General features: G+C 68.1%; 54 protein-coding genes and 1 pseudogene. 27 read left to right on the forward strand and 28 right to left on the reverse strand.

The features are described 5' to 3' along the window. Positions 1–220 precede the first annotated feature (220 nt). The 5 genes from QZ753_RS00040 to rpmI form a co-directional block, all read right to left on the reverse strand. On the reverse strand, positions 221–637 hold the full coding sequence (locus QZ753_RS00040; protein ID WP_294640066.1) for a hypothetical protein: 417 nt from the start codon (positions 635–637) through the stop codon (positions 221–223). A gap of 91 nt (positions 638–728) precedes the next feature. Then, on the reverse strand, positions 729–1,769 hold the full coding sequence (locus QZ753_RS00045; protein ID WP_294640068.1) for a glycosyltransferase family 2 protein: 1,041 nt from the start codon (positions 1,767–1,769) through the stop codon (positions 729–731). A gap of 10 nt (positions 1,770–1,779) precedes the next feature. Beyond that, the gene (gene pheS, locus QZ753_RS00050; protein ID WP_294640069.1) at positions 1,780–2,862 is read right to left on the reverse strand and encodes a phenylalanine--tRNA ligase subunit alpha; all 1,083 of its coding nucleotides are present in this window, start codon (positions 2,860–2,862) and stop codon (positions 1,780–1,782) included. Between the two features lie 203 nt (positions 2,863–3,065). Further along, a complete protein-coding gene (rplT, locus tag QZ753_RS00055) occupies positions 3,066–3,482 on the reverse strand; it encodes a 50S ribosomal protein L20 (RefSeq protein WP_090963659.1) in 417 nt (138 codons plus the stop codon). Positions 3,483–3,521: 39 nt separating this feature from the next. Beyond that, positions 3,522–3,722, reverse strand: coding sequence for a 50S ribosomal protein L35 (gene rpmI, locus QZ753_RS00060; protein WP_055892255.1), 201 nt, complete (start codon positions 3,720–3,722; stop codon positions 3,522–3,524). Between the two features lie 286 nt (positions 3,723–4,008). On the opposite strand from rpmI, the gene QZ753_RS00065 reads away from it, so the two are divergent. Next, entirely contained in the window at positions 4,009–4,725 is a 717-nt protein-coding gene (locus QZ753_RS00065) for a PAS domain-containing protein (protein WP_294640074.1), read from the forward strand. 93 nt (positions 4,726–4,818) lie between these two features. On the opposite strand, the gene infC is transcribed toward QZ753_RS00065, so the two are convergent. After that, positions 4,819–5,358 carry a translation initiation factor IF-3 gene (infC, locus tag QZ753_RS00070; RefSeq protein ID WP_090963710.1) on the reverse strand — a complete coding sequence of 180 codons (540 nt, stop codon included), beginning with the start codon at positions 5,356–5,358 and terminating at the stop codon, positions 4,819–4,821. 205 nt (positions 5,359–5,563) lie between these two features. Between infC and QZ753_RS00075 the strand changes: the two genes are divergently transcribed. The 7 genes from QZ753_RS00075 (at position 5,564) to yacG (ending at position 10,086) form a co-directional block, all read left to right on the forward strand. Next, on the forward strand, positions 5,564–6,361 hold the full coding sequence (locus QZ753_RS00075; protein ID WP_294640076.1) for an alpha/beta hydrolase: 798 nt from the start codon (positions 5,564–5,566) through the stop codon (positions 6,359–6,361). Positions 6,362–6,624: 263 nt separating this feature from the next. Beyond that, the gene (locus QZ753_RS00080; protein WP_294640078.1) at positions 6,625–7,242 is read left to right on the forward strand and encodes a transglutaminase-like cysteine peptidase; all 618 of its coding nucleotides are present in this window, start codon (positions 6,625–6,627) and stop codon (positions 7,240–7,242) included. Positions 7,243–7,289: 47 nt separating this feature from the next. Then, positions 7,290–7,448, forward strand: a complete 159-nt coding sequence (locus QZ753_RS00085; RefSeq protein ID WP_090963651.1) for a hypothetical protein — start codon at positions 7,290–7,292, stop codon at positions 7,446–7,448. A 110-nt stretch (positions 7,449–7,558) separates the two neighbouring features. Then, the gene (gene murA / locus QZ753_RS00090) at positions 7,559–8,848 is read left to right on the forward strand and encodes a UDP-N-acetylglucosamine 1-carboxyvinyltransferase (protein ID WP_294640080.1); all 1,290 of its coding nucleotides are present in this window, start codon (positions 7,559–7,561) and stop codon (positions 8,846–8,848) included. 172 nt (positions 8,849–9,020) lie between these two features. Then, positions 9,021–9,239 (forward strand): translation initiation factor IF-1, encoded by a 219-nt coding sequence (gene infA, locus QZ753_RS00095; RefSeq protein WP_055892241.1) that lies wholly within the window; start codon positions 9,021–9,023, stop codon positions 9,237–9,239. A 7-nt stretch (positions 9,240–9,246) separates the two neighbouring features. Further along, positions 9,247–9,879, forward strand: coding sequence for a Maf-like protein (locus QZ753_RS00100; RefSeq protein WP_294640082.1), 633 nt, complete (start codon positions 9,247–9,249; stop codon positions 9,877–9,879). 12 nt (positions 9,880–9,891) lie between these two features. After that, positions 9,892–10,086: a DNA gyrase inhibitor YacG gene (gene yacG, locus QZ753_RS00105; protein ID WP_294640084.1), complete on the forward strand. Its 195-nt coding sequence runs from the start codon at positions 9,892–9,894 to the stop codon at positions 10,084–10,086. A 106-nt stretch (positions 10,087–10,192) separates the two neighbouring features. On the opposite strand, the gene QZ753_RS00110 is transcribed toward yacG, so the two are convergent. Next, positions 10,193–10,915 carry a TerC family protein gene (locus QZ753_RS00110; protein WP_294640086.1) on the reverse strand — a complete coding sequence of 241 codons (723 nt, stop codon included), beginning with the start codon at positions 10,913–10,915 and terminating at the stop codon, positions 10,193–10,195. A 305-nt stretch (positions 10,916–11,220) separates the two neighbouring features. Here QZ753_RS00110 and queF point away from each other — a divergent pair, with 305 nt between their 5' ends. The 4 genes from queF to QZ753_RS00130 all read left to right on the forward strand — a co-directional run bounded on the left by queF (position 11,221) and on the right by QZ753_RS00130 (position 14,836). After that, entirely contained in the window at positions 11,221–11,679 is a 459-nt protein-coding gene (gene queF / locus QZ753_RS00115; protein ID WP_294640088.1) for a preQ(1) synthase, read from the forward strand. A 126-nt stretch (positions 11,680–11,805) separates the two neighbouring features. Next, positions 11,806–12,921 (forward strand): 3,4-dihydroxy-2-butanone-4-phosphate synthase, encoded by a 1,116-nt coding sequence (ribB, locus tag QZ753_RS00120; protein ID WP_294640090.1) that lies wholly within the window; start codon positions 11,806–11,808, stop codon positions 12,919–12,921. A 96-nt stretch (positions 12,922–13,017) separates the two neighbouring features. Beyond that, positions 13,018–13,875 (forward strand): VOC family protein, encoded by an 858-nt coding sequence (locus tag QZ753_RS00125; RefSeq protein WP_294640092.1) that lies wholly within the window; start codon positions 13,018–13,020, stop codon positions 13,873–13,875. Between the two features lies 1 nt (position 13,876). After that, entirely contained in the window at positions 13,877–14,836 is a 960-nt protein-coding gene (locus QZ753_RS00130) for a glutathione S-transferase family protein (protein WP_294640094.1), read from the forward strand. Here QZ753_RS00130 and QZ753_RS00135 read toward each other — a convergent pair. The 9 genes from QZ753_RS00135 to QZ753_RS00175 all read right to left on the reverse strand — a co-directional run bounded on the left by QZ753_RS00135 (position 14,833) and on the right by QZ753_RS00175 (position 22,782). Next, positions 14,833–15,852 carry a zinc-dependent alcohol dehydrogenase family protein gene (locus QZ753_RS00135; protein WP_294640096.1) on the reverse strand — a complete coding sequence of 340 codons (1,020 nt, stop codon included), beginning with the start codon at positions 15,850–15,852 and terminating at the stop codon, positions 14,833–14,835. The genes QZ753_RS00130 and QZ753_RS00135 overlap by 4 nt on opposite strands. A gap of 144 nt (positions 15,853–15,996) precedes the next feature. Then, complete coding sequence (locus QZ753_RS00140) at positions 15,997–16,524, reverse strand: transcriptional regulator (RefSeq protein WP_294640098.1); 528 nt, start codon at positions 16,522–16,524, stop codon at positions 15,997–15,999. 61 nt (positions 16,525–16,585) lie between these two features. Beyond that, a complete protein-coding gene (locus tag QZ753_RS00145; RefSeq protein ID WP_294640100.1) occupies positions 16,586–17,437 on the reverse strand; it encodes a fumarylacetoacetate hydrolase family protein in 852 nt (283 codons plus the stop codon). Positions 17,438–17,450: 13 nt separating this feature from the next. After that, positions 17,451–18,197: an SDR family NAD(P)-dependent oxidoreductase gene (locus QZ753_RS00150; protein ID WP_294640101.1), complete on the reverse strand. Its 747-nt coding sequence runs from the start codon at positions 18,195–18,197 to the stop codon at positions 17,451–17,453. A 66-nt stretch (positions 18,198–18,263) separates the two neighbouring features. Continuing rightward, positions 18,264–19,286, reverse strand: a complete 1,023-nt coding sequence (locus tag QZ753_RS00155; protein WP_294640103.1) for a LacI family DNA-binding transcriptional regulator — start codon at positions 19,284–19,286, stop codon at positions 18,264–18,266. Positions 19,287–19,374: 88 nt separating this feature from the next. Further along, entirely contained in the window at positions 19,375–20,232 is an 858-nt protein-coding gene (locus QZ753_RS00160; RefSeq protein WP_294640105.1) for a metal ABC transporter permease, read from the reverse strand. Next, positions 20,229–21,092, reverse strand: coding sequence for a metal ABC transporter permease (locus QZ753_RS00165; protein WP_294640107.1), 864 nt, complete (start codon positions 21,090–21,092; stop codon positions 20,229–20,231). The genes QZ753_RS00160 and QZ753_RS00165 overlap by 4 nt, the downstream gene beginning before the upstream one ends. Continuing rightward, positions 21,089–21,886, reverse strand: a complete 798-nt coding sequence (locus QZ753_RS00170; RefSeq protein WP_294640109.1) for an ATP-binding cassette domain-containing protein — start codon at positions 21,884–21,886, stop codon at positions 21,089–21,091. The genes QZ753_RS00165 and QZ753_RS00170 overlap by 4 nt, the downstream gene beginning before the upstream one ends. Then, positions 21,883–22,782: a metal ABC transporter substrate-binding protein gene (locus tag QZ753_RS00175; RefSeq protein ID WP_294640110.1), complete on the reverse strand. Its 900-nt coding sequence runs from the start codon at positions 22,780–22,782 to the stop codon at positions 21,883–21,885. The genes QZ753_RS00170 and QZ753_RS00175 overlap by 4 nt, the downstream gene beginning before the upstream one ends. Before the next feature lie 443 nt (positions 22,783–23,225). Between QZ753_RS00175 and QZ753_RS00180 the strand changes: the two genes are divergently transcribed. Next, complete coding sequence (locus tag QZ753_RS00180; protein ID WP_294640112.1) at positions 23,226–24,011, forward strand: thermonuclease family protein; 786 nt, start codon at positions 23,226–23,228, stop codon at positions 24,009–24,011. On the opposite strand, the gene QZ753_RS00185 is transcribed toward QZ753_RS00180, so the two are convergent. After that, positions 24,000–25,661, reverse strand: a complete 1,662-nt coding sequence (locus QZ753_RS00185) for a lysine--tRNA ligase (protein ID WP_294640114.1) — start codon at positions 25,659–25,661, stop codon at positions 24,000–24,002. The two genes, QZ753_RS00180 and QZ753_RS00185, sit on opposite strands and share 12 nt — an antisense overlap. 115 nt (positions 25,662–25,776) lie before the next feature. After that, entirely contained in the window at positions 25,777–26,664 is an 888-nt protein-coding gene (locus tag QZ753_RS00190; RefSeq protein WP_294640116.1) for a transporter substrate-binding domain-containing protein, read from the reverse strand. An 80-nt stretch (positions 26,665–26,744) separates the two neighbouring features. On the opposite strand from QZ753_RS00190, the gene QZ753_RS00195 reads away from it, so the two are divergent. Beyond that, positions 26,745–28,160: a glycosyltransferase gene (locus QZ753_RS00195; protein WP_294640118.1), complete on the forward strand. Its 1,416-nt coding sequence runs from the start codon at positions 26,745–26,747 to the stop codon at positions 28,158–28,160. Between the two features lie 242 nt (positions 28,161–28,402). Continuing rightward, positions 28,403–29,335, forward strand: coding sequence for a hypothetical protein (locus QZ753_RS00200; protein WP_294640120.1), 933 nt, complete (start codon positions 28,403–28,405; stop codon positions 29,333–29,335). Positions 29,336–29,374: 39 nt separating this feature from the next. Here the strand turns inward: QZ753_RS00200 and QZ753_RS00205 are convergent, their stop codons facing one another. Further along, complete coding sequence (locus QZ753_RS00205) at positions 29,375–30,124, reverse strand: helix-turn-helix transcriptional regulator (protein ID WP_294640122.1); 750 nt, start codon at positions 30,122–30,124, stop codon at positions 29,375–29,377. A 248-nt stretch (positions 30,125–30,372) separates the two neighbouring features. Here QZ753_RS00205 and QZ753_RS00210 point away from each other — a divergent pair, with 248 nt between their 5' ends. From QZ753_RS00210 to QZ753_RS00240, 7 genes are all read left to right on the forward strand, one after another. Continuing rightward, positions 30,373–30,693 (forward strand): helix-turn-helix domain-containing protein, encoded by a 321-nt coding sequence (locus QZ753_RS00210; protein ID WP_294640124.1) that lies wholly within the window; start codon positions 30,373–30,375, stop codon positions 30,691–30,693. Between the two features lie 106 nt (positions 30,694–30,799). Then, on the forward strand, positions 30,800–31,123 hold the full coding sequence (locus QZ753_RS00215) for a hypothetical protein (protein WP_294640125.1): 324 nt from the start codon (positions 30,800–30,802) through the stop codon (positions 31,121–31,123). Next, a complete protein-coding gene (locus tag QZ753_RS00220) occupies positions 31,120–31,368 on the forward strand; it encodes a hypothetical protein (RefSeq protein ID WP_294640126.1) in 249 nt (82 codons plus the stop codon). Before QZ753_RS00215 ends, QZ753_RS00220 begins: the two co-directional genes overlap by 4 nt. Next, complete coding sequence (locus QZ753_RS00225) at positions 31,359–32,168, forward strand: ParB N-terminal domain-containing protein (protein WP_294640128.1); 810 nt, start codon at positions 31,359–31,361, stop codon at positions 32,166–32,168. The genes QZ753_RS00220 and QZ753_RS00225 overlap by 10 nt, the downstream gene beginning before the upstream one ends. Before the next feature lie 118 nt (positions 32,169–32,286). Further along, positions 32,287–35,520, forward strand: a complete 3,234-nt coding sequence (locus tag QZ753_RS00230; RefSeq protein ID WP_294640130.1) for an AAA family ATPase — start codon at positions 32,287–32,289, stop codon at positions 35,518–35,520. After that, positions 35,517–37,052, forward strand: coding sequence for a hypothetical protein (locus QZ753_RS00235; RefSeq protein ID WP_294640132.1), 1,536 nt, complete (start codon positions 35,517–35,519; stop codon positions 37,050–37,052). Before QZ753_RS00230 ends, QZ753_RS00235 begins: the two co-directional genes overlap by 4 nt. Next, complete coding sequence (locus QZ753_RS00240) at positions 37,052–37,309, forward strand: hypothetical protein (RefSeq protein WP_294640133.1); 258 nt, start codon at positions 37,052–37,054, stop codon at positions 37,307–37,309. The genes QZ753_RS00235 and QZ753_RS00240 overlap by 1 nt, the downstream gene beginning before the upstream one ends. Here QZ753_RS00240 and QZ753_RS00245 read toward each other — a convergent pair. Genes QZ753_RS00245 through QZ753_RS00275 form a run of 7 tightly spaced genes read right to left on the reverse strand, consistent with a single transcriptional unit; the run spans position 37,240 to position 41,010 of the window. Next, the gene (locus QZ753_RS00245; protein ID WP_294640135.1) at positions 37,240–38,148 is read right to left on the reverse strand and encodes a hypothetical protein; all 909 of its coding nucleotides are present in this window, start codon (positions 38,146–38,148) and stop codon (positions 37,240–37,242) included. The genes QZ753_RS00240 and QZ753_RS00245 overlap by 70 nt on opposite strands. 13 nt (positions 38,149–38,161) lie before the next feature. After that, a complete protein-coding gene (locus QZ753_RS00250; protein ID WP_294640136.1) occupies positions 38,162–38,428 on the reverse strand; it encodes a hypothetical protein in 267 nt (88 codons plus the stop codon). Beyond that, positions 38,425–38,826 (reverse strand): DUF1353 domain-containing protein, encoded by a 402-nt coding sequence (locus tag QZ753_RS00255; RefSeq protein ID WP_294640138.1) that lies wholly within the window; start codon positions 38,824–38,826, stop codon positions 38,425–38,427. The genes QZ753_RS00250 and QZ753_RS00255 overlap by 4 nt, the downstream gene beginning before the upstream one ends. Next, on the reverse strand, positions 38,823–39,554 hold the full coding sequence (locus QZ753_RS00260; protein WP_294640140.1) for a hypothetical protein: 732 nt from the start codon (positions 39,552–39,554) through the stop codon (positions 38,823–38,825). The genes QZ753_RS00255 and QZ753_RS00260 overlap by 4 nt, the downstream gene beginning before the upstream one ends. Beyond that, complete coding sequence (locus tag QZ753_RS00265) at positions 39,551–39,892, reverse strand: hypothetical protein (RefSeq protein WP_294640142.1); 342 nt, start codon at positions 39,890–39,892, stop codon at positions 39,551–39,553. The genes QZ753_RS00260 and QZ753_RS00265 overlap by 4 nt, the downstream gene beginning before the upstream one ends. 3 nt (positions 39,893–39,895) lie before the next feature. After that, complete coding sequence (locus QZ753_RS00270) at positions 39,896–40,327, reverse strand: hypothetical protein (protein ID WP_294640144.1); 432 nt, start codon at positions 40,325–40,327, stop codon at positions 39,896–39,898. Further along, positions 40,327–41,010, reverse strand: coding sequence for a hypothetical protein (locus QZ753_RS00275; protein ID WP_294640146.1), 684 nt, complete (start codon positions 41,008–41,010; stop codon positions 40,327–40,329). Before QZ753_RS00275 ends, QZ753_RS00270 begins: the two co-directional genes overlap by 1 nt. Here QZ753_RS00275 and QZ753_RS00280 point away from each other — a divergent pair. Both QZ753_RS00280 and QZ753_RS00285 read left to right on the forward strand, forming a co-directional pair. Then, entirely contained in the window at positions 40,961–42,535 is a 1,575-nt protein-coding gene (locus QZ753_RS00280; protein WP_294640148.1) for a hypothetical protein, read from the forward strand. The genes QZ753_RS00275 and QZ753_RS00280 overlap by 50 nt on opposite strands. A 113-nt stretch (positions 42,536–42,648) precedes the next feature. Further along, positions 42,649–43,443: a hypothetical protein gene (locus QZ753_RS00285; protein WP_294640150.1), complete on the forward strand. Its 795-nt coding sequence runs from the start codon at positions 42,649–42,651 to the stop codon at positions 43,441–43,443. Between the two features lie 32 nt (positions 43,444–43,475). Here the strand turns inward: QZ753_RS00285 and QZ753_RS00290 are convergent, their stop codons facing one another. Continuing rightward, a complete protein-coding gene (locus tag QZ753_RS00290) occupies positions 43,476–43,979 on the reverse strand; it encodes a hypothetical protein (RefSeq protein WP_294640152.1) in 504 nt (167 codons plus the stop codon). Positions 43,980–44,458: 479 nt separating this feature from the next. Here QZ753_RS00290 and QZ753_RS00295 point away from each other — a divergent pair, with 479 nt between their 5' ends. Continuing rightward, the gene (locus tag QZ753_RS00295) at positions 44,459–45,190 is read left to right on the forward strand and encodes a hypothetical protein (RefSeq protein WP_294640154.1); all 732 of its coding nucleotides are present in this window, start codon (positions 44,459–44,461) and stop codon (positions 45,188–45,190) included. A gap of 139 nt (positions 45,191–45,329) precedes the next feature. Continuing rightward, positions 45,330–45,866, forward strand: a complete 537-nt coding sequence (locus tag QZ753_RS00300; RefSeq protein WP_294640156.1) for a glycosyltransferase — start codon at positions 45,330–45,332, stop codon at positions 45,864–45,866. Between the two features lie 28 nt (positions 45,867–45,894). On the opposite strand, the gene QZ753_RS00305 is transcribed toward QZ753_RS00300, so the two are convergent. Further along, on the reverse strand, positions 45,895–46,152 hold the full coding sequence (locus QZ753_RS00305; protein WP_294640158.1) for a DUF2188 domain-containing protein: 258 nt from the start codon (positions 46,150–46,152) through the stop codon (positions 45,895–45,897). 361 nt (positions 46,153–46,513) lie between these two features. Between QZ753_RS00305 and QZ753_RS00310 the strand changes: the two are divergent. Next, a pseudogene (locus QZ753_RS00310) lies at positions 46,514–48,432 on the forward strand (hypothetical protein); the annotation flags it as partial.

Here is a 48,432-nt window from a genome sequence, read left to right on the forward strand (position 1 = left end):
CGCGTCGAGCACGCGGGCGATCGTGAAGGCGCGCATGGCGGCCTTGTCGTCGAGCGATTCCACCTCGAGGCCGATCGCGGTGAGGCGCTCGGTGATCTCGGCGAGGGTGGCGTCGGTGTCGAGGTGATCCTTTAGCCAGGACAGGGTGAACTTCATGACGGGCTCGAAAAACGGGAACGGAACGGATGGAGGCGGCCCGGCGGGCCAAAAGCGGGAGCGCTCAGGTGCGGTCGGCGACGTCCGACGCCGCCTGCCGCACGAGGCCGCTGGCGTGGACGAAGCGGTAGACCGAGAGGGCGGTGAGCGCGAAGACGACGTTGACCGCGAGGAGCGTCGCCAGCGTCTCGGTGGAATCGAAGGCGAACTTGGCGATCACGGTCGGCAGGAGGATGCCGACCGCCAGCGAGCCGAGGACGGCGGGCGTCGCCGGCAGATAACCGTAGAGCCCCGCGAAGATCGCGACCGTCACGAGCGCGAGGATGTAGACCGAGGGCGAGGCGGCGAGCGTCGCGAAGCCGAGCGACAGGAACAGCCAGCCGAAGATGGCGGCCACCAGCGTGCCGATGATCGCGCCGGCGATCACGGACACGGTCTCCACCACGGCGGAGCGGGCGATGCCGGCGGCGGATCGGGCCATGATGCGTTTCCTCGTCAGCTGAAAGGCGATACGCCTCGGGAACGGGCGCGGCTGTGATGCCCGCCTTTGGGGCACGGGTCAAATCGAAGCGCTAGGGACGCAGGTCCTGCATGAAGCCGCGCCTCACGAGATCCTCGGAACTCCCGACCCGCAGCGAGCCGGGATATGCCAGCGACAGGTCGGGATTGAAGGCGCCGGAGGCCGCGATCTCGGCATAGAAGACGCCGCCGCCGAAATGCTCGCCCTCCTTCGCAAGACGCGCGAACTCCTCGACCGAGACCGACGAGAACTTGAAATGGAGGAGCACGGCGTGAACGGGCGCGAAGTTGCGCGCGATCGGCAGGGGTCCGTGGATCGAGGAGCCGTTCTCCTGCGTCGCCGCGTCCACGAAGATCACCGGGAACTTGGTGAGGCGGATCCGGTTGCCGAAGAGGCGCGTGCGCGGCCCGCCGCGCACGGACAGCGTGAACTTCTCGGGGGCGATCTCGTAGCCCTCGCCGTCGATGAGCGGCGAGACCTCCAGCGGATGCCGACGCCGTGCTGGATCGTAGACCGCCTCGCGCAGCGGCCCGTCGGGGTAGAGGTCGAGCATCGGGGCCAGCCCCCGCTTCAGCCCCGCCCGCTCAAGGTCGGCGATGAAGTCCCGAAGGCCCCGCGTCTCGCAGCCGGGAAACATGAGGAACTCGTCGGCGTCGACGTTGAGATACCAGCGCCCCCGGCCGTAGCGCGTGAACAGCGCGTCGCGCCACACCCGGCCATAGGCGGAGGCGCCGTAGGTGACGTTCGACGTGAAGAGGTCGACGTCGGGCTGGCCGGCGAGAAGCTCGGCCGTGCCGTCGTCCGAGCGATCGTCGACGAAGATGAAGCGGGTGACGCCGAGGCGCCGGTAATGGGCGAGGAACGCCGGCAGGTAGCTCGCCGAATTGCGCACGGTGCAGACGAGGGCGAGATCGCCCGCCGCCAGGGGCCGCTCGGGCTTGGCGGGCGTCAGCGCGATCCCGTCGGCCGGCCGCGCGCGCCGCCGGTAGCGCCGCTCGCGAAGGGCGAGCGCCAGGCGGTGGAGCGGCGAGAGCCGCCCCATCGCCGCCCAGTCGGCCGGGTCGCGCACGGGATAGCGGAACGAGCGCGCCATAGGTCCGGCGTTACGAACTTAGACCGGAGAACAAGGTCGGCATGTCGAGCGGGCGGAAGCCGTAGTGCTCGACCCAACGGATGTCGGCGTCGAAGAAGGCGCGCAAGTCCGGCATGCCGTATTTCAGCATGGCGATGCGGTCGATGCCCATGCCCCAGGCGAAGCCCTGGTACTCGTCGGGATCGAGCCCGACGCCGCGCAGGACATTGGGATGCACCATGCCGCAGCCGAGGATCTCCATCCAGTCGGTGCCTTCGCCGAAGCGCACCTCGGAGCCGGAGCGGTCGCACTGGATGTCGACCTCCATCGAAGGCTCGGTGAAGGGGAAGAAGCTCGGCCGGAAGCGCATGTTGAGGCTCGGCACCTCGAAGAACGCCTTGCAGAACTCCGTCAGCACCCACTTCATGTTGGCGATGTTGGCGGACTTGTCGATGACGAGCCCTTCCACCTGATGAAACATCGGCGTGTGGGTGGCGTCCGAATCCTGCCGGTAGGTCTTGCCGGGGATGACGATGCGGATCGGCGGGCTCGAGGCTTCCATCGTGCGGATCTGCACGGGCGAGGTGTGGGTGCGCAGAAGCTTGCGCTCCGCCCCTTCTTTAGCCTTCAGGAAGAACGTGTCGTGCATCTCGCGGGCGGGATGGCCCTCGGGGAAGTTGAGTGCCGTGAAGTTGTAGCGGTCGGTCTCGATGTCCGGGCCTTCGGCCACCGAGAAGCCCATGTCGGCGAAGATCGCAGTGATCTCGTCGACGACCTGGCTGATCGGGTGGATGCGCCCGCGCGCGACCGGCGAGGGGCGGACCGGCAGCGTCACGTCGAGCCGCTCGGCCGCGAGGCGCGCCTCGATCGCGGCATCGGCCAGCCGCTCGCGCTTGGCGCCGAGCGCCTCGGCCACGCGGTCGCGCAGGCCGTTGAGCTTCGGCCCGAACTCGCGCCGCTCCTCCGCGTCCATCTTGCCGAGCCCTTTCAGAAGCTCGGAAATCTCGCCCTTCTTGCCGAGCGCGGCAAGGCGCACGGCCTCGAGCGCCGCTTCGTCGGCAGCGTTCTCCACGTCGTTGAGATAGCGGGCTTCGATCGCGGACAGGTCCGTCACGGCAGGTCCTCACGGGCAGGCGAAGGGAAGGCGGGACGGGATGGCCCGTTCCGGCGGGCCCGTCCTACAGCATCGGTCGCGGAAGAAAAACGCTTAAAACACGCCCGGCCGCCCGGCGGCGGCTCGTGGGAAACGCAAAAAGGCCCGCGGCGTCGGACGCCGCGGGCCTTTGCGTGTCATCGACCTCGAGAGGTCGACCGCCCTCAGGCGGCCTGCTTCTCGCCGACGGCGCGGGCGTGAGCGGTCTCGCTCGCGTCCTTGATGTAGCCGAGTGCGGTGCGCGACTGCTCGACGAGGGCGGCGAACGCCTCCGGCTCGTGGATCGCGATGTCCGAGAGGACCTTGCGGTCGACCTGGATGCCGGCCTTGTTGAGGCCGTCGATGAAGCGGGCGTAGGTCAGGCCATGCTCGCGCACGCCGGCGTTGATGCGCTGGATCCACAGGGCGCGGAAGTTGCGCTTCTTGACGCGGCGATCGCGCGTGGCGAACTGCTTGGACCGATCGACGGCCGCCTTGGCGGCGCGGATCGTGTTCTTGCGACGGCCGTAGAACCCCTTGGCGGCCTTCAGGACCTTCTTGTGCTTGGCGTGGGACGTAACGCCCCGCTTGACGCGTGCCATGATCTTATCTCCTTGAAATCTTTGAGTGCCCGACCGCGATCAGCGGTTGTAGGGCATGTAGACCTTGACGATCTTGGCATCGGCCTCGCTGAGGATCATCGATCCACGCGCGTTGCGGATGAAGTCGTTGGAGCGCTTGATCATGCCATGGCGCTTGCCGGCGGCGCCCGCCTTGACCTTGCCCGAGGCGGTCATGCGGAACCGCTTCTTGGCGGCCGATTTGGTCTTCATCTTGGGCATTTTGCTCTCCTCGATCGGAAAATCGCGCCCCGCATCGACCGGACCCGAAGGAACGGTCGAATCAAATCCCGACAAAGGATCGGAGGCCACGACAGCATCAGAACCGACACGGCATGCCCTGCCGGCCGGTTCGCGTGAACGGGCGGCTTATACAGACGAGCGGCGGCGGGCGCAAGATCGACGCATCGCCGCCAAATCGCGCGTTCGGCCAAATTGCGCGTTCGGATTGAACCTTTGCAGAGGTTTGCACGCGATACTCCTCCCATCGCCCTCCGTCCCCGCTCCCATGACCCACACCCCCTGCCCTGCCGGCCACCGCGCCGCCCTGATGCTCCGCCTCGGCGAAGCCGTTCTGGAAGGAACCGGCTGGCAGGCGGTGGCGAGAGGTCTTGCGGCGGAGCTCGGGCCGGACGTCGGCATCGCGCCGGCGGGCGATCGCCTCCCGCCCCCACGGCGGGCCGATACCGTCGCCATGTCCGTCGAGACGCCGGACCTCGGAACCTGGACGATCCGGGTCCCCGCCGACGCCGATCCCGGCCATCTCGCGACCCTGCCGCTCGGCGAGGCCCTCGGTCTCGCGACGCGGATCGCCGAGGGGCGTTTGCCACCACGCCCGGATCTCGAACGCCTGCTTGATCCCCTCCCCTACGCCGCTCTCCTCCTCGACGCGCGCGGCCGCATCCTCTTCGCCAACGCGGCGGGCGAGGACATCCTGTCGAGCCGGCGCCTCTTCCGCCCCGCGGCCCCTGGCCGGCCGCTCAGTCCGGCCGAGCGCCGGGCGGGCGAACGCTTCGATGCCGCGCTGGCAGCGATCCTCCTCGATGGGGCGCCGGAGACGCGCTGGATCATGGCGGGGCCGGAGGGCACGCATCTCGCGGTCCACATGCGCCCGGCCGGGCCGCCGGCGGCGCCGGCCGGAGCGGTGCGCGCCGTGGTGACGCTGCGCGCGATCGGCGCGACCCTCCCCAGCGCCGCCGAGTCCGCCACGACGGCGGCCGGCTGACAGCCCGTCGCACTCCAAAAAACGATGCGCATGGAAAAGGGCGACCCTCGCGGGCCGCCCTCCAAAACTTGCATCCGGCGATGCCGGGGCCGGTCAGCCCTTGGGCGCCAGCACCATCATCATCTGACGGCCCTCGAGCTTCGGCTCGGCCTCGACCTTGGAAATCTCAGCGGTCTCCTCGCGCACCCGGTTGAGGAGGCGCATGCCGAGTTCCTGGTGGGCCATCTCGCGGCCGCGGAAGCGCAGCGTGACCTTGACCTTGTCGCCCTCGTCGAAGAAGCGGCGCACGGCCTTCATCTTCGTCTCGTAGTCGTGATCGTCGATGTTCGGGCGCATCTTGATCTCCTTGACCTCGATGACCTTCTGACGCTTGCGCTGCTCGGAGGCCTTCTTCTGGCCCTCGTACTTGAGCTTGCCGAGATCGAGAATCTTGCAGACCGGCGGCACGGCGGTCGGCACGATCTCCACGAGGTCGAGACCGGCCTCCTCGGCCAGGGCAAGGGCCTCCTGGGTGGGTATGGCACCCCGGTTCTGTCCGTCGGCGTCGATCAGCTGAACGGAAGGAACCCGGATCTCCCGGTTGGAGCGCGGCCCCTCCTTCTGGGTCGGCGGTGCACGAAATGGTCTGCGAATGGTCGTTGACTCCGGCTGTTGACGATCGAATACGGTCGATTCTCGAAACGGTGCGCCGGGCGGGACAAGTGAGGCCGCGGCGCACCGCGACCGGACCTTCTGCCCGGAGACTGAAGCTTCATATAACACGCCCCGGCCCCGATTTCACGCACGGCCGCGAGAAAAAACGCCAGAATTCAGCCATCGCCGCGCCACGGAGGCCACAATGACCGAAGCGCCCGCCCCGCATCTGCCGCCCCGTTTCGAGATCGCGCCGCATTCCGGCGAGCGCCTCGCCTATCTCGCGGTCGACGGGCGGGGCGACGGCCTGACGCTCGTCTGGCTCGGCGGCTTCCGCTCCGACATGCGCGGCACCAAGGCCGAGGTCCTGTCGACCCTGTGCGAGCGCGAGGGCCTCGGCTTCCTGCGCTTCGACTATTCCGGCCACGGCGAGTCCGAGGGACGCTTCGAGGACGGCACGATCACCGGCTGGACGGAGGACGCCGCCGCGGTGATCGCGGCGCGCACGAGGGGGCCGCTCGTCCTCGTCGGCTCGTCGATGGGCGCGTGGATCGCGCTGCGCCTCGCCCAGCGCCTGCCCGGCCGCATCCAGGCGCTTCTCCTCCTTGCGCCGGCGCCCGACTTCACCAGCCGCCTCGTCGAGCCGAAGCTGACGGCGGAGGACCGCGCGGCGCTCCAGCGCGACGGCTTCATCGCCGAGCCCTCGCCCTATTCCGACCAGCCGACGGTCTATACGCGCAAGCTGATCGAGGACGGCGCGCTGGCTGCCGTGATGACGGGGCCGATCGCGCTCGACGTGCCGGTCCACATCATCCAGGGGATGGAAGACCCGGACGTGCCGCACACCCACGCGCTCGACCTCGTCTCGCTCCTGCCGTCGGCGGGCGTGACGCTGACGCTCGTGAAGGACGGCGACCACCGCCTGTCGCGCCCCGAGGACCTTGCCCGCATGGAGCGGGCGGCGTTGGCGCTGGCGCGCGAAAGCCGGCCGCCGGCCGCCTGAGGGCCTCAGCTGAGCCGCATGGCAGCGCAGCGCGCCCCATCCGTGACGTTTGCGCAACAAGCCGGCGATGCCGCCCGCGATCCTCACAACCCTCTGATCTCGCACGAATTTCGCGACTTCGAAAACTTTCGTCGGACACCTCTTGCCGCCCTGGAAGCCCCGCCTATTTCGCCTCCGCTGTTTTTGGGTGATTGACAGCTTCTGGCACTGCACACACGATAGCCGACGAGCGATGACGGGTCGCTCGCTCGACGGAGATCGTGATGATTTTTCGGCGCTTTCTCGGCGTGACGGTCGTACTTTGCCTGCATTCGGCGGCCGCCCTGGCTGCCGGCGCGGCGCTGCCCGGCGACGCGATGGTGGTGGGCGACCCCATCAAGCAGCCCTTCGGCCACAAGGCCTTCTGCGAGCGCCAACCCGAGGAATGCGGCCCGACCGCCGACGCCGGGCAGGCGCCCCCCGTGCTCGACGACGCGCTGATGGCCAAGGTCGCCAAGATCAACCTTGCCGTGAACGCCGAGATCCAGCCGGTGAGCGATCAGGCGCTCTACGGCCAGGAGGAGTACTGGACCTTCCCGACCGACAACAAGGGCGACTGCGAGGACTACGCGCTCCTGAAGCGGGCGCGCCTCCATGCGGCCGGCATCCCCCTCTCGGACCTCCTCCTGACCGTGGTCAACAAGCTCGACGGCACCGGCCACGCCATCCTGACGCTGCGCACCGCGTCCGGCGACTTCGTGCTCGACAATCTCGACTGGCGCGTGCGCCGCTGGACCGAGGTGCCCTACCGCTTCATCAAGCGGCAGTCCTCAACGAACGCCGGCGAATGGCTGGAAATCGAGAACGCGCCGGAGCCGCTGGTCTCCTCGGTCTCGCGCTGACGGCCCCACGCGACAGACCGTGCGGCAGGGTCTAAGAGCGGAGCTTGATGAACAAGCTCTTCTCCTTCCTGATCATCCTCGTGATGATCCTCCAGATTATCCGCCCGATCGGCCTGCCGGGCTTCCGGCGCCGCGGCGACTTCTGGAAGCTCGCGATCGTCGCGATGGTCGTGTTCGGCCTCGACGTCCTCCTGCGCCCGCACTGAACGGGCCGGCTCGGCCCCGCGCCAGTTTGATCCACACGGGCCGCTCGTGTAGGACACGCGCTTTGACGAGTCCGTCGGTCCCGTCCGTCGGCCAAGGCGCTGGAATTCCCATGGATCGCATTCGCATTCGCGGCGGCAACGCCCTCAACGGGACGATCCCGATCTCGGGCGCCAAGAACGCGGCCCTGCCGCTGATGATCGCCTCGCTCCTCACCGACGACACGCTGACGCTCGAGAACGTGCCGCATCTGGCCGACGTCGAGCAGCTCATCCGCATCCTCGGCAACCACGGCGTCGACTACACCGTGTCGGGCAAGCGTCTGGCGACGCACGCGACCTCCGGCCGGACCATCCACTTCACCGCCCGCACCATCGTCGACACCACCGCGCCGTATGAACTCGTCTCCAAGATGCGCGCGAGCTTCTGGGTGATCGGGCCGCTGCTCGCCCGTTGCCACAAGGCGCGCGTCTCGCTGCCGGGCGGCTGCGCCATCGGCACGCGGCCCGTCGACCTCTTCATCGAGGGTCTGCAGGCGCTCGGCGCCACGATCGACATCGACGCCGGCTACATCGTCGCCGAGGCCAAGGGCGGGCTCGTCGGCAACCGCTACACCTTCCCCAAGGTCTCGGTCGGCGCGACGCACGTCATGATGATGGCGGCCTCGCTCGCCAAGGGCCAGACGGTGATCGAGAACGCCGCGCGCGAGCCGGAGGTGGCAGACCTTGCCGCCTGCCTCAACGCGATGGGCGCCAAGATCTCGGGCGCCGGCACCTCGACCATCACGATCGACGGCGTCACGGCGCTGTCGGGCGCGCGCCACCGCGTCCTGCCCGACCGGATCGAGACCGGCACCTATGCCATGGCGGTCGCGATGACCGGCGGCGACGTGACGCTCGAAGGCACGCATTCCGACCTCCTGCAGACCGCGCTGACCGCGCTCGGCGACGCGGGGGCCGAGATCACCGACACGCCGACCGGCCTGCGCGTGCGCCGCAACGGCGGCGGCATCCGGCCGGTCGACGTCGTGACCGATCCGTTCCCCGGCTTCCCGACCGATCTCCAGGCCCAGTTCATGGCGCTGATGACGCGCTCGGAGGGCGTCTCGCACATCACCGAGACGATCTTCGAGAACCGCTTCATGCACGTGCAGGAGCTCGCCCGCCTCGGCGCGAAGATCTCGCTGTCCGGCCAGATGGCGCGCATCGAGGGCGTGCCGCGCCTCGTCGGCGCCCCGGTCATGGCGACCGACCTTCGCGCCTCCGTCAGCCTCGTGATCGCGGGGCTGGTGGCGGAGGGCGAGACGCTGGTCAACCGCGTCTACCACCTCGACCGCGGCTTCGAGCGGCTGGAGGAGAAGCTCGGCGCGTGCGGGGCCGAGGTCGAGCGCATTTCGGGCTGAGATACGGCCTTCGCACGGCGGAAAGCGGAGCGCAGGCTTGCTTTTTGCCGCGTGAAATCCGATCTAGGGCCCAAATTCACCCATTGACGAGGTCGCCATGCCCGGCGACCCCAGATTCTTAAGGGGAGGACGCGAGACGTCGTCCTGCCCCGCAACGAGGCCCGATACCCGCATGGCGAAAGAAGAAGTTCTCGAGTTCCCCGGCACGGTCACCGAACTGCTGCCCAACGCGACCTTCCGCATCAAGCTCGAGAACGACCACGAGATCATCGCCCACACGGCGGGCCGGATGCGCAAGAACCGCATCCGCGTGCTGACGGGCGACAAGGTTCTCGTCGAGATGACGCCCTACGACCTGACCAAGGGCCGCATCACCTACCGCTTCAAGTAAGACGCCGATGCCGGCCACGCCCCATAGCGCGCTGGTGCTCGCCTCCGGGTCGCCGCGCCGGCTCGAGCTTCTGCAGCAGGTCGGCATCGAGCCGGCGCGCCTGCTCGCGACCGCGATCGACGAGACGCCGGAACGCTCCGAGCACCCGCGCTCGCTCGCCAAGCGGCTGTCGAAGGCAAAGGCCCTGAAGGCCTACGAGGCGATCGCCGCGCGTGGCGAGACCCGCGACACGTTCGTGCTCGGGGCCGACACCGTGGTCTCGCTCGGCCGTCAGGTCGTGCCCAAGGCCGAGATCGCCGACGACGCCGTCACCAACCTGCGCATCCTGTCCGGCCGCTCGCACCGCGTCTTCACCGGCGTGTGCGTCGTCACGCCGGGCGGCAAGGCGCGCCAGCGGCTGGTCGAGACGCGCATCCGCTTCAAGCGCCTGTCGCGCGACGACATCGAGCGCTACGTCGAGAGCGGCGAATGGCAGGGCAAGGCGGGCGGCTACGCCATCCAGGGCCTTGCCGGCGCGTTCGTCGTGCGCCTCGTCGGCTCCTATTCCAACGTCGTCGGCCTTCCGCTCTACGAGACGCTGTCGCTCCTCACGGGCGAGGGCTTCGTGGTGCCCCGGCCGGGCGCCGCCCCGCTGACTTGACGGCGCCGCGTCGTGAGCGCCGAGATCACGGGCCTGCGCGCGGCCCGCAAGTGCCCCGAATGCGGTCGCCCGTCCGACCGGGCGACCTTCCCGTTCTGCTCGCCGCGCTGCAAGGACGTCGATCTCCATCGCTGGCTGTCGGGCGCCTACGTCATTCCGGGGCCCGAGGACGAGAGCGTGTCGCCGGACGACGACGGCCGCGGCTGAACCGACGACTTGAGGCATGAAAAAGTCGGCGGACTGCATCGCAGCCGCCGGCTTTTTCATGTCGAAAGGTCAGCTCCCCGATCAGGCGCGGACCCGTGACCAGGTTTTACTGTGCGGGCGCCGGGGTCGTGGCGGGCACGCCCTGCCCCGTGCCGGCCGGCAGCGCCGGATGGGCGGTGTCCTCGACGGCGAACGGGATGTACTCGCCCGCCGGCGGATAGACCTGCACGAGGCCCTTCAGCACCATCTCGACGGCCACGAACAGTATCACGGCGAGGCCGACATAGGCGATCCAGCGGTGGCGGTTGAGGAGCTTGGCGATGAAGTTGGCGGCGAACGCCATCAGCGCGATCGACAGGAGAAGACCGAACGCCAGCAGCGTCCAGTGGTGCCCCTCGGCGGCGCCCGCCACCGCGATCACGTTGTCGAGCGACATCGAGACGTCGGCGACGATGATCTGGAGGGTCGCCTGCGCCAGCGTCTTGCGCGGCTTGCCCACCGCCGTGCCGTCGAGGCCGGCCTCGCCATCGGCGTCGTGCTCGGGCGCGCGCAGCTCGCTCCACATCTTCCAGCAGACCCACAGAAGCAGGAGGCCGCCGGCCAGAAGCAGGCCGACGATGGCCAGAAGCTGCGTCGCGACGACGGTGAAGGCAATGCGCAGGATCGTCGCGGCCGCGATGCCCCAGAAGATCGCCTTCTTGCGCTGGTCGACCGGCAGGCCGGCGACAGCGAGGCCGATGACGATCGCGTTGTCGCCGGCAAGGACGACGTCCATGATGATGATCTGGCCGAGCGCCAGCCAGCCTTCGGGTGTGAGGAGTTCGAACATGGGGGCCTTTCCCGCCGCTCCAGCGGATGGGCAACCCATGCGGGACGAGACCTCGGGACACGCGCGGCTGGCGATCAGTCGGCGGACGGGGCTCGCACGCGACGGGTCGCGGATGGAGAAAATCGTCCGCCAGTCCGACATCGCAGCCGCATCGCGCGACTGCCAGAGGGGCCCGGCCTGGCCCTCCGGCCTTATCCGTCCTCACGCAAAGTTGCAAGATGCGTGATGGATGGGGGCCCAAGGTTGAACCAAGAGGCTTGCGGGTCTAGGCCACCCGCCGACATGTCCACCCGAGGCCCGATCCCATGACCCCGACCACCCTGACACAGCTCGGCGCCGAGGCGCGCCCCGCCGCCAGCCCCGAAGAGGCTGTCCTCGAGACCGTGCCCTATGCCAGACGCGACGGCCCGCCCGCGATCGTGCGCTTCGCCTGTCCCGAATTCACCTCGCTCTGCCCCGTCACCGGTCAGCCGGACTTCGCCCATCTCGTGATCGACTACGCGCCGGACCAGCGCCTCGTCGAATCGAAGTCGCTGAAGCTCTTCCTCGTCTCGTTCCGCAACCACGGCGCCTTCCACGAGGACTGCACCGTGATGGTGGCGCGGCGCATCGTGGAGGCGACGCAGCCGCTCTGGCTGCGCATCGGCGGCTACTGGTATCCGCGCGGCGGCATCCCGATCGACGTGTTCTGGCAGACCGGGGCGCCGCCGGAGGGCGTCTTCCTGCCCGACCAGGGCGTGCCGCCCTATCGCGGCCGCGGCTGAGGTTTTCCCGGCGGCGCAACAAGGCCGCTTCGCCGGGCAACGCCGGGGCGAACGATCCGTCGCCGTTGATCGGCGGCGCGCGCCCGTCTACACGCGGCGTGACAAGGACTTTCGGGGGAACGCCGCATGGAACTGGACACGATCGAGGACGCGATCGCCGCGATCGCCGCGGGCGAGCTCGTGGTGGTGGTGGACGACACCGACCGCGAGAACGAGGGCGACCTCATCATGGCGGCCGCGCGCGCGACGCCGGAGAAGATGGCCTTCATGATCCGCCACACGAGCGGCATCCTGTGCGTGCCGATGACGGGCGAGCGGGCGAACCGGCTGAACCTGCCGCCGATGGTCGCCAACAATCTCGACCCGATGCGCACCGCGTTCACCGTGTCGGTCGACTACCGCGTCGGCATGACGACCGGCATCGCGGCGGAAGAGCGCGCGGCGACCGCGCGGGCGCTGTCCAACGACAACGTGCCGGGTTCGGAGTTCCTGCGCCCCGGCCACATGTTCCCGCTGATCGCGCGCGAGGGCGGCGTCCTCACCCGCTCCGGCCACACGGAAGCCGGCACGGACCTTGCCATGCTCGCCGGACTGCCGCCGGTCGGCGTTCTCGCCGAGGTCGTCAACGACGACGGCACGGTGAAGCGCCTGCCCGAGCTCATCCCCTTCGCGCGCGAGCACGGTCTCAAGATCATCTCGATCGAGGACCTCATCTCCTATCGCATCCGGCGCGAGAGCTTCGTGCGCTGCGTGCGCGAGGAGGAGATGATGATCGGCGGCCTCAAGGGGCGCATCCGCGTCTACGAGACCCCGTTCGACGACATGCAGCACGTGGTCGCCCTGTTCGGCGACGTGCGCTACGCCGAGAAGGTGCCGACGCGCATCCATCGCGAGCAGCCGGTCAACGACCTCTTCGCCAAGGTGCGCGGGCGCCCGAGCTGGGTGGAGCTCGCCGTCGACAAGCTGAAGGACCGTGGCCAGGGCATCCTGATGCTCCTGCGCACGCCCGAGGTCGACCAGTTCGAGGCCGCGCCGACACCCGGCGAGCCGGTGACCGACGGCGAGCGCCACGGCAGCGCCAAGGTGCGCCGCCAGCGCTGGCGCGAGGTCGGCATCGGCGCGCAGATCCTGCGCGACGTCGGCGTGCGCTCCATCTCGGTGCTCGCCACCCACGAGCGCGCCTATGTCGGGCTCACCGGCTTCGGCATCGAGGTCGCCGACACGATCCTCGTCGACGACTGACCGTTCAACGGGAGGGCCCTCGGCAGGAGGGCCCTCGGGGCTTATCTGATGGGGAACCGGCGGTCTTCTTGCGCCGGCGCCACCCGGAGCCCTGCCATGAGCCTGCCCGACCCGTCCCCTAAGACGCCGCTGCGCATCGGCACGGTGTCACTCGTGGTGCGCGACCTCGCCCGCATCGCCGACTTCTATCGCGAGGTGATCGGCCTTGCCGAGATCGGACGGGATGGGGCGACCGTGCATCTCGGCGCAGGGCCACTCGCCTTCCTGGCACTGACCGAGGATCGCTCGGCACCCCCCTCCGGCCACCGCTCGGCGGGCCTCTTCCACACCGCCTTCCTTCTGCCCGACCGCGCCTCGCTCGGCCGCTGGCTGCGCCATGCGGTGGACAGCCGCGCCCCGCTCCAGGGCGCCTCGGACCACGGCGTCAGCGAAGCGATCTACCTTGCCGATCCCGAGGGCAACGGCATCGAGGTCTATGCCGACCGGGCCGAGGTCGAATGGCCGCGCGCGGGCGGCGCGTTGCAGATGGTGTCCGATCCCCTCGACACGCAAGCGCTCTTCGCCGCCGGCGCCGGCAGTGCCTTTGCCGGCGCGCCCGCCGGCACCACGGTCGGGCACGTCCATCTCCAGGTCGGCGACGTCGCCGAGGCCGAGCGCTTCTACACGGCCGCCCTCGGCCTCGACGTCATGCAGAACATGGCGAGCGCCACCTTCCTGTCGAGCGGCGGCTATCACCACCACGTCGCCGGCAACATTTGGAACAGCCGCGGCGCTCCTGCCCGCGATCCCGCCGCCACCGGCCTCAAGGGCTTCGAGCTTCTTGCCCGCGACGAGGCAGCCTTCGGGGCGGCCGAGGCCGCGATCCTCGCCTCCGGCGCGACGGCCGCGCGGCAGGGCGAGGCGATCCACCTGACCGATCCCGCCGGGGTCGGCATCACGCTGAAGCGAGGCTGAGATGCTGGTCGATGGTCGTTGGACGGAAAACTGGCAGCCGGTGCAGGGCACGGACGCCAAGGGCGGCTTCGTCCGCCAGACATCGAGCTTTCGCCACTTCGTCACCCCGGACGGCTCGGCCGGTCCGACCGGCGACGGCGGGTTCTCCGCGGAGGCGGGCCGCTACCACCTCTATGTCGCGCTGATCTGCCCCTGGGCCTCGCGCACGCTGATCGCGCGGCGGCTGAAGGGGCTGGAGGACGTCGTGTCCGTCTCGGTGGTGCGCCCGGAACTCGGCGCCGAGGGCTGGCGCTTCGGAGAGGGAGAGGGCTCGACGGACGATCCCGTCAACGGCGCGCGCTTCGTCCACGAGCTCTACACCCGCGCCGACCCACATGTGAACGGCCGCGCGACGGTGCCCGTCCTCTGGGACAAGCGGCGCGGCACGATCGTCAACAACGAGTCGGCCGACATCCTGCGGATGTTCAATTCCGGCTTCGGCGCGCTTGCGCGCGGCGACGTCGACCTTCGGCCTGCCGACCTCGAGCCGGAGATCGACGCACTCAACGACTGGCTCTATCCGCGCCTCAACAACGGCGTCTACCGCGCCGGCTTCGCGACGACGCAAGGGGCCTACGAGGACGCCTACGCCGCCGTCTTCGAGGCGCTCGACACGCTCGAGGATCGTCTCGGCGCCGGCGGGCCGTTCCTGTTCGGCGAACGGCTCACCGAGACCGACATCCGCCTCTTCGTCACGCTCGTCCGCTTCGACGCCGCCTATCACGGCCTCTTCAAGTGCAACCGCCGGCCGCTGTCGAGCTACCCGGCCCTCACCGCCCACACGCGGCGGATGCTGGATGTGCCCGGCGTGCGCGGGACCGTGTCGATCGACCACATCAAGCGCGGCTACTATTCGATCCGGGCGCTGAACCCGAACGGCATCGTGCCGCTCGGGCCGGACCTCGCGAGCCTCGGCCTTTAGGGCACGACGATCGCGCGGATCTCGCCGGCGGGCGCTCGGGCCGAGATCGCCTCGGCGCCTTCCTGCAGCGTCACGCGGCGCGAGACGAGCGGGGCGACGTCGATGGCGCCCGCGGCGAGAAGAGCCGCGGCGCGCGCATGGGTGAAGGGGTTGACGAACGAGGTCAGGAACTGGACCTCGCGGAACAGGAGATCGAAGGGCTCGATCTCAACCTTTTCGCCCTGCGGCAGGACGCCCAGAAGAAGCACGCGGCCGCCACGCGCGGCGAGGCGCGGCGCCTGTGCCACCGTCTCGGCGACGCCGGCCGCCTCGACCACGAGATCGGCGCCGCCCGGCAGGAGACCGCCCTCGCCAGAGATCCGGCGCTCCGCATCGGGCTGCCCGGCATCCACGGTGTCGGTCGCGCCCAGCCGCTCGGCCAGCGCACGCTTGTCGGCGCTGCGCGTCGCGAGGACGATCCGCGAGGCGCCGGCAAGGCGCGCGAGCTGGACGACGAGGAGGCCGATCAGGCCGCCGCCGAGGACGACGACCGTCTCGCCGGGCTTCAGGGCCGCGACGTCCATCCCGTGGATGCAGCAGGCCAGCGGCTCGGCGAAGGCGCCGTGCACGGGATCGAATCCGTCCGGCAGGCGATGGGCCTGCGTCTCCGGCACGATGACGTGCGTGGCGAAGCCGCCGTCGCGATGGATGCCGATCGCCTGAAGGTTTCGGCACAGATGCACCCGTCCGCGATGGCATTCGGGGCAGCGCCCGCAGGCGATGTTGGGATCGCCCGTCACCATCATGCCGGGGCCGAAACGCGTCACGCCGGATCCGACGGCTTCCACCGTGCCGGCGAACTCGTGACCGAGCGTCACCGGAGGGCGCGAGGGAAACTCGCCGTGGAAGAGATGGCGGTCGGTGCCGCAGATGCCGCAGGCCTCGACCCGGACGAGAAGGTCGCCCTCGCCCGGCACCGGCGTTTCGAGATCGCGCACGGCCAGTTGTCCGACGCCCTCCAGACGGATCGCCCGCATGTCATGTCCTCCCGACGCCGAGCCGCGCCGATCCCCCTCGGCTGCTTCGCACGCGATGCAAAGGATCGCCAGCCGGGGCGGGAAAGTCCAGACACCCGAGGCCCAACACGAGGTTTGTTCGGGCGACAGGAAGCCGGCTTCGGCTCACGCCTTCGCGGCAGCGCGGCGCCCGGCTTCCAGCCAGAGCTGCCGCTCGCGCTCGGCGTCACCGAGCGCCCGGTGCTCGGGCGTGGCGTCGCGCCCCATCCGTTCGATCTCGGAGAGGATCGCCCGAGCCTCCTCGTCCCGCCCCGGCCCGAGATGGCGGGCGACGAGGTCGGCCCGCGCGTCTTCCGTGTCCTTCAGCCGGAGCGCGTGGCGCGGTTGCCCGCCGCCGCGCAGGAGCACGCTCAGCCACTTCCCGTCCCATGACGGGGCGCTCGCATAAAGGTCGTGGGGAGCGAGGGCCTCCAGCATCCGCCGCGCCAGCGCGTCGGCCGGCATGCCCTCGCGCTCCAGACGCTCGCGCGACAGGCCGTGGATGCCCTCGGCCTCCGCCTCCCAGTCGGTCCAGTCCGGCTGGGGGCGGATGAGGTGGCTTTCCCCTTCGCCGGTCTCGAAGACCCAAGCGACCTCGACGGGAAAGCTCTTAGCGTTGAGGGACGAGGCCTCGAAGTCGAGAAAGACGATCATCGCCCCTCAACGAAAAGGCCGGCGGATCGCTCCGCCGGCCTCCTCTCGAAATGCGAAGCGGTCAGCCCGCGTAGGCCTTCACGTCCTGGCGCTGTTCGCCGAGGCCCTCGATGCCGAGGCGCATGACGTTGCCGGCCTTCAGCCAGACGGGCTCGGGCTTGATGCCCATGCCGACGCCCGGCGGGGTGCCGGTGGTGATGATGTCGCCCGGCTGCAGGCTCATGAACTGCGAGATGTAGTGGACGAGATGGGCGACGCCGAAGACCATCGTCTTCGTCGAGCCGTCCTGGTAGCGGTGGCCGTCGACCTCGAGCCACATCGAGAGCGCCTGCGGGTCGGCGACCTCGTCGCGCGTCACCAGCCAAGGGCCGATCGGTCCGAACGTGTCGGCCGACTTGCCCTTGACCCACTGGCCGCCGCGCTCGGTCTGGAAGTGGCGCTCGGAGATGTCGTTGACGACGCAGTAGCCGGCGACGTGGTCGAGCGCGTCGGCTTCCGAGACGTAACGCGCCTCGGTCCCGATGACGACCCCGAGCTCGACCTCCCAGTCCGGCTTAATCGAGCCCTTGGGGATCACGACGTCGTCGTTCGGGCCGACGATGGCGCTGGTCGCCTTCATGAAGAGGACGGGCTCGGAGGGCACCGCCATGCCGCTCTCGGCGGCGTGGTCGGCGTAGTTCAGGCCGACGCAGATGAACTTGCCGACGCGGCCGACACAGGGGCCGATGCGCTCGTCGCCCTCGATCGTCGGCAGCGAGCCGAGGTCGGCGGCGCGGATCTTCGCCAGGCTCTCGTCCGACAGGGCCTCGCCGGCGATGTCGTCGACGAGGCTCGACAGGTCGCGCAGGGTTCCGTCCTCGAGGCGGATGGCCGGGCGTTCGCGGCCCTTCTGGCCGACGCGAAGAAGCTTCATGGGTGGTGTCCCTTCAATAGGTGGCTCGGCCGCCCGACAGGTCGAAGACCGAGGCGGTGGTGAAGGAATTGTCCTTGGAGACGAGCCAGGCCACCATCGCGGCAGCCTCCTCGACCTCCAGGAACCGGCCGCGCGGAATGCGCACCAGCATATAGTCGATGAACTCGGGCGTCAGGGTTTCCAGGATGCGCGTGCGCGCGGTCGCGGGCGTGATCGCGTTGACGGCGATGTCGTGCTTGGCCAGTTCCTTGCCGAGCGACTTCGTCAGGCCGATGACGCCGGCTTTCGCGGCCGAATAGGCGGACAGGTTGGGATTGCCCTCCTTGCCGGCGATCGAGGCGATGTTGACGATGCGCCCGTAGTTGCGCGCCTTCATGCCCGGCACCACGGTGCGGTTGACGTAGAACGTGCCGTTCAGGTTGATCTCGACGACACGGCGCCATTCGTCCGGGTCGTACTCGTCGAGCGTCGCGTTCTTGCCGGCGATGCCGGCGGAATTGACGAGGATCGAGACCGGGCCGACCTCCGCCTCCACGGCGGCATGGGCGCGGCCGAGGGCCGCAAGATCGGTGATGTCGACGGTCTGCGACGACGCGGCCTCCCCCAGCGCCGCCACCGCGTCGCGCAGGAGTTCGACATTGGTGTCCCAGAGACTGACGCGGGCGCCGGACGCGACGAGACGCTGCGCCACGGCAAAGCCGATGCCCTGCGCGCCGCCGGTGACGACGGCGACCTGGCCTTCAAGATCGATGCGGTTCATGCTTCCCCTCCCAAGGACGCCCTCACCCCTTGTTTAACGTTACATGCCATCGCCCGCAAGCCGGCCTCACCCGGTCTCGCCAGCGAGGAAGGCGACGGGAAGGCAGAGGTCCTGCGTCTCGAAATGCCCCGTCTCCAGACGCTTCAGCATGGCCTCGCCCGCCCGCTCGCCGAGCTCGTAGGCGGGCGAGGCCAGGGTCGTCAGGCGCGGTCGCGCGTGCCGGTGGGCGGGAAAATCGTTGAAACCGACGACGCGCACGGCGCCCGGCACCGCGACGCCCCGGTCGAGAAGATGGAGGAGCGCCGCCGAGGCGATCTGGTCGTTGGCGCCCCAGACCGCGCCCGGCAGGCCGTGTGCGGCGATCCAGAGGCGAAGCGCCTCCTGCACGGCGGAAAAGTCGTCGTGGTCGACGCGCAGGACGTCGGCCGGCTCGGCGCCCAGCCCCCGGCCGAGACCGGCGAGCCGGTTCTCGATCGCCGGCCAGCTCTGGCGCGGCAGCATCGCGAGGACGCGGGACACACCGAGCCGCGCGAGATGGGCGCCGATCCTCCGGCCACCGCCCTCGTCGTCCTGGCGCACGAGACAGAGGTCGCGCCCCTCGGTCTCCACCACCTCCTGGAAGAGGACGACCGGCTGGCCGAGGTCGCTGAGGCGCCGCACGATGTCGTGGCGCGCCGCGCGCTCGCCCGCCACCATGGCGCAGAGGCCCCCGACATCGTAGGTCCGCATCAGGCTGGAGGCGGCGAGCTGGTCGGGATGGAGACCGGAGAGGGTCAGCGTCCAGTCCGCGCGGTTGAGGACGTTGGCGAGGCCTGCCACGAGCTGGGCGGTGAAGAAGTTGGCGAGGAAGGCCGGCGATTCGTCGACGATCACCATGCCGATCGAGCGCGGCCCCTGCCCGCGCAGGTTGCGCGCGCTGGACTGGCGGCGGTAGCCGAGGCGCGCGATCGCGTCCTCGACCCGCGCGCGGGCCGCCGCGCCCACGAACTGCGTCTTGTTGTTGATGACGTTGGACACGGTCATCGCCGAGACGCCCGCCTCGCGCGCGACGTCCTTAATCGTCGCCCGGCCCTGCCTGTCGGCGTTCATGCGTGATCCGTGTCTCCGGTGCCGGGCGGCGGCGCCCTCCGGTCCGTCTTAGCGGCCGGCGCCCCCCTTCGCCAAGCCACCGGGACGATCAGGGCTCGCTGGCCACGGCTGCGGCCGCCGCGTCCACCTCGCACGGGGCGCGGCGGCCGAAGAGGAGCGCGAGGATCCAGCCGGCCGACATGACGAGGACGATCGTCGGCGCCGGCGCGCTGTCGAGAAACACCGAGAGCCAGATGCCGAGCGTCGAGGCGAAGAGCGCGAAACTCGCGGCCACCACCAGCATCCGGCCGAAGGAGCGGACGAGGAGGAAGGCGGTAGCGCCCGGTGCGATCAGGAGCGCCACGACGAGGATGATGCCGACCGCCTGCATCGAGGCGACGATCGCGGCCGACAGCGCGGCCAGCAGTCCGTAGTGCAGGAGGCGGACAGGCAGGCCCGAGACGCGGGCCTGAACGGCGTCGAAGCTGTGCAGGAGGAGGCTGCGCCAGGACAGCACGACGAACAAGAGGATCGGCACGACGATCGCGGCGATCTCGACGAGATCGCCCGGCGTGAGGCCGAGGAGATCGCCGAACAGGATATGGTCGAGATGCAGCGCCGAGCGCACCTTGGCATGGAGGACGATCCCGAGCGCGAACATGCCGGCGAAGGCGACGCCCATGGCCGTGTCCTGCGCGATGCGGCTGTTGTTCTTCAAGAAGCCCGAGCCGGCGGCGCAGAAGAGGCCGGCCGCAAAGGCGCCGAGCGCCAGCGGCAGGCCGGCGGCATAGGCGAGGACGATGCCGGGCAGGACGGCGTGCGACACCGCATCGCCCATCAGCGACCAGCCCTTCAGCACCAGGAAGCAGGACAGAAGCGCGCAAGGCACCGCGATCAGCGCGCCGGCCAGAAAGGCGTATTGCAGAAAGTCGATCTGGAAGGGGAAGAGGAGGTCGGCGGCGCTCATGGCAGCGCCTCCCGGACCTCGGCCCTCGCCCGGCGTCGCGCGGCGAACACCCCGTGCTTGGGCGCGAAGACGAAGGCGAGAAGGAAGAGCGCGGTCTGGAGCACCACGATCACGCCGCCCGTCGCCCCGTCGAGGAAGTAGCTGGCATAGGCGCCGATGCCGCTCGTCAGCACCCCGATGGCGACCGAGAGCCCGATCATCCGCCCGAACCGGTCGGTCAGGAGATAGGCCGTCGCGCCCGGCGTCACCACGGCGGCGACGACCAGGAAGGCGCCGACGGTCTGCATGGCGGCGACGGCGCAGGCGCTCAGAAGCGTGAAGAAGAGGGCACGCCAGAGCGTCGGGTCGAGGCCGATCGTGCGGGCGTGGTTCTCGTCGAAGAACACGGCCATCAGCGTGCGCCAGGTGAGGAGCAGGATCACGAGCGTCACGCCCGAGATGAGGACGAGTTGCAGCGTGTCCGCGGGCGTGACGGCGAGGATGTTGCCGAGCACGATCGACTGGATGTCGATCGGCACCGGCGAGATCGAGACCATGAAGAGGCCGAGACCGAAGAAAGTTGTGAAGATCAGGCCGATCACGACGTCCTCCTTCAGCCGCGACGCGCGCGAGATCAGAAGGATCGCGCCGGCCGCCAGCCCGCCGGACAGGAAGGCGCCGATCGAGAAGGGCAGGCCCAGCATGTAGGCGCCCGCGACGCCCGGCACGATCGAGTGCGACAGCGCATCGCCGATCAGCGACCAGCCCTTCAGCACCACGAAGGCAGACAGGAAGGCGCAGACGCCGCCGACCAGCATCGACACCCAGATGGCGTTGAACATGTAGTCGTAGGTGAAGGGCTCGAGGAGGGCGGCGCTCACGCGACGGCCTCCACGGGCTCGCGGCCGGCGGCGGACGCGGCCGGCATCGCGCCGAACAACCCGCCGCGCAGCGTGCCCCCGAAGGCCCGTTCGAGATGGGCGGGCACGAAGACGTCGGCGGTCGGCCCGGCGGCGAGCACGGTCCGGTTGACGAGGATCGCGCGGTCGCAGAATTCGGGCACGGCGGCGAGGTTGTGGGTCGAGACCAGCATCGCCGCGCCCTCGCGACGGAGGTCCTTGAGGAGCGCGATGATCGCCTCTTCGGTGCGAAGGTCGACGCCGGTGAAGGGCTCGTCGAGGAGGATCACCTCGGCACCCTGCGCCAGCGCGCGGGCGAGGAAGACGCGCTTCTTCTGGCCGCCGGAGAGTTCGCCGATCTGGCGGGCGCGGAAGTCCGCCATGCCGACGCGGGCGAGCGCCGCCGCCACCGCCTGATGATCGGCCGGCTTCGGGCGCCGCAGCCAGCCCATGTGGCCGTAGCGACCCATCATCACGACGTCCTCGACCAGAACGGGGAAGTTCCAGTCGATCTCCTCGCTCTGCGGCACGTAGGCGACGCGATTTCGCTTCAGGGCTTGGCCTACGGGCGCGCCGAGGATCGACACGCGACCCGCCGACTGCGGCACGAGGCCGAGCACGGACTTGAACAGTGTCGACTTGCCGCCACCGTTGACGCCGACGAGCGCCGTGATCGAGCCGCGCGGGACGGAAAAGCTCGCCTCGCGCAGGGCGACATGGCCGTTGCGGTAGACGACGGTGAGGCCCGCGGCCTCGATGCCGGGCGCCGCGCTCACGAGGAGAAGCCCGCGGCGATCGTTTGCGTCGTCACGCGCAGGAGGTCGATATAGGTCGGCACCGGGCCGCCCTCGGCGCTCAGGCTGTCGACATAGAGGACGCCGCCGTAGCGGGCGCCGGTCTCGCGCGCGACCTGGTTCGCCGGATCGGGCGACACGGTGCTTTCCGAGAAGACGACCGGGATCTTCTCCGTCGTCACGGTGTCGACCACGCGGCGCACCTGCTGGGGGGTGCCCTGAGAGTCGGCGTTGATCGGCCAGAGGTAGAGCTCGCGCAGGCCGAAGTCGCGGGCGAGATAGGAGAAGGCGCCCTCGCTGGTGACGAGCCAGCGGTGCCCCTCGGGCAGGGCGGCGAGCGAGGTGCGCAGGCCCTCGACGCTCGCCGAGATCTCGCCCTTGTAGCGCTCGGCATTGGCGGCGTAGGTCGCGGCGTTGGTGGGGTCCTCGGCGGACAGCGCATCGCGGATGTTGTCGACATAGGTCAGCGCCAGCGTCGGCGACATCCAGGCATGGGGGTTGGGCTTGCCCTGGTAGGGCCCCTCCCCGATCAGGATCGGCTCGATGCCCTTCGTCAGAATGGCCGAGGGCTTGTCTCCCAGCCGGGAGAAGAAGCGCTCGAACCAGAGCTCCATTCCCAGCCCGTTCCAGAGGACAAGGTCGGCGTCGCGCACCGAGAGGATGTCGCGCGGGGTCGGCTGATAGTTGTGGATCTCGGCGCCGGGCTTGGTAATCGAGACCACCTCGGCCCGGTCGCCCGCGACGTTGCGGGTCATGTCGGCCAGCACCGTGAAGGTCGTGGCGACCTTCAGCTTCTCGGCGGCGAGCGCGGGGGCTGCGGCGAGCGCCGCGGCGAAAGCGAGGGGAAGAAGAGCGAAGCGTCGCCGGGTCAGGGTCACGCGGGTCTCCAGGTGAGTCTTGAGTCAAGAATATGCAAATGCGAATGGTTTGCAAGTAAGATCGTTCCAGTCCGAAGCCTGACCATGTCGTGAGCCAGCGGAACCATCGCCGATGGATGCGGAGCGGCGGACGCTCTGCCTGACGACGCTGTCTCGCCCGGCAACCGGATCGCCGGAGACGGCGGCGGGATGCGTGCCTCCGCTCTCCCGCGACCGAGAATCAACGTCGCGATCGCGGACGGGCGCTGGGGACAGCCCGACCGATCGCACGGCCGCGCGCTTTCCCCCGTGCGTTCGAGCCATAGCTTTGCGGGTGAGCGTGAGGGACGGCATGTCCGTGTAGCCTCCGACGCGGCGAGGCGGCCTGTTCCCGCCGCCCGGCGGGCGCTAGACTGGACGGCGTGCGGCAGGCCCTGGCCGACACGGGAAGAAGGACGGCACCCATGCAACCGCTGCGGATCGCGCTCGGCCTTCTGGCGCTCGTCACCGTGTTCTTCCTGGTGGTGCCGGCGGAGACCACGCTGTTTTCCGGGCGCCGCGACCTCGCCGAGCCGGTGGCGATCGTGGAGAGCGCCGACGCCGTGTCCGAACCGGCCGCAGCGTCGCCGACGGCTCCCGCTTCAGTGTCGGCCGTGCGCGCGATCGATGCCGCGCCGATCGATTCGAGCGGCCTCACCCGCCTGCCCGCCGTGGCGAGTGGCGCGGCGACGCCGCCCTTGTCCGGCGCAACCGACGCGGTAAAGGAAGCGCCGGCAGCCGCGGCCGCGACGACGGCCCCCGAGGTCGCCGCGGCGGCGTCGGCCGCGCCGGGCGGCCCCTCCTATCGCCTGTTTCCCCGGCCGATCGCGGTGGACGCGCGAACCCTGAAGACCGGCGAGGTCACGCTTCTCGTGGAGGACGTCGAGCCGGTGGCGAGCGACGCGCGCTGCGCCGACGGGGCGCAGGCCTGGCCGTGCGCGACGCGCGCCCGCACCGCCCTTCGCGGCTGGATCCGCGGCCGGTCGCTGATGTGCGCGGTGACGCCGGACCAGCGCGAGGCGCGCGAGATCAGCGCGCCCTGCTCTCTCGGCGAGGCCGATGTCGGCGACTGGGTGGTGCGCAACGGCTGGGCGCTCGCCACGCCGGGCGGCCGCTACGAGGCGGCCGAACGCGAAGCGCGCGACGCCCGGCGCGGCGTCTGGGCCTACGGTCTCTCCGAGACGCGCACGGCCGCCGGCTCAGGCGGCTGAGGCGAGGCGTCCGGCCAGAGCGTCGGCGATCAGCCGCCGCGTCTCGTCGATGCCGTAGAGCGCGGCGAACGAGCCGAAGCGCGGACCCCGCTCCTGCCCGATCAGGATCTGGTAGAGCGCCGAGAACCATTCGAGCGAGACGCCGGGGCCGCCGTCCGGGCCCTTCTTCTTCTCGTCCTGGTAGCGCGGGATCGGGCGCGCGGCGTCGAGCACCGCGTCCTGGATCGCGGCCGCATCCGCGCCATCGGGCAGCGCGGCGAGCCGCCGGTCGAGATCCTCCAGCGCCCCGCGCTCCACCTCGTCCGGCGCCCGGAAGCGCTTCGTCGGGCGCACGAAGTCCTCGAAATAGCGCAGCGCGTAGGTCACGAGGCGGTCGAGTTCGGGATCGGTCTCGGGCGTCACGCCCGGCGCATAGCGCGAGATGAAGCCCCAGAGCGTCTTCGGGTCGGAGGCGTTGGAGGCCGAGACGAGGTTGAGGAGCAGCGCGAAGGAGACCGGAATCCCCTTCACCGGCGGCTCGCCGCCGTGGATGTGGAAGGTCGGGTTCTGCAGGCGCGACTTCGTGTCCTGCCGCTCGAAGGCGGCGGCGAAGGCGTAGTAGTCCTCGACCGCCTTCGGGATCACGTCGAAATGGAGGCGCTTGGCGGCGCGCGGCTTGTTGAACATGTAGAGGCCGAGGCTTTCCGGCGAGGCGTAGGTCAGCCACTCCTCGATCGACAGGCCGTTGCCCTTGGACTTCGAGATCTTGGCGCCCTCGGCGTCGAGGAAGAGCTCGTAGACGAAGTGCTCCGGCGCCTCGCCGCCCAGGATCTCGCAGATCCGGTCGTAGACCACGGCGTTGGTCTGGTGGTCCTTGCCGAACATCTCGAAGTCGACGCCGAGCGCCGCCCAGCGCATGCCGAAATCGGGCTTCCACTGGAGCTTCACCTGTCCGCCGGTGACGGGCAGCGTCGTCTCCGTGCCGTCCTCGTCGAGGAAGGTGATCGTGCCGGCCTTCGCGTCGACATGGCGCATCGGCACGTAGAGGACGCGGCCCGTGGTGGGCGAGATCGGCAGGAACGGGCTGTAGGTCGCCTGTCGCTCGGGGCCGAGCGTCGGCAGCATCACGCCCATGATGTCGTCGTACCGCTCGGCCGCGCGCAGGAGCACCGCGTCGAAGCGGCCGGAGCGATAGTACTCGGTTGCGCTCGCGAACTCGTAGTCGAAGCCGAACGTGTCGAGGAAGCGCCGCAGCATCGCGTTGTTGTGGCCCGCGAACGTCGCCTCCTCGCCGCCGAACGGGTTCGGCACGTCGGAGAGCGGGCGCTGCAGGTAGGGCTCGAGCGCCGCGCGGTCCGGCACGCTGTCGGGGATCTTGCGCATCCCGTCGAGGTCGTCGGAAAAGCAGATGAGCCGCGTCGGGATCTCGTCGTTCGTCAGGATGCGAAAGGCGTTGCGCACCATGGTCGTGCGCGCGACTTCGCCGAAGGTGCCGATATGGGGCAGGCCCGACGGTCCGTAGCCGGTCTCGAACAGCGCCTCGCGCTTGCCGGTCCGCTGAAGGCGCGCGACGATCTTGCGCGCTTCCTCGAAGGGCCAGGCCTGCGAGGTCTGCGCGGCCTCAAGGATGTCCGACATGTTGCGGCCGGCCGCCTCGCTCTCATCGCCCATGGTGGATCGCCCTTTCCTGCCGCGAGCCCTCAGGCGCTCGGGACAGCGCGGGGCTCGCATCGACAAGCCCCGTCTATGGTTTTTGCGCGTGGCCCCGTCAACGGCCGGTGGCGGCTCAGAAGGCGCTGACGGGAAAATAGCGCAGGAGAAGCTCCGACATGCGCCCGTTCGCCACGATCCGCCCGATCGCATAGTCGAAGGCCGAGCGCAGGTCCTCGTCCTCCGGCTTCACCGCGATGGCGAGCCCTTCGCCGAGGAAATGGTCGGAGAGGTACGGCCCGCCGGCAAAGGCGCAGCAGTCGGCGGCGGCTTCGCTCGACAGCCAGAAGGACAGTCCAACCCCGTCGCCGAAGACGGCGCGCACGCGCTCAGCGCGCAGCGCCTCGAGCGCCGCCTCGCGCGTCGGCAGCGCGACCGGCTTCGCCCGCGGGAAGAAGGCGGCCAGCATCGCCTCGTGCGCGCTGCCCGCGACGACCCCGACCGGGACGCCGGACAGGCCCGCCTCGATCTCCGTGTCGAGCGGGCGACCGCTCAGCGCCACGAAGCGGGCGGGATAGCGGAAGAAGGGGTGGGTGAAGCTGAAGCGCGCGCGGTTGTCGGCGTTGAGGGCAAGGCCCGCGATCACCGCCTCGCCGTCGCCCGCGGCCAGCGCCTCGCCCAGCTCGGCAAAGGGCCGCGCCTCGATCTGGCAGCGCGCGGCGATGTCGAGCTCCTCGCAGATCATGCGCGCGAGATCGACATGGAAGCCGGCGAGGCGCCCGCGCTGGTCGAGGAAGTTGAAGGGCGCGAAATCCACCGAGGTCAGAAAGCGGATGCGCGCCCGGCCCGACAGGTCCGGCTCGGCGAAGCGCTGGCCCTGGTCCCAGAAATTGGGCGTCGGCACGACCGTGCGCGAGGCGGGCGCCGATGGGGACGGGGCCGAGGGAGCACTCTGCGCGAAGGCAGCACCCGGAACAACCCAAAGCTGCGCAGCCAGCACGCTGATGGCGAGAAATGCACGCAAGGGTTTCTTCTCCGGCGCCGATTTCAAACCCAAGATGTGTCCGATCCTCGCAAGGGGACTCGCGTTCGAGGGCTGGTCTGTTGCGTGTATCGGAATATGCCCTCGTGGACGAGGACGCCAGCGGCCTTGGTGTGGTTTCAGCGCCCGCGCTCGCCGAGGACGCCCTTGCCTTCGCCGACGCTCGCCTGCCGGCCCTCGCCCCCCCGGTCGCCGAAGCCCTGGTGCGGCTCGGCCTCGACGCCGAACGCTTCGATGCGGCCTGCCGGCTCGCCGAGCGGAACGGCTCCAGCGCCGACGAGGAACTGATTGCGGCAGGTCTCGTCGATGAGGCGACGCTCGCCCAGACGCTCGCCGCGGTCCTCGGCCTCCGCTTCGAGCCGATCCGCGATGACGCCTCGCTGCTGCGCGACGGTCGCGGCGCCTTCGACGCGTCGGAGCGTCACGCCAAGACCTGCGATACCGCGATGCGGCCCCGGCTCTACCTCGCCCCGCGGCTCGACCGGCTGGAGGGCCTTGCCGGGCGTGTCGCGCGTGCGCCGGAACTTGCCGCGACACTGCGCATCGCGACCCTCTCCGACATCGCCGCCAAGCGCGGCGCGGCGAGCGCCACGGAACGCTCGACGCGCGCGCGCCTCAGTCTCGCCGCCGACCACAACCGATGGTCGGCCCGCGACGTGCTGACGCCTGCGCAGGCGGCTGTGGCGGTGCTCGTCCTCGTCGCGCTGGCGCATGCCTGGTTCGCGGCGCCCGGTCACTTCTGGCTCGCGGCGCATGCGACGGCGAGCCTTTGCGCCCTGTGCTTCACGCTGTTTCGCCTGCGCGTCCTCGTCGGCACGGCACTCGCCGCGCGGCCGCGCTCGGCCCTGCCGGGCGCCCAGCGGGCGGAGGCGCCGGCGCCGATCTATTCCGTCCTCGTCGCCCTTCACCGCGAGGCCGCGATGGCCGAGCCGCTGGCGCGCGCCATGGCCGCGCTCGACTGGCCGCGCTCGCGGCTCGAGGTCTTCTTCGTCTGCGAGGCGAACGATCCCGAGACGATCATGGCGGTGGAACGTGCGATCGCGGGCGAGCCGAACTTCTCCGTCATCGCGACGCCCCGGACCAATCCGACCACCAAGCCGAAGGCCCTGAACTTCGCCCTGCCGCTGACGCGCGGCGACTACGTCGTCCTCTTCGACGCCGAGGATCGGCCCGATCCCGGCCAACTGCGCGCCGCGCACGCTGCATTCGAGGCGGCCCCGGCCTCGCTCGCCTGCGTCCAGGCGCCGCTCGTCATTCGCAACGCCGCCAACGGCTGGCTGGAGACCCTGTTCGCGCTGGAATACGCCGTCCTCTTCCGCGCGATCCTGCCGTGGCTGGCGCACCGCGGCCTGCCGCTGCCGCTCGGCGGCACCTCGAATCATTTCCGCCGCGCGGCGCTGGTCGAGGCCGGCGGCTGGGACAGCCACAACGTCGCCGAGGACGCCGATCTCGGCATCCGACTGTCCCGCCTCGTGTAACGCGACAGATCAGCTGCGATCGGCCGGGATTAAGCGGGATCAGACGAAATTCCCCGGGTGCACCCTGCTACTCCGGGCATTCTACAGGCACCACGACCACTCACCCTTACCTTTGCACGTCAAATCACTTGCACCTAACCCTCGCAGGGGGAGACTCCAGGTACTGAACCCTCTAGGGTCAAAGCAGAAGGGTATGCCGCAGCTGACCCCTGTAAGCGCGCTCAAATTCGAGAGTTGGATCGTTGACTAAGAAGCCTGAAGCTGAAGGTAGCGGTCAACAAAAGGAAGCGCCGCGAGATAAGGTATGCGGGATCGTCATGCCGATTTCGCAGATGGGGGAACTCTACTCGCCTGAGCACTGGCGGCGAGTCCAGCGCATCCTTCAAAAAGCAATCGAAGCGGCCGGCATGCGGCCAAAGCTCGTATGGGAGAACCCAGAAGCCGACGTTATTCATGCGGCGATCTTGCAAAATATCTACGACAGCGATGTCGTCGTGTGTGACCTTAGCGGGTTGAACCCAAACGTAATGTTGGAAGCCGGTCTTCGGCTCTCGACAAAAAAACCGACTGTCATCGTCACGGATCGAGTTGTCCCGCCACCGTTCGACGTAAGTTCGATCGGATATATCGTCTATTCTAGAGACCTCGAGTTCAATTCGATTGAGGAGTTCATCGAAAAGCTCTCGCAGAAAATCAAAGACGTGGCAGACGCTTATGATGGCGGCAGATACCAGTCTTTCGTCGAAAACTTTACGGTCGAAACTGTGAGGCCGGAGCGCATAGACGTCTCAGCGGAGAAGTACTTCTCTGACCAGATCGAGACAATTGGTAGATCGATCCGACGGATTGAGCGTAGCTTACATGCAAGTAATACGACTACGCCTCGTAACCCTGCGCCATCATTCAATCCACTGTTGCAAGAATCAAATTCGGTGCGGTCATGCACTGTTATGTTTCAAGCTAATGCCGCTATCGCCCACGCTTACCACGAGCATATATACAATACCGGCATGCTAATGTTGCCGAAATTGAAACCGAGGAATGACGATACATTCATAATTACCGGCGGCCTTCTAAGTGCTATTGACGAACAAGACATGACGGGCAAAATACTAAGTGTTGGATATGAGTTTGGCGCTACAAGGATTAGCGTCACTATTAGTACAGAAAACTAGAATGGCCGTTCGGCGGACTCAAATCGCCTGCCGCAGAGTTTAAATCATCCTTCCATACCACATGACCCGACCGGCGATGCGCAGAAGGTCGATCCGGTCGGGCGTGACGATCTCGTCGAAGCCCGCCGCCTGATTGTCGCTGGTGATAACTACGGTGCTGTCGAGCCTGATCCGCAGGCGTTTGACTAGCAAGGCTTCCCCATAGACCAGGACGTAGATGCCGTTGTCGACCGCTTGGTCGATGGCGGTGTCGACGATCAACGTGTCCCCGCTGCGGATAGTCGGCTCCATGGAGTCCCCGCGCGCAGTCAGGACCTTTGCAGCTGTGGGGGTGATGCTCCGCGCTCGCAGCCAAGCCGCGTCGAATGCGACCCGGCCCAATACCGGCTCCGCCTCAACGATTGTCCCCGAGCCCGCTGACGGCTGCACATCCATGAGCGGAATCAATACGATAGCGTCATCCGGCATGTCTGGTGTCGGGACGTGGATCACGGCGGGGGTTCCCGTTTGTTCCGGTTGTGTTCTCACACCTATCTGGAGCAGCTGATCCGAAGAGTCACGAGGGCCTTCACCGGTTGCCAGCCAATTGATGTGGATACCGGTCGCCTTCGCGATCTGAACCACCTTATCCAGCCCTGGCGTCGCCCCTTTCAGATACTGGCGCAATAGTGTCTGGCCGATCCCGACTTCGGACGCGAAAGCGTTAGCGCTTCGACGCTCGCTCACCAGCTCTTGAAGGCGATCCTTAAATTCCGACACCGTTCCCACCGAACTCTGAAGCGGGTTCATAGTTCGCGCGTCCAGGCGGCGGCGCAAGAAAGCCGTTGTTTTACAACGGATTAATCGGACCCCACCCTGAGATGCGCCCGGCGAGAAGTTTGAAGTTAACTTCTAGCGCAATTGCGCTTGCCGAACGATCATTAAAGCGCTAACTTCGTACCACCAAACAGAACACCGCCCGGAATACCGAGCGGACCACCAAACAAACCACAACCCCCGAAAAAAGCCGGCGTGCGGGCCGGCCTCCGGAGAGCTGAATGACCAAGGCGGCAGTTAAGCCACCCACTGAATGGGACGCGGAGGGGATCAAGGCGGAGATCCGCCGTCAGAACCTCACGCAGGCCGAGATCGCTCGTCAGGCGGGCCTTCCCCCGCACGCCGTGCGGCGTGCTTTCCTGGGGCTGAGCCGCCGGGGCGCCGACGCGATTGCGGCCGCGCTTGGCATCCCCTTCGAAGAGCTGTTCCCGACCGGTTTCATCCAGAGCCGTTCAAGCCTCCGGAAACCTATCGCAAAGCCCGTCCCGGAGTCCCGCTCAAAGCGCGACACCCTCGCTGACGAAACGCGGGTCTCGGCATGAGCGCCTGGGAAATCTTAACCATGATCGCTTCCGGCGCGCCGGCGGCCCTGATCGGGCTCGCGGTGGGCATCGGGCTGATCGCGATCTGCCGGCCGGAGAAGGTCTGATGCGCCAGAGCCCGCAGCCTACCCGCAAGATCACGATCAGCGTCACCGAGAAGGTCTTCGGACGTCTCGATACGCTGGCGAGGGAAGCGAACATGCAGACCGGCTCCTACACCGGGCTTCTGTTCGACGCGGCCTACGCGGCCCGCGTGAAGGGGACGCCCGACGCGGAGCTGGACGCACAGGTCGCGCTCGTCGGCCTAGCCACCCTTTCGGATGCGGACCTCGAACCGCTCGCCGCAGCCGTCGGCCTCTCGATCGAGACAGCGACCAGGATGCGCGACGCCTGGAAGGGCGTCCTCCTCGAGCGGAGACGCGCGGGATGAGCCCGACGATCGACGAGTTCCTGTCCCGCTGCACGCAGTTCGCCCGCCTTCATCCGGCGGCGGTTCTTGCAATGCCGGAGCCGGAGCTGGCCGTCGATCCGAGGGCTCCCGCCCATCACCTTCGCCGAACCCGTGAGCGCGCCCGCGCCCGCATGGTCACTACCGCCCGGCTGTCGCTCAAGCCGACGCGGGCCACCACCCCCGACCTCTTCACCGTAATGGAAAGCCCGACTGCATGTCCGTGATGCGTCAAATCCCGATCGCGCTGATCGACGCCGGCAATCGCCTGCGCGTCCTCGACCCTGCATGGGTGCGCACCCTCGCCGACGACATGGCTGTCGAAGGCCAGGAGGAGCCGATCCGCGTCGTCGAGCGCGGCGATCGCTTCCAGCTCGTGTCGGGCGCCCGGCGCCTTGCAGCGGCCGGACTGCTCGACTGGAGCGAGATCGACGCCACGATCAAACCGGCCGGGGCGCTAGTCGACGAGGCTTCTGCCCGCCTTGCCGAGATCAAGGCCGACATGATGCGCGGCGAGCTGACCGCGCTCGACCATGCCGTCTACGTCTCGACTTGGTGCGACCTCTGGCTGCGCGACGTGCCCAACGTCACGGTTCTGCCGAAGCGTTCCGAGGTCCACACGACCCCGGCGATCGAGGCCGCGATCGATGCCTTCGAGGCGCGGACGGAGAACCGCCCGTATCGCGCAGCGGACGATCGCGTGGCTGAAGCCCAGCGTCGGCTGGTCGCCGAAATGGACGCCGAGGACGCAGCGACGATCCATCGGCTGGCGGACGCGGCGATCGAGAAGCGTGCGGCCGACCTGGAAGAGGCGCGGGTCGCGCACCTTCCGGCCACCGTCATTCCCCTGCCCGAGAGCCCGAAGGCACGATACCGGCGCGCGGTCATCCTGGAGCGCGCGATCGCGGCCGGTGAGCCGGTGCCGGCGGCCGACGCCATGCTGCTTGAGCGCTACCGACACTCCTCCGAATACCGAGGCGAGCGGATGCTCCACGAGGATTTCGGGGACGAATACCTAGCCCTCTAGGGGCGGGCAAAAAAGAACCCGGCACGAAGCCGGGCTCTCAAAAAGAGCGACCAGAAGGTCGCCATCCACAACGGAGAGAATGATGAGCGACGTCTCACAAGTCAATCGACCAGCGCCCATGAAGAACGTTGCGATGTTCGCAGGGTTAATTTCCAAGGTGGTCGAACGGAAGCCGCATCTGCCCGGCCTTGCTTGCTGGTACGGACCGTCCGGCTACGGAAAGACCAAGGCTGCGATCTACGGGGCCAGCCGATATCGCGCGACCTATGTCGAGTGCGGCCAGCTGACGACAGCCCGCTCCCTGCTGATCTCGATCCTCAAGGAACTGGGCGTCCAGAAGCCGCGCGGCACCGCCACCGACATGGTGGACGAGGCGGTCGAGATCCTGGCAGCCGATCGCAAGCGCCCCCTGATCATCGACGAAGCCCACCACATCGCCCACAAGGCGTTCATCGACGTGGTGCGCGAGCTGCACGACAAGAGCTTGGCTCCGATCGTCCTGATCGGCGAGGAGACGCTGCCGAAGCGCCTGGAGGCCTACGAGCGCGTCCACAACCGCATCCTAGAGTGGGCGGGTGCGATCCCGTGCGATGCCGAGGACAACCTCGGCGACGTCAACGCCCAGCTCGAGTTCGTCTGGAAGGAGCTGAACACGACGGAGGGCAAGGCCTTCAAGCGCCTGCTCGCCGCAAAGGATTACTTCGAAGCGAACGAGGCGATGATCAGCTTCGAGCGCCCGTCCGGCTATCAGAACGGCGTCAAGAACGCCCACAACTACAGCGGACGCCTCGCCTTCACCAAGGAGGCATACGAGCGCTACGGCGGCGGCGGCGAACAGGTCGCCTCGTCCACCCACGACGCCAAGGTGGTCGCCAAGGGCGTCACCGAGGGCATGTCGGATTACACGCGCCGCGAGGAGTCGCGCGGGGCCTCTCCCTTCGGCGCCCGGTCCGAGGGCAACGCCGGCAAGAGCGCTCCCGGCGCCGGCCTGTTCTCCGAACGGGCGATGAAGGGCTTCGAGGTGCTGGGCGCCGGGCTCGGTGCCTTCAGTTCGGGATACCAGTCCGGCTCGCCGCTTTCGGGCGGCATCTCCGGCGCATTCGGCGGGTATCAGGCGGGCGGGGCGATCTCGTCGTTCCTCGGCATCGGCGCGGGTGCCGGCGCGGCGCTGGGCGTCGTCGGTGGGGCGGCGCTCGGCATCCTCGGCGGCATCCTCGGCGCGCGGAAGCAGCGCGAGCAGGCGCACCGCGACAAGGCCGCGAAGTGGGAGGAGCTGCGTCCGCAGTACGAGGCGTTCGACAAGTCGCTGTCGGGCGACGGCAACGGCCAGCTGCGGCAGTGGATCACCGAACAGGAAGGGGCCTTCGCGCAGTTCCGGAAAGTCGGCGGCGACGCCTGGAAGTACGGCCAGGGCAACTCGTCCGAGCAGTTCGCGTCGACCGGGACCAAGATGTGGACCCGGTTCATGGAGATGCAGGCGGAGTTCCGCGAGGGCTTCACCGACATGGTCGAGGACCTCACCTCGGGCGAGGGCCTCGGCGGCGCCTTCGCCAAGGGTCGGGCGGCGACCAAGGACCTGAAGAAGCAGATCCGCGACATGATCGACGACGTGTCGATCGCGTTCGGGTCCGACAATATCGGCGTCGGCGTGAACGGGGCGTGGATCGAGGCCTCCAAGGCGATGGAGGAGCGCCGCAACGCCGCGATCGCCGAGGCGAAGAAGGCCGCCGGCGAATACGCCCTGTCGCTCCTCTACACCGCCGCGACCAGCTCCGACGTCGAGAAGAGCCTCAACGGCTTCCGGGGCACGGCGGCCGGGCTGCAGAAGGTCCTGACCGACCTCGGCTGGACAGCCGAGCAGGCAGCGGCCGACATCGATGCGCGCCTCACCCAGGCGATCGCCAAAATGGGCGAGACCTTCACCGACGGCTACCAGCGCGAGATCAACGACCTTTCCGGCACCGGCTACCTCAACGACATCAAGGACCTCTTCACCGCGCGCGACGGCGGGCTGAAGGACGCCAAGCTGCTCGGCGTCGACCCGTCGATCGTGTCGAAGTGGTTCGCGCTGGCGGTCCAGGACGTCGTGGACGGGGCCGAGCTGACCGGCTCGGCCTTCGACGACCTCATCAAGGCCTTCCCCGAGTTGCAGGGCGTCGTGAAGGCGTTCACCGAGGGCGCGCGCACGGCGGCCGAGGTCGCGGCCGACGCCAAGGCGGCGGCACTGTCGTCGTTCGAGGCGTCGAAGTCGCAGCTCCAGGACGTCTACCAGACGATCCGCTCCTACCGGGACGGTATTCGCTCCTTCCTGTCGGGGATGAAGCTCGATCAGGATTCCTCGCTCTCGCAGAAGGACCGCGTCGCCGAGGCGCGGAAGGTCTTCGAGGAGACGCTCGCCAAGGCCCAGGGCGGTGACAAGGAGGCGATGGGCGCGCTGACCGGCGCGGCGCAGGACTATCGCGACCTCGCCAAGGCCTACCTCGCGTCGAGCGACGGCTTCGCGGAGGTCGAGAAGCGCATCGCCGGCGCCATGGAAAAGGCCGACGTGAAGGCGACGAGCCAGCTCGACCTGATGAAGAGCCAGGCCTCGTGGCTGGAGGACATCAGCGCCAACACGGCCGACACCGCCAAGGCGATCGCCGACTACCTCAAGTCCTTCCAGGGCGTGAACGACAATCGCAACTGGGGTGACGCGGGCTTCCAGGATCGCAACAAGGCGATCGTCTCCGAGCTGGGCAAGATGGGGATCGCCTACACCGGGGACTTCGGCGGCGGCAAGTTCTCCAACTACATCGCTTCGCAGACGCCGGCACTCCAGGCGCAGCTGCGCGCGCTGACCGACCGGATGGACCGGCAGTTCCAGCTCAACCTCTACGACCCGAAGAACAAGGGTGTCGCGGGATACAAGGGCCTCCGCCTCGGCGGCGTTGTCGGCGCCTACCAGGAGGGCGGGATCGTCGGGAACGGCATCTTCGACCAGGACTCGGTCCTCGCGCGCTACGCCGGCGGCGGCACGATCGCGCTGGCCGGGGGCGAAGGCGTCATCACCGCCCGCGCGATGACGCCGGAGGTCAAGGCGACCGTCGCCTACGTGAACCGCCACCACGCGCTGCCCGAGATCGGCCGCCAGCCGGCGATGGCCTTCGCGCCCGCCAACGACGCCGCGCTCGCCCGCGAGCTGCGCGCCGCCCAGGCCGAGACCGCCGCCCTCATGCGCCAGCTGATCGCGCTCACCGGCACCAAGGCCGACCAGACGCTCGCCGCGATCGAGCGCGGCAACCGCGCGGCCGAGGGCTCGGCCGCCGACGTGCGCCGGGCGCGCTCGCTCTCTTCCACGAGGACCGCCGCATGATCCACCTGATCGAGATCGAGCCCTTCGACCCGGCCGCCAATGCACCGCGGATCCTGCGCTTCGGCACGTTCGGCTTCACCACCGAGCCCGGCGACACGCCGGCCAACGCGCATTTCGACGACCTCGTGAAGGACCCTGGAAACTTCGAGCGCTTCCTGTTCGGCCGCTCGCGCACGCGCGGGGAATCGGACGTCGGCGGCGGCGACATCCAGCTCGTCAACGCGGACGGCTCGCTCGACGGTCTCCTCGATCTCGCCTTCGACGGGCGCCCGATCCGGATCTGGAGCCTCGAAAGCCAGGAGACGCCCTGGGCGGAACGCCGGACCGTCTTCACCGGCACGATGGAACAGGCCGAGTTCCCGAGCCGGGCGGTGACGATCCGCATCCGCGACATGCTCGACGCCCTGCGCGAACCGCTGGAGCGCCCGGCCTATCTCGGCACCACGACGAGCGGGGGGCTGACCATCGCCGAGGGCAACACCGACCTGAAGGACGTGAAGAAGCCGCGCCTCTACGGCCGCGCCCTCAACATCGCGCCGGTGACGGTCGACCAGTTCGACAACCTCTATCAGGTGTCCGACCGGGCGATCGCCGAGATCTCCAACGTCCGCGACAACGGGGTGAAGCTGACCGCGACCGGCGACCACGCCGACCTCGCGGCGCTGAAAGGCGCGGTGATGACCGGCGGCCAGTACGCGACCTGTCTCGCGCTCGGCCTTCTGCGGACCTACACCCGGCCCGCCGGCACGCTGACCCTCGACGCGGCCGAGGGGGCGACGCTCGCCGATCGGTCCGTCGCTCGCAATGTCGCCCGCGTCCTCGACGGCCTCGCGGTGGTGGACGCCGGCTCGATCGACGCGCTACACGCGGAGGCCCCGGCCGAGGCCGGCTTCTGGACCGGCACGGCCGACGTCTCACCGCTGCGCATCGCCTCGGCGCTTCTCGAGTCGATCGGCGGCTGGCTCGTCCCCGACCGGTTCGGCACCTTCCGGGTCGGCCGTCTGCGTCTCCCATCCGGCGAGGGCGTCGTGCGGATCACCACCGACTTCCTCCTCGGCGGCGATAGCCTGTTCCGCAACGCGACGGCCGACGAGGGCGCCGGCGTTCCCGCGCGCTCCGTCACCGTGCGCTACGGCCGCGCCTGGACGACCTATTCCGAGGCGGACCTCAAGGACGTGGCGAGTGACGATGTCTATCGCGCTTTCGCCATCCAGGAGTTCCGCCAGATCAAGCTGCCGGTCGAGGCGAACACGACGCTTCACCCAAAAGGTCCGGACCTGACGAAGGACACCTGTCTCGTCCTGGAGGCGGACGCCAAGGCCGAGGCCGAGCGCTGGCGCGCCATCGAGGGTGATCGCCGCGACCTCTTCGTCCTGGACTGCTGGGGCGACGACGTCGCCGCCGTCGACCTCGACGACGTGATCACGCTGGAGGTCGACCGCTTCGGGATGGGCGGGGGGCGGCCCTTGCGTGTGATCGGCCTCACCGAGTCCCGGCTCAACAACCACACCGAGATCGAGGCCTGGGGCTGATGGGCCGTCCGCTCTTTCTCTATCCGAACTTCGCCGATCCGCCGAAGGGCGCGACGCCGGGCGCCATCCTGTCGGGCGGCGACTGGCAGCTGCCGCTCACCAACCTCCAGACCCGCCGCTACCGCCAGACGGCACGCTCGCGCCACACCGGCGCGTCGGCGACCTGGTTCGAGTTCCGGATCAACCGCTATGCCGAGCTGCGGGCGATCGTGCTCGGCGCCCCGCCAAGGAGGATCGACCCGGCCGTCGTCCCGTAGGAGAGCGCCACGGTCTTGCCCGTCGTCGTCGGCGCGCCCGGCCGGTTCGCGCCGTAGCTGGCCCCGTAGCCGTAGCGCGCGAGGACCATGAAGACCGACAGGTTGGCGGTGCCACCGACGTCCAGGAAGGTCAGGCTGGTCGCGAGGTTGGCGTTGGTCGTGTCGAAGTCGATGTAGGCGCCGTCGTAGCTCGTCGGGGCGTTCGGGAAGACCAGCCTCGGCCGGTTCGCCGTCGCCACGTCGCGCGCGTTGCCGCTCTGGTCGTAGAGGGTCGAGACGCGGAACGTCACGCCGTCGCCGGATGCGGCGAGCGCCGAGGTGTTGAGCGTGTCGTCGGCGTTGAAGCCGATCGTCACCGCCGCGTTGGCGGAGTTGCGGACCTGGAGCGCGTTGCCGGCGTAGCCCGGCACTATGCGGCGCAGGCCGTAGACCGCGACGGGCGCCTGGCTGGCGGCGGCGGGGTTGGCGATCGCCGCGAGCGCCGTCGCGGTCAGCGAGAGCGCGGTGTCGCGCTTGGCCCCCGACACCGGGTCGATCTCACGCAGGGTGATGGCGATCGCCTCGTTTGGGGTGCAGCCGAGAAGGCCCTTCACGAGCTTGGAGCCGTCCGACTTCCCCGCGAGGCGACCGTTACCGCCGATCAGCTCGACCGTCGTGCCGGCGGACTTGCCGCCGATCGTGGCGACGTCGGATCCGGAGCCGAGCGACTGGCTGAAGCTCGAGGCGCTCAACGTGAGAGGCTGGAGCGTCGGGGGCACCACGACGCCACCGCCGCCGGGATCGGAGGCGACGCCCGGCAGGCCGAGGACGAGGGCGGAGGACGAAAGGCTCAAGACCATGCGGGCCGTTCCTTCAGGAGACGCAGACGTCGGCCGCGCCGTTGAGCGCACGCGCCCAGACCTTCAGCCCCGTCTTGATACTGGAGATCGGCATCGAGGGCGTCAGCGGCGTCAGCCGGTGCCCCGTCGCCAGTGCGTTGGAGGGCTGGGCGGCGGCCACGCGCACCACCGCCTGGAAGGCCCGGTTGCCCTCCAGGGTGACGGAGCATTCGGTGGCGCCGTCGACGGACACCTGCGTCCAGGCGTTCGTGAGCTGAAGATCTCGGGTCGTGTCGGTCATCGATCGCTCCTGGAAGCCGGTTCAATGGGGGTTTGAGGCTCGCCCTTCAGGGCGACGTGCTGGAGGACGGCGATCGCCATTGCCCAGCGTTTGGCGCGGGGCACGCGGTCCGCCTTGAGGGCGTCGTAGAAGACGGCGGCCGACGTCCAAGCGCTCCAGCCGTTGTCGAGCAGCCAGTCGTGGAGACGGGCGGCGCGCTGGAAGCGCGGGTCGTGCCGGTCGAAAATCCAGGTGAGGAAGCCAGGGATCGAGACGTCGTGCTCGTAGAGCGCCGGCACCTCGATCGTCTTGCCGGAGCCCGCCTTGCCGATGTCCCAGGCGAGCGGCTTCGACGCGGTGTAGCGGTCGGTGCCGGGGACGCGGGTGAAGGTGCCGTCGAAGTCGGTGTAGGCGCTCATGGGATCTTCGCCGCCTCCACGAAGAGGGCGTCGATCGCCGCGTCGTCGAGGCCGAGCTGGGCGCCGAGCGCCGCGATCAGCGGGTCGGTCCGCTCGAAGACCGTGGCGTCGGCCCAATCGATCCGCGCGAGCTGGCCGGCCTTGCCGGGAATCGAGGCGATCGCCGCGTCGGCCGCCTCGAGCAGCTCGGCGTCGACCAGGGCGCGCTTCGCCCGGCGCCGGGTGACGCTGGTCACCGAGCCCGGCAGGATGTCGCCGGCAAGGCTCTCCAGCATCCAGGTGCCATCCCGCTCGACGACGCGGTGCGTCGCCGGGTCGTAGGAGCGCCAGAAGACATAACCCAGCTCGGCCCGGCTCTCGGGCTGATTGGCGAGGTCGGTGCGGGTGAAGCCCTCGGCGGTTAGGGCCTCGTCGGGGAGCTGCATCGGCGCTCCCCCGTTGCGACGGTAGGCGATCGTCGTGTCCTGCCAGACGAACACACGACCGCCGATGCGGCTCATGCCTCGCAGGCCCTTGGCGGCGAAGGGGGCGCCGACCGTTTGGAAGCCGCCCAGCGTGTTGGCAAGAAGAAACGGCCGGCGCCTTTCGGCGTAGGAAACCACGCCATCCTCGGCCACCCATCCGGGCCCCGGATCCCGACCGAACAGGCGAACGTCGCCGAGCTGCGCGCCGGCCTTGTCGCTCAAACGTTCGAACGGGCGACCGCCGATCTCCGCGAAGGCGTTCATGGCGCCGGTTCCTCGAAGAGCTGGAACACCGCAACGTAAATGTCGCCGTCAGCGGAGGCTCCGGCCTTCACTCCGTCGCCGGGATCGAGGATCACCCGCACCGAGATCGCATCGCGGGCGTCGACTGTCGCATTGACGGGAAGGATCGGCCGTTCGGCCACGGGCTGCTCACTGGCGTCGATCCAGAGGCACTGGCTGATGTCGGCCGAAGCCAGCCCGTCGATATTGGAGAACCGCAGCTCGAGCGTGCGGATCATCTTGTCAGCCGCCGGATTGGTCCAGATGTTGTCGACGGTGCGGGAGAGGGTCTTGCCCGTGAGGGCCCTAGTGATGGACATCCGTCAGCCTCCGAACGCGAGCGAGTAGGCGATGGCCGAGCGCGAACGCGTCGCGATCGCCGCCATCTCGGTGCGAAAGTCGTTCATCTCCGCCTCGATCTCGGCCGACAGGTTGTCGATGTTGATGTTGACGGCGCCGGTCTGCTTCGGGCCGCTGCCGACCTGGACGGACGTCACCGGACCGCCTTCGATCAGGAGCGCCGCGACGGCCGCCTCACCGGCGAGCCGCTCGGTCTCGGCCAGCGCGAGGCGGACCTCGCGCACGACGCCCCGCCCGAACAAGGCGAGGTCGCGCAGGACCGCCATGAACAGGCCGCCGGCACCGCGCGGGGCGCCGCGCCCGAGGCCGAGCGGGTTGGCCGGCGTGTTGTCGTTTTCGTTGTAGCCCTCGGCGAGGCGGGTGCCGGCGCCGGTCTCATCTGGCGTCAGTGCCATCACAGAAGTTCCTTCAGTTCGAAGCCGAGATTGGCGCGCGGGCTCTGGACCAGCTCGTAGTCCTGGAGCCGCCGGAGGCGCGCGAAGAAGCTGGTGGTGGTGAGGTTGCGGGCGTCGTCCGGGTCGAAGACGAAGAAGATTTCCTCGTGGACGCCCGCCTTGCGCTGGAGGCCGAAGCCCTGATCGAGCAGCTCCTGCCGGTCCATCATCCGGAAGGCGACGTTCCAGACGCGGAAGACTGCGCGCGGATCGGCGACGTCGCGGCCCGACATGGTGGTCTCGACGTTCGTCGGGTCCTCCGGCCGCAGCGTCGGGCCGCGCTCAACGCCCTGGCTCGGTTGCCAGCCGGTCGCCGCGAACAGGCGGCCGATGTCGAGGTAGCCCGCCGCGTTGCCCTCGTCGAAGATTTCGACACGCCAGTTGGGGATCGAGGACGGCTCCGGCAGGACGTGGATCGCGTTGCGCGTTAGCCCTTCGATGTCGCGGGTCAGCGGCTTCTGATCCCACCAGTTCTCGTCCTCGATCGACAGGTCGCCCGTCCATGCGATCGTCGGGAAGGCGTCGAACTCGGCGCGGTAGGCCGGCGAGTAGTAGGAGCCGCTCTCGTACCAGCCGGTGAGCCGGATCCGGGCGGTGACCGAGAAGTTGTGCGCGCCGAACCTCGGCAACGGCCAGAACGACAAGGCCAGCTTCTCCGAGCGCCGCGACAGTCTCGGCCGTTCGATCGGCATCTACGACCGGCCCGAGCACCTGTCGATCGACGAGAGCGCGCCGGCGCTGGCGGCCGGCTTCGTGAATGTCTGGTTCAACCAGAAGGGCGCGCTGGTCTCGGGCGGTGGCGACACCCGGCGCCACTTTCAGGACCGCGAGCACGGCGGCGCGGCCGCGACCGGCCAGCGCCTCGTGATCGGCGCCGACGCCAACGGCAGCAATGCCCTCAACGGCGGCTTCCGCGAGCTGATCGTCTACCAGTCCGCCGTGCCGATGACGGACGAGGAGTGTCAGCGGATCGCGATCGGCCAGTCCACGCGCTGGGCGACCGCCCCGACGGTCTGGGCGAACCGCTACTTCATCATCGGCTCGGGCCAGTCCAACCAGAACGGCCAGTTCTCGGCCGCCGCCTCGGGCGACGGCACCGCCGGCACGGAAGCGGCCTTCCGGCGCTTCCGCCCGAAGCTCGCCGAGACGCTCGGCCTCGCCGCCGAGCGCATCCTCGCGGGCTCCGCCAACTTCACGATGATCGGCGGCATGCCGATGCTGAAGCGTGCCATGCCGGGCGACGCGGCCCGCGAGTTCTACTTCTGGGACGAGGACACGAACGCGCCGGGCACGCTCTGGACAACGGCCACCAGCAACGGCGCCGGCAATACGAAGGCCTATCTCGATGCGATCCGCTTCCTGAAATACAAGCGCGTCGTGATCGTCCACGCGCAGGGCGAGGAGGACGCGGCCTCAACGATGGACGCGGCCCGCGCGCAGGCCTGGGCGCAGCAGACCTACGCCTACCTCGACTTCATACGGACGTATATCGGCCAGCCCGAGGCGCCGATCGTGATCCAGCCGCTCGCCCGCTACGCCGGGAAGGAGAACGTCAACCGGATGCGGCGGCTCCAGCGGAGCTTCCTCGCGGCACAGGCGAACGTCTTCCTCGCGCCCGACACCGGCCACGCCGCGCGCGGCACGAGTAACGACTGGAACGCGCACTTCGGCAAGCTGGGCTCGGGCGGCTTCGACCAGTCGACCGGCGGCGCAGAGGACGGCTACCAGCGCGTCGCGTGGCAGAACGCCAAGGCGGCGGCACACGCGCTCCACGTCGTCCAGGGCAAGGACATCGCGACCAACGACAACTGGCGCGGGCCGGAGGTCGTCGGCGCTGCGAAGTCCGGGACGAGCACGATCGACGTGACGATCGTCTATCCCTACGGCTCCGGCGGGGCCGACTTCTCGACGCCCTCCGGCCAGTACGGCGGATGGCGGGTGTTCGATGCGAGCGATGCCGAGCTGACGGTCAGCGGCGTGACGAAGGTGAGCGCGTCGAAGCTCCAGCTCACGCTTTCGGTCGCGGTGCCGGCCGGGGCCAAGGTCGTCTACGAGCCGAACTTCTCGTCGGGCTCGGCCGAGGGCGCGAACGTGCGCAACCAGATCGTCGACGACAACGCCGAGCTGCCGCTGCCGTTGGCGTCCTCGGCGATCCTCCCCGTCGGGTGATCGTTCTGTCGGATGGAAATGTCCGCGCCGGCGACGTGGCAGCGCCGTCGTCTTTCATCCGCTCGCCGCCTAGAATGTGCTTTGTTCGGTCTGCCGAGCGAAGGGAGTTTCTGATGGAATCGAAGGCCACGCGATCATCCAAGCGTAAGGACCGGAACTGGCTCGTTATTGCGCTTCTACTCAGCGGCCTTTTTGTCTTCGCTCTTATCCTACTGGCTGTGTGGCGATCTCTCGGGTGTCCGGGAGGCGAGAATCAGATGCTTTGCACCCTTCAGGCCAATGAGGTTGGCGATCTTATTGCCGGAGCTTTCGCACCTTTGGCGTTCGTTTGGCTGGCGACGGCAGTGCTCATTCAGGCGCAGGAGCTGAGAGCGACGCGGGAAGAATTGGCCCTCACTCGCGAGGAATACTCGATGAGCCGTGGGGTTATGGAGGAGCAGGCTTTGGAGGCCCGCCGACAGGCCGAGTTCATCGGCACACAAACCAGCATTCTGACCGAAGAGCAGGAGCAGCGACGGGAGGCTTTGGCCGACGACGCCTTCAAATTCCGATACGAGCAGCTACAGAACGCTTTAAACGATGCGCGCCACGTTGCCATGTCGACAGAGAACCTTTCCCGGCATCTGCTTTTCCCTCGCACCGGTGCCGGATTTCAAAGATTGTCTCGTACGCTTTGGGCCGTGACAAACGATATCCAAAATGGCGCCGCCATTTTGGAGGAGCCGGAAGACAGCTATTTGTCAGTAAGCAATGCGGCGCTTCACGCAATGGAGTTGTTCGAGCCGACGTCGCCTCGAATGAAAGATCGCATGGGTCATGAGGGCTTCGAGGAATTCGTTTTAACGAGCCAAGCGTTCACAGATGCCGTTTTGGACCGCTTGATACAGCAATCGAAAGAGACCTACTAACTCCCTCCAAAGGGGATCATCGTCGGTCGGCGTCATTCCGGAATGACGCCGATCAGTTTCCAGAGGCCGATGCGGGCTCGGTTCCACGTGTCCTGCTCTTTGCCGGCATCTAGGAGTCGAAGCGCTTCAAGGTAGGCTTCGACAGCGGCCTCCGGCTGTCCGACCTTCACCCTGCACTCGGCGATCGACACCCAGCCTTCGTTTCGCATCTTCAAAATCAGGAGACGGTCTTCAGTCGGTGCGTTCATCTGGTTGATGAGCGACGAGGGGAACGCCGTGATCCGAGGGCTTTCGAGGACAGACCGCGCGCCCGCATAAATCAGGGCTGCGTAAACCTCAGCCTTCTTCACGAAGCTGTCGAGCGCCGGCAGCGCTGCCTCGCAATTGTCGGCGGCCAGAGCGTCGTCGGCTTCCTTCTTCACCGTAGCGAGCTGGTCGGCCGTTACCAAAACGTCGGCAGGATCGACATCCTGCGCGACGGCCGGCAGCGCCAGCGGGGGAGTCAGGCAAAGGGCGAGCAGGGCTTGGCGCAGCATGGGGACCGGTCGTCGATGGGACTCTTCCCATACATCAGCTAATGGACTGCGCTCTCGCAAACGCTGCGTTAGGACATCGTTAACGAGCGTTCGAAGAGGCTTCCAAATGGCCATGGACCACATTGTCATCACCGTCATGGCCTGCCTCGCAAACTGCGCTCCGACCAAGGTCCGCATCTGGGATGGCGCCCCCCGTGGGTGGGTGAGAACAAGATTCGCATGGCCGACTACGACACGCCCGAGCGGGGGAGCCGGGCGCGCTGCAGGAACGAACGGGAAAAGGCTGGAGTGGCACGCCAGCGCCCCGCAAGGATCCTTACTGCAGCGAAGCGTGTCAAAGTCGGGGGAACCAAAAGACACATTCAGTCTCTCTCCCTACGTGCTGGTAAGAAAGCTTTGATTTCGAGGCGTTACAGCTTCCGGTGGTATCAACCCCTTGGCAGAATCCGCCGAACCACCGTGAAGAAGGTGTCAGCCTCATGTCGCCTGATGAACTCTACCAACGTCTGGGTCAGCTAGCTGCGACCGTTCCGTCATTTGAGGACAGGGACCTACCGCCCGACGAGATCAAATGGGTCGGAACTCTGGCTGCACTTTTAGAAGTTGATGGAAGCCGTATAGAGTCGACAGATGTGAAATTAGCGATGCGGAATGGATTGACGTCATCGTTGCGTGACGTTCGGGTCTCAGCGAAAACTTCGATCTTTCAAATTCTATTTCTGAAGCTTGCGCAGGTTGAACTGAACGTCCCAGCCGTGAGTCGGGGCGCCTACATCCCAGCTGGGAGTTCCCACGACGCAATGGCTGCAATCCGGAAAATCCTAGAGGAAGCGAAGGATAACGTTCTGGTAGTCGATCCTTATATGGATGCGAACGCCCTCACTGAGTATGCGGTCCAAGCGCCAGAATCGGTTCGCATTCGGTTCCTCACCGATCATCACCATAAGAAGCCTGGTTTCTCTCCGGCAGCGAAAAGCTGGGTTCAGCAGTACGCATCGGCACGTCCTATCGAGGCGAGGGAGGCTCCTGGAAAGTCATTGCACGACCGACTCATGATCGTGGACGACACCACCGCCTATGTGCTCACTCAGTCCCTGAATGCATTTGCGAAAAGGGCTCCTGCTTCGATCCTCAAAGCTGACCGTGAGTTAGCTGCTCTCAAAGTCGAGGCCTACGGACAGATTTGGTCGGCGGCTTCCAATCTCCTGTAAGCACGCTGTCCATCCAGCTTCAGAGGTTCATACCTTTCGCTTGCGCAAGCTGAACGTCATTCAAAAGGCTTTGGCTGGCGTGGCGGCGAAAGCATTTCTGCGCGCATTTGAAGTGACGTTCGAGTGCAACTGATTTGTCGTGCTACACCTCGGCTACCGGATCGGCACCATCGCATCGCCGACCTCCGAGATCGCGCCCGCGCGCTTTCTCGACTGGCGCAACCAGCGCACGCGCTGGATCAAGGGATGGTGCCAGACCTGGCTGGTGCACATGCGTGATCCGCGGCTCGCCTGCCGCCAGCTCGGCCCCCGCGCCTTCCTGACCTTCCAAATCCTGTTCGGCGGCATGATCGCGGCAAGTCTCATGCATGTGATGTTCGCGGGGCATCTCCTCGCGGCAGCCTACGCCTATCTCGCGAACGGCGAGGTCTACCTGTCGGCCGGGGTCCTCGCTGCGGTCGACGCCTTCAACATCGCGCTGGCCTACGCGGTCTTCATCCTGACCGCGCGCCTCGTCGCCAGCCCGAGCGAGCGCCCGCTGCTCCGCCGGCTCTGGTCGTTGTGGTTCTACTGGCTGATCGTCAGTCTCGCGGGCCTGCGAGCGATCGGCCAGCTCTTCCACGCCCCGCACATGTGGGAGAAGACCCCGCACCGCGAACCGGCCGCAAGGTCCTGAACCGCCGCCATTCGGGCGACGCGACGGGTCAGGCGCGAGGCGCCTCGCCGTCGACCACGTCGGCATGGGGCCGGTCGTCGCCGCGCGCGACCTCCTCGTGCCAGACGCCGCTGCCATCCTGATACTGGATGCCGGCGGTCTCGCCAGCGAGTTCCTGCCGCGACGAGGCATCGCGCGCGGCGGCCAGAGCCCGGTCGTGCGTCGGGAAGGTCTCGGAAAACACGTCCCCGACCTTGTAGGCCCATCCGCCGTCGTGCTCGACGATCTTGTAGTGGATGTCGGACATCGGTCTCCTCCATGCAGTGTCGACTGACATGCAGAACGCCGGCCCCGTCGGCGCGTTCCGGAAAACGCCACGGATTTCCGCCTCGTCCCCGGCCGGTCCGATACAGCCGGGCGTTGCAGGATTGCCACCAAGTTGCAATCAGAATTGCCCCATGCAATTTTCGGTTGCATTGCCCTTGCGAGTCGTCCTTATCTGCGATTGCAACCTTAGGTAGGTTCATCAATCGCAACGGCGCTCTCCCGGCGTGTGGAGAGCCGCGCATCGTGGGGGCGTCATGCCGCTTGGAATTATCAGTGACATCGTTGGCGATGTCGTGGACGTCGTGCAAGGGGTTGGTAACGTTGCCGTCGATCTGGTGTCCGTGGACCCCGATGCTACGCTGACCATTACGGGCCTCCAGCCCGGCGGCGACATTCTCAACCTTGAGCTGAGCGATCTGGATGTTGTCGGACTGGCTCAGGTGGACGGCGACGTCCGTCTCACCCTTAACAACGGTCTCCAGATTCTTCTGGCTGACATCGACATCAACGCGCTGAACGGCCTCCTGCAGCTTGATGGCCAGCTCGTTCTGCTGCCGGTCGACGGCCTCGCCGAAGGCACGGACGGCGACGACCTCATCATCGGCACCGACGGCCCCGACACCCTGCTCGGCGGCGAAGGCAACGACACGATCCTCGGCCTCGGCGGCGACGACGTCATCGAGGGCAACCAGGGCGACGACACGATCAACGCCGGCGAGGGCGACAACACCGTCTACGGCGGCCAGGGCGATGACACGATCTCCGCCGGCGGCGGCGACAATCTCGTCTACGGCGGCGAGGGCAGCGACACGATCACCATCGAAGGCGACGGCAACAACACCGTCTACGGCGGCACCGGCCCGAGCGATCCGACCGATGGCGACGATGACATCTCGATCATCGGCAACGGCGACAACCTCGTCTTCGGCAACGGCGGCGACGACACGATCGAGATCGACGGCATCGGCAACAACACCGTCTACGGCGGCGACGGCAACGATCTGATCATCGTCGGCTCGGACGGCTCGAACGGCGACAACCTGATCTACGGGGGCGGCAACGACAACGCGACCCTCGGGCCCGCGATCGACGTGCTGATCGAGTCGGGTCTCAATCTCGGCGAGTTCGCCGAGAACATCGGCGAAGCCGGCATCGACGCGATCATCGTCACCAGCAACGGCGACAACACCGTCTACGGCGGCAACGGACCGGCGGACGCCGAAGACGGCAGCGACGTCATCTTCGTCCAGGGCAACGGCAACAACCAGCTGTACGGCAACGGCGGCAGCGACCTCGTGGCCGTACTCGGAACCGGCGACAACACGCTCTACGGCGGCCTCGGCGGCGACGTCCTGCTCGCCGGCACGCTGAACGGCCTCGTCAACGACTCGCCGGTCGGCGGCGGCTCGAACCTTCTGGTCGGCGGTGCCAACGACGCGTCGAGCTACACCAGCCTCCTGCCGAACGGCTTCGATCTCGGCAACGTCACCGACATCATCGAAGACATCATCGGCCGCGTCGATCCGACCGGCGGCGTCGACGTGATCGCGGTGCGCTCTGACGGCGACAACACGGTCTATGGCGGCGACGGCGCGGTGGACGCCGAGGACGGCGCCGACGTCATCGTCGTGCTCGGCGACGGCGACAATCTCGTCACCGGCAACGGCGGCGACGACCTCATCCTCGTCTCGGGCTCCAACCTCTTCAACCAGGGTGCGGGCGACAACACGGTCTACGGCGGCGACGGCGACGACAACGTCACCGTCAACTCGAACCGCGCTACCGTCTATGGCGGCACGGGCGACGATCTCCTTAGCGTTTCGTTTGACACCGAGGCCCTCGTGGTCGGCGGCTCGGGCGAGGATGCCATCGAGGTGTTCGGAAACGGCGATGCGACCGTCTACGGCGGCGGTGCGGACGTCGATCCGGAAGACGGCGACGACGAGATTTCGGTCGGTGTTTCTGGCAGCGCGCTGATCTTCGGCAATGGCGGCGACGATTACGTCGAATGGGAGTCGAGCGAGGCCACCGTGTATGGCGGTGACGGCGATGACACCCTCTACGGCGGCCTCGTCTTCGGTGAGGGTGGAAATCTCACCGGCAAGTCCCTCGTCTACGGCGGCGCGGGCTCCGACGTGATCGATATCGACGCCTACGACGACGTGACCGTCTATGGTGGCACCGGCAGCGTGGATCCGACGGACGACGCGGACGACATCTACGTCGAAACCTTCGGCAACGCCCTGGTCTTCGGCAACGG

This window comes from uncultured Aureimonas sp. (assembly GCF_913775355.1).
In the GTDB taxonomy this organism is placed as follows: domain Bacteria; phylum Pseudomonadota; class Alphaproteobacteria; order Rhizobiales; family Rhizobiaceae; genus Aureimonas.

Excerpts from the sequence above, each read along its gene's own strand:
- QZ753_RS00040 (WP_294640066.1), bottom strand. The coding sequence starts at position 637 with ATGGCCCGATCCGCCGCCGGCATCGCCCGCTCCGCCGTGGTGGAGACC.
- QZ753_RS00045 (WP_294640068.1), bottom strand. The coding sequence starts at position 1,769 with ATGGCGCGCTCGTTCCGCTATCCCGTGCGCGACCCGGCCGACTGGGCG.
- rplT (WP_090963659.1), bottom strand. The coding sequence starts at position 3,482 with ATGGCACGCGTCAAGCGGGGCGTTACGTCCCACGCCAAGCACAAGAAG.
- rpmI (WP_055892255.1), bottom strand. The coding sequence starts at position 3,722 with ATGCCCAAGATGAAGACCAAATCGGCCGCCAAGAAGCGGTTCCGCATG.
- QZ753_RS00065 (WP_294640074.1), top strand. The coding sequence starts at position 4,009 with ATGACCCACACCCCCTGCCCTGCCGGCCACCGCGCCGCCCTGATGCTC.
- QZ753_RS00075 (WP_294640076.1), top strand. The coding sequence starts at position 5,564 with ATGACCGAAGCGCCCGCCCCGCATCTGCCGCCCCGTTTCGAGATCGCG.
- QZ753_RS00080 (WP_294640078.1), top strand. The coding sequence starts at position 6,625 with ATGATTTTTCGGCGCTTTCTCGGCGTGACGGTCGTACTTTGCCTGCAT.
- QZ753_RS00085 (WP_090963651.1), top strand. The coding sequence starts at position 7,290 with ATGAACAAGCTCTTCTCCTTCCTGATCATCCTCGTGATGATCCTCCAG.
- murA (WP_294640080.1), top strand. The coding sequence starts at position 7,559 with ATGGATCGCATTCGCATTCGCGGCGGCAACGCCCTCAACGGGACGATC.
- infA (WP_055892241.1), top strand. The coding sequence starts at position 9,021 with ATGGCGAAAGAAGAAGTTCTCGAGTTCCCCGGCACGGTCACCGAACTG.
- QZ753_RS00100 (WP_294640082.1), top strand. The coding sequence starts at position 9,247 with ATGCCGGCCACGCCCCATAGCGCGCTGGTGCTCGCCTCCGGGTCGCCG.
- QZ753_RS00110 (WP_294640086.1), bottom strand. The coding sequence starts at position 10,915 with ATGTTCGAACTCCTCACACCCGAAGGCTGGCTGGCGCTCGGCCAGATC.
- queF (WP_294640088.1), top strand. The coding sequence starts at position 11,221 with ATGACCCCGACCACCCTGACACAGCTCGGCGCCGAGGCGCGCCCCGCC.
- ribB (WP_294640090.1), top strand. The coding sequence starts at position 11,806 with ATGGAACTGGACACGATCGAGGACGCGATCGCCGCGATCGCCGCGGGC.
- QZ753_RS00125 (WP_294640092.1), top strand. The coding sequence starts at position 13,018 with ATGAGCCTGCCCGACCCGTCCCCTAAGACGCCGCTGCGCATCGGCACG.
- QZ753_RS00130 (WP_294640094.1), top strand. The coding sequence starts at position 13,877 with ATGCTGGTCGATGGTCGTTGGACGGAAAACTGGCAGCCGGTGCAGGGC.
- QZ753_RS00135 (WP_294640096.1), bottom strand. The coding sequence starts at position 15,852 with ATGCGGGCGATCCGTCTGGAGGGCGTCGGACAACTGGCCGTGCGCGAT.
- QZ753_RS00140 (WP_294640098.1), bottom strand. The coding sequence starts at position 16,524 with ATGATCGTCTTTCTCGACTTCGAGGCCTCGTCCCTCAACGCTAAGAGC.
- QZ753_RS00145 (WP_294640100.1), bottom strand. The coding sequence starts at position 17,437 with ATGAAGCTTCTTCGCGTCGGCCAGAAGGGCCGCGAACGCCCGGCCATC.
- QZ753_RS00150 (WP_294640101.1), bottom strand. The coding sequence starts at position 18,197 with ATGAACCGCATCGATCTTGAAGGCCAGGTCGCCGTCGTCACCGGCGGC.
- QZ753_RS00155 (WP_294640103.1), bottom strand. The coding sequence starts at position 19,286 with ATGAACGCCGACAGGCAGGGCCGGGCGACGATTAAGGACGTCGCGCGC.
- QZ753_RS00160 (WP_294640105.1), bottom strand. The coding sequence starts at position 20,232 with ATGAGCGCCGCCGACCTCCTCTTCCCCTTCCAGATCGACTTTCTGCAA.
- QZ753_RS00180 (WP_294640112.1), top strand. The coding sequence starts at position 23,226 with ATGCAACCGCTGCGGATCGCGCTCGGCCTTCTGGCGCTCGTCACCGTG.
- QZ753_RS00185 (WP_294640114.1), bottom strand. The coding sequence starts at position 25,661 with ATGGGCGATGAGAGCGAGGCGGCCGGCCGCAACATGTCGGACATCCTT.
- QZ753_RS00205 (WP_294640122.1), bottom strand. The coding sequence starts at position 30,124 with ATGAACCCGCTTCAGAGTTCGGTGGGAACGGTGTCGGAATTTAAGGAT.
- QZ753_RS00210 (WP_294640124.1), top strand. The coding sequence starts at position 30,373 with ATGACCAAGGCGGCAGTTAAGCCACCCACTGAATGGGACGCGGAGGGG.
- QZ753_RS00215 (WP_294640125.1), top strand. The coding sequence starts at position 30,800 with ATGCGCCAGAGCCCGCAGCCTACCCGCAAGATCACGATCAGCGTCACC.
- QZ753_RS00220 (WP_294640126.1), top strand. The coding sequence starts at position 31,120 with ATGAGCCCGACGATCGACGAGTTCCTGTCCCGCTGCACGCAGTTCGCC.
- QZ753_RS00225 (WP_294640128.1), top strand. The coding sequence starts at position 31,359 with ATGTCCGTGATGCGTCAAATCCCGATCGCGCTGATCGACGCCGGCAAT.
- QZ753_RS00230 (WP_294640130.1), top strand. The coding sequence starts at position 32,287 with ATGAAGAACGTTGCGATGTTCGCAGGGTTAATTTCCAAGGTGGTCGAA.
- QZ753_RS00235 (WP_294640132.1), top strand. The coding sequence starts at position 35,517 with ATGATCCACCTGATCGAGATCGAGCCCTTCGACCCGGCCGCCAATGCA.
- QZ753_RS00240 (WP_294640133.1), top strand. The coding sequence starts at position 37,052 with ATGGGCCGTCCGCTCTTTCTCTATCCGAACTTCGCCGATCCGCCGAAG.
- QZ753_RS00245 (WP_294640135.1), bottom strand. The coding sequence starts at position 38,148 with ATGGTCTTGAGCCTTTCGTCCTCCGCCCTCGTCCTCGGCCTGCCGGGC.
- QZ753_RS00250 (WP_294640136.1), bottom strand. The coding sequence starts at position 38,428 with ATGACCGACACGACCCGAGATCTTCAGCTCACGAACGCCTGGACGCAG.
- QZ753_RS00255 (WP_294640138.1), bottom strand. The coding sequence starts at position 38,826 with ATGAGCGCCTACACCGACTTCGACGGCACCTTCACCCGCGTCCCCGGC.
- QZ753_RS00260 (WP_294640140.1), bottom strand. The coding sequence starts at position 39,554 with ATGAACGCCTTCGCGGAGATCGGCGGTCGCCCGTTCGAACGTTTGAGC.
- QZ753_RS00265 (WP_294640142.1), bottom strand. The coding sequence starts at position 39,892 with ATGTCCATCACTAGGGCCCTCACGGGCAAGACCCTCTCCCGCACCGTC.
- QZ753_RS00270 (WP_294640144.1), bottom strand. The coding sequence starts at position 40,327 with ATGGCACTGACGCCAGATGAGACCGGCGCCGGCACCCGCCTCGCCGAG.
- QZ753_RS00285 (WP_294640150.1), top strand. The coding sequence starts at position 42,649 with ATGGAATCGAAGGCCACGCGATCATCCAAGCGTAAGGACCGGAACTGG.
- QZ753_RS00290 (WP_294640152.1), bottom strand. The coding sequence starts at position 43,979 with ATGCTGCGCCAAGCCCTGCTCGCCCTTTGCCTGACTCCCCCGCTGGCG.
- QZ753_RS00295 (WP_294640154.1), top strand. The coding sequence starts at position 44,459 with ATGTCGCCTGATGAACTCTACCAACGTCTGGGTCAGCTAGCTGCGACC.
- QZ753_RS00305 (WP_294640158.1), bottom strand. The coding sequence starts at position 46,152 with ATGTCCGACATCCACTACAAGATCGTCGAGCACGACGGCGGATGGGCC.